A 55,524-nucleotide genomic window follows, 5' to 3' on the forward strand; every position below is an offset into this window, starting at 1 on the left:
TCCAATGCCGCCGAGGTCCAGTTCGCCCCTCGCCGCAGCGGTTTGCAACCTTTCCGCCACGATGCCGTTGATCGTGGCGGGGCCGGCGAGATAGAAACGTCTTCCCAGTTCGGGAAATCTCGGTGCTTCGGCCACGATCATACGGTAGAGCGCCAATCCATCCTGCGACAGCACGATCTCTAGATAGGCTTGGGCCATCGAGTTCAAGATGTCTGATAGGCGCTCCCCTGTCAGCTTGGGCTTGCGAACCGTCTTCAGAAACTGCTCACATTCTGCTTCTACGACGGCCGCGAACAAAGCCTCCTTGTTCGGATAATGGGCATACATGGTCGATTTCGACACGCCGGCCGCCTGCTGGATCATATCGGTGGTCGCGCCAGCGAAGCCATTGGCCAGGAAAATATCCCGGGCCGCGTCGAGAACCGCACGCGCCTTCTTGGACAGAAGAGGTTTCCTGGGTGACGCCTCGATCTTTGAGTCGGTTGATGAAATGGCCATGGTTGTTTTCCCTTCCATCGCTACTGGAATAAGCCCGGATCATATCACATGAGCGGTTCGAAGATACCGGTCAGTGCGGTATAAGCTTCGTCGACAAGATCTATCTTGGTGCCGTGGAACATTGTTTATGGATTCTTGACTGTACCGAACCGACCGGTATATTTTATGTGAATCGTTGATGATCGAAGGCAACAACAATGTGGTGTCAGCTAGCGTCCTGTGGTGCAAGTCATGCCGAGGGGGAACATAGACCCCAGAGGTGGTTGACCGTTGCCGCGATATCTTTGCTCTGTGTCGCGTTGAGCTCTTGCGCGCTAGTGCCGGACGTCGGGCCTGCGCCACAACCAATTCAGGCATCCGAATTGGCATCCAAGCGCAGTCTTGCCGCGCCAGAGGCTAACTGGCCGGCCCAGGACTGGTGGACCCGATTCCATGATCGTCAGTTGAACGAACTGATGACCGAGGCGTTGGCTCATTCACCTTCGATGGCCCAGGCCGAGGCGCGGGTACGGGAAGCGATCTCCCGCACTCAGATGGCCCGCTCCACGTTGTACCCGGCACTCGACGCTAACGCATCGGTCACTAAACAGAAGCTCAGCTACAACTATATCTTTCCCAAAACTGCCGTTCCTCGTGGCTGGAACGACATGGGCGAGGTTACGCTCGATTTCAGTTGGGAGCTGGATTTCTGGGGGAAAAATCGCGACGCCCTGCGTGCCGCCACATCAGACGCAAAGGCCGCGGAAGCGGACGCCGCGGCGGCGCGACTACTGCTGACCACGACCCTTGCGGATGCCTATGTGCAGTTGCAGTACCTCTACCACTATCGGGACATTACGACCGAGACGCTTCGCAACCGGCAAGCGTCTGCCCACCTTATACAGCGGCGTGCATCACAGGGACTGAACGCCCGGGCGGACATCGAGGAATCCGCGGCCAGAGTTGATGCCGCCAAGGCCGCTCTGGCCGAGGCCAACGAGCGGATACAGCTCGCCAAAAATGGCATTGCCGCCCTGTTGGGCAGGGGCCCGGACAGAGGGCTCGATATTGCACGGCCATCGCTGTCGAGCCGCCGGCCGATCGGAGTTCCTGCCGCATTGGACGCCAACCTGTTGGGACGAATTCCCGAGGTGGTCGCCGCACGTTGGCGCGTCGAAGCCGCTGCCAAGCGCGTTGGCGTGGCACGGGCCGCGTTTTATCCGAACGTGAATCTCATGGCGTTCATCGGGTTCCAGTCCCTGGGGCTCGACAACCTGACCCGCTCCGGCTCGGATGTCGGCAGCGTCGGGCCGGCAATCAGTTTGCCGATCTTCGAGGGAGGGAGGCTACGTGCCAACTATCGTGGCGAGCGGGCTGAATATGATTTCGCCGTCTCTTCATATGACCAGGCATTGACCCAAGCTCTGCACGAGACCGCGGATGCGCTTCGCAGTCTGACGGCCCTCGCCGACAGGTCGGCGGCAACCGACTCCGCCTTGGCCCACAGCAAAGAATCATATCGCCTGGCAAAAGCCCGCTATCAGGGAGGTCTCGTCGATTACCTGACGGTGCTCACCGCCGAAGATACGTTGCTTCAGGCGCGGCTGGCTGATGCCGCTATTCATGCCCGCGGATATTCCCTCGATGTGGCATTGGTGAAAGCCCTGGGGGGCGGATTCGAGTCACATTCAACCTTTGAGGCGCGAGTAAAGCCGTGAGTACCGAACACGACGAAACCAAGGGTAATGAACAGCCGGAACCCGCTGACGAGACAGTCATGAAAAATACGGCGATGAAAGGGAAACGCAAGAAAATGCTCCTGGCATTCTGCGTCCTTCTGGTTCTGGTTGGTGTGTGTTATGCGATCTGGCTGATCTTCTTCGCGGGAAAGAGCGTCTCCACGGATAACGCCTACACCGACGTTGAGGTGGCAGAGGTCACGCCATTAGTCAATGGCCCGGTCAAGGAGGTCAAGGTGGTAGATACCCAGACCGTCCACGCCGGTGATGTTCTGGTGGTGCTTGATGATACCGATGCCAGGATTGCCGTCAGGCGGGCCGAGGCGGATCTGGGGAGTGCTCGTCGGAGGGTCCAGCAGATCATGGCCAGTGACAAGACGCTCACCGGGCAGTCTGATCAGCGCGAGGCCCAGATCCACGCTGCTGAGCAAGCGGTCGCCAGGGCTCGCGCTAGATACGATAAAGCCGTGCTTGACGAGAAGCGTCGCCGGAACCTCGTGGAAGGCGGGGCCGTGTCCAGGCAGGAGTTTACTGATTCTCAGGCAGAACTGCGCGAGGCAACAGCGGCTCTGGAGCAGGCGGAGGCCAATCTCACGGCATCGCGTGCCGCTAGTGTATCAGCGCAAGGAGAGCGGCAAGCCAATCAGGCTCTGTTCATGGATAGCACGATAGAGACCAACCCCATCGTTTTGACCGCCAAGGCACGCCTGGAGAAAGCCCGCATCGATCTCGGTCGAACCGTCATACGAGCGCCGGTTGATGGCATTGTGACTCAGAGATCAGTGGATATTGGCCAGCATGTTCAGTCAGGCATGCGTCTGATGAAGGTCGTACCCATTCAAAGTATCTATGTGAACGCCAACTTCAAGGAAACCCAATTAGGTCATGTCAAACCAGGGCAGAAGGTTCACTTGACCTCTGACCTCTATGGCGATGATGTGGTCTACGACGGGAGGGTAGAAGGGTTTGCCGGGGGGAGTGGGGCCGCCTTGTCGGTGATACCGGCTCAAAACGCCACTGGCAACTGGATCAAAGTGGTGCGGCGTCTGCCGGTGCGCATTCGTCTCGAGCCCGAACAGCTCATAAAGCACCCCTTACGTATCGGCTTGTCGATGGAAGCAACCGTCGACCTGACATCCTCGGGGAATCCCCGAGGTCACGTGCAGGAATAGATCCATGTCCTCTTCGGAATTTCCACCGCTATCCGGTTTTAAACTCGCCTTCGCGGCGATCGTGCTTGCGCTGGGAAATTTCATGGTGGTGTTGGATACCACTATCGCTAATGTTGCAATGCCGACGATATCGGGTTACCTCGGCGTATCGACGAATGAAGGAATCTGGATAATTACTTCCTATGCTGTCGCGGAAGCAATTACCGTTCCACTCTCCGGTTGGCTCGCGCTGCAATTTGGCCAGGTTCGTGTTTTCATCGTATCGGTTGCTGGATTCGTCATATTCTCCGTATGCTGCGGCCTCTCATGGTCTCTGCCGAGCCTGGTGGTTTTCCGGATATTACAGGGGCTTACCGGCGGACCTTTGATACCCCTTTCCGCAACACTGCTGCTAGCCGTCTTCCCAAAAGAAAGATCCAATATTGCAATGGCTCTTTGGGGAATGATGACTGTGGTGGCGCCGATTTTTGGCCCGATACTTGGCGGCCTGATTACCGATAACTGGCGCTGGCAGTGGGTATTTTACATCAATATTGGTTTCGGCCTGTTGGTGGGGATAGGAGGCTGGTGGGTATTGAAGGGACGTGAAACGATTATTCGGCGCTCGCGTATCGATGGAATTGGCTTGGCGCTTCTCGTTATTTTCGTGGCAGCATTTCAAGTGATGCTCGATAAAGGGCGAGACTTGGACTGGTTTTCGTCCAATTTCATTGTGGGTTGCGCCATTGTGGCAGCGATATCGCTGGTCGTACTTATCATATGGGAGTTGACTGATAAAGCGCCCGTTATCGATTTGTCTGTCTTCAAATCCCGTAATTGGTTGGTCTCTACGATTGCCCTTTGTCTGATGTTCGGAATTTTCTTCGGCAATATCGTCTTGACGCCACTGTGGTTACAAAAGTTCATGGGGTATACCGCAACTTGGGCGGGCTATGCGACGGCGCCCATGGGCATCCTTGCTGTCGCGACTGCACCTATCATCGGCCGACTGTTGCCAAAAGTCGATCCACGCTGGCTGGTCAGCTATGGCATGGGCGTTCTGGCGGTTTCGTTCGGTATGAGAGCACTGCTGACAACGCAGATAGATTTCATGTCCGTGGCGATCCCGATGTTTGTACTGGGCGCGGGTGTACCTGCCTGCCTCATCACGCTCACATCCCTGGGGGTCTCCGATCTTCCAGAAGAGAAAGTCGCAGGTGGCGCGGGGCTACAGAACTTCCTTCGTGTCTTGTGCATGGCGGTTGGTTCGTCGCTCACCCAGACCTATTGGGAACACATGACCAAGTTCAATCGTGAGGAACTTGTTACGGCGATCGATCCCCAGGCATCCATGCAAGTAAGCTCACAGCTAGAACATTTAGGCGTTCCTTCTCAGAGTGCTGTAGCGATGTTTTCCCAAATTGTGGACAGTCAGGCGGTCATGTTGGCAACCAACGACTTCTACCAATCCGCGACGATTATGATGCTTGCGTCCATTGGCGTTATCTGGTTCATCAAACGGCCGAAAGGGCCCCTTAAGCAAGTCACGGGGCACTAGAGCTGCATAGCTAACGAACGGCGGTGCATACAGTTGCCGATATGACTGTCGTCTGACAGGAAAGTATGTATGGAATTACGCCACTTACGCTGCTTCCTTGCCGTCGCCGAAGAACTTCATTTTGCCCGAGCGGCGGAACGCCTGCACATTGAGCAATCGCCGTTGTCACGCACCATCAAAGAACTGGAAGAGGACTTGGGTGAACAGTTGTTTGTACGCACTAGTCGAAGGACGCGGCTGACCCGTGCAGGCAAACTGTTTTTGGAGCATGTGCCGCGCGTTTTTACCACTCTGGAGCAGGCACGGGACAGCGTGAAAGCTGCGGCCAATGGTTTTCACGGTCAGTTGCGTATCGCGCTATCAGATGGAGTGACGCCTTCACGGCTGCCAGCCCTGCTGGCCCAGTGTCGCCAGGAGGAGCCTGAGGTGGAAATACGCCTGTTCGAGGTGTCGCTGTCCCAGCAACTCAAAGGGTTGCAGGATGACCTGTACGATGTGGGGTTTGCTCAATCCGATGAAGTGGGTGAAGGCATTGTGGTTGAGGCGGTCTGGAGCGACCCGATCATGGTCGCCGTGCCGGCGCGGCATCCCTTATTAACTCACAAGTGCATCCCTCTGGAAGACGTGCTGCGTTACCCCCTGGTGCTGTGTGATCCGCAGGTCTGTGAAGGCCCTGCACGCCAAATCGAGCGGGTGTTGCGACGTGTGGAGCAAGAACCCTTGATCGCCGAGCGCGTGTCTTCCTGCGACCTGATGATGGCGTTGGTATCAGCAGGCTTTGCTCTTGGCTTGGCAGGCGCGCCGCACATCGCTTCCAGTCGTGAATCTGGTGTGGTCGCTCGTCCACTGGCCGGTCGTTCGCCGCTGTTGACGACCTATTTGCTGCACCGGGAAGCGGAGACGTCCGAGGTTCTATCCCGCTTCGTCGAGCGGGTGCATGCCATCGCATCTCCCGACACCATGAGACCCGTTCGTCCACCTGACCCCGATCCCGAAGCAGAGGTTGAGCTATGAAACGAGCTGTCCCTGTATTGCTGATGGCAATGCTGACTGCCTGCAATCCCCCGGAGCCACCTAATCAGGAGGCAGTTGACGTCGCTAATGTACCCAGCGTAGACAAGTTGGCTGACGAGCCTGATCGCCTGAAGGCGCTGCGTCAGCAGTGCAAGGCCGACCGGCCAACGATGAGCGACGTGTTGTGCAACCGGGTAGCCGAGGCCACGCGCAGACGATTCTACGGTGATGGCGATACCCCCTATACGCCGCCGGAAGACTCGCCGACATTCTGATTGTTCGCCATTCAAAAAGAAATTCCTCCATTCTTTTCTGACACGCCGCAGCACGCCCATGCTTGCCGCGTTTTCACGACACATTCTCCTGCATGAAACGATGCTTTTTGCATCACTTATCTTTCGATAATGGTCTTTGATCGGCACCGGTTTGGCACAGATCCTCGCGTTATGCGGCACGTTCTTATGTCGCGATTGAGCGAGGAATTAGTGCGAACATATTGGAGGCCGGTGAATGCAAACTCAGGGCATATTGTTCGGACAGATCACGGTCGTTTTCGGCATCGTGATCGCCGGCGTGTGGGGTGCCACACAATGGACCGCTGCCGCCCTGGGCTATCAGCTACGTCTCGGCTCGCCCTGGTTCGATTTTTTCGGCACCCCGGTCTATCACCCTTGGCGACTTTTTGACTGGTGGTTCTTCTTCGGTGTCTATGCACCGGATATCTTCGATATCGGAGGCGCCATCGCGGGTAGCAGTGGCCTGGTCGCCGTCATCGTCGCTATCGCCATGTCGGTATGGCGTTCTCGACAAGCCAAGCGAGTTACCACCTACGGTTCAGCACGCTGGGCTAACGACACCGACATCCGCAAGGCCAAACTATCCGATCCAACGGGCGTCTTCCTGGGCCTGCACGACGACCAGTATCTGCGCCATGAAGGTCCGGAACACGTGCTGGCCTTTGCGCCCACGCGCTCAGGCAAGGGCGTCGGCTTAGTGGTGCCGACGCTTCTGTCTTGGCCTGACTCTGTGATTATTCACGACATCAAGGGCGAGAACTGGCAGCTTACCGCCGGCTGGCGTTCGCGCTTTTCGCACTGCCTGCTGTTCAACCCCACCGATGCCAACTCGGCTGGCTACAACCCGCTGCTGGAAGTACGGCGTGGCGCGCATGAGGTGCGCGACGTGCAGAACATTGCCGACATCCTGGTCGATCCCGAGGGCGCGCTGGAGCGGCGCAATCACTGGGAAAAGACCAGCCATGCACTGCTGGTCGGCGCGATTCTGCATGTGCTCTACGCAGGCGAGGACAAGACCCTGTGTGGTGTCGCCAACTTCCTCTCCGATCCCGACTGCCCATTCGAACTGACGCTGCACCGGATGATGACGACGAAGCATCTGGGTGACAAACCGCATCCCGTGGTCGCGTCAGCAGCTCGGGAAGTGCTCAACAAAGCCGTCAACGAACGATCAGGTGTGCTCTCCACAGCTATGTCATTCCTGGGGCTGTACCGCGACCCTACGGTGGCGGCAGTGACCTCGCGCTGTGACTGGCGTATCGCCGACCTGATTGCCGCCGAGCATCCCGTCTCGTTGTACCTGGTGGTGCCACCGTCGGACATCAGTCGTACCAAACCGCTGATCCGGTTAATCCTCAATCAGATTGGACGGCGGCTCACGGAGTCGCTCGACGGCTCCGACGGCATCGAGCGACGCCACAAGCTGCTACTGATGCTCGATGAGTTCCCGGCATTGGGACGGCTCGATTTCTTCGAGACTGCCTTGGCCTTCATGGCGGGGTATGGCATCCGCAGCTTTCTCATCGCGCAGTCGCTCAACCAGATCGACAAAGCTTACGGGCAGAACCACTCGATACTCGACAACTGCCATGTGCGGGTGACCTTTGCCACCAACGATGAACGCACGGCCAAGCGGATATCCGAGACGCTGGGCACCGCCACTGAGTTACGCGCACAGCGCAACTACGCCGGCCACCGGCTGGCGCCGTGGCTGGGCCACCTGATGGTGTCGCGTCAGGAAACCGCACGGCCGCTGCTGACGCCCGGAGAAGTGATGCAACTTCCACCCGATGAAGCCGTGGTGATGGTCTCAAGTGTGGCACCGATCAAGGCTAAAAAGCTGCGCTACTACCTGGATGCCAATTTCAAGCAACGCGTGCTGCCGGTGCCTGTACTCGCGGCGGGGCGTTACGCGGATACGCCCCCGGCCCGACCCGACGACTGGCGCGAGTTGGTAGTCCCGACCGTACCCGCGGCATCGACTACGGCTTCTGCTGATGGCCTGGACGACACGGACGACGGTGGCCCGCGCCGCCTGCCCGAGCTATCCGAGACCGTCGCTTTCAGCCCTGAGTCGGAACACCCGGCCAGTGACCTGGCACTGCTCGATGACGACGACGCGCCACTGACTCTTCCGAGCCAGTTGGACCCGGCCATGCAACGCGTGGCGCGGCAGGCGTCCCTCGATCCTGATGATGGAATCCCGCTATGAGCCGATACCGCTTGAACCTCTTTATCCAGCCCGAGCACGCCAAGCGCCTGGATGAGTTGGCCGCAAAGAAAGGCGTCTCGAAATCCAGCATCGTCGCGGCGGCCCTGGCGTCCTGGTTGTCACCGGACGCCGCCGACCGACGCGAGGCTGCCATCGCTAAACGGCTGGATCGCCTGTCGCGCCAGTTCGAGCGCCTGGAGCGTGATCAGAACATCGAGATCGAGACGCTGGCGCTGTTCGTGCGCTACTTCCTGACGGTGAGCACGCCGGTGCCCGAGGCCCATCAGGACGCCGCCCGCGCCCAGGGTAAGGCGCGTTTCGAGCAGTTCGTCGAACAACTTGGGCGCCATTTGCTGCGTGGGCGCAGTCTGGTGCGTGACGTGGTGGAGGAGTTGCATCCCGACCCGGTGCACATGGACGACGCGGCAGCGCAAGGTGAGGGGCGGGAACGTGCTGGGGAACCGATGTCATGAGCGCCATTCCTCAGTCTTCCCCCACCACGTCGCTGGATCGACGTATCCAGATGCTGCGTACAGCAATGGGGCCGGTGATTGCCGCTGCACTGGAAGACCCGGACGTGGTGGAGATCATGCTCAACCCCGACCGCACGCTGTGGGTCGACCGCCTGTCCTCCGGCCGCGCGCCGCTGGACGTGTCACTGCCCGAGGCCGACGGTGAGCGCATTATCCGTTTGGTCGCCGCCCATGTCGGCGCGGAGGTGCATCGCGGTCAACCGCTGTTGACGGCTGAGCTGCCGGAAACGGGCGAGCGCTTCGAGGGCATCCTGCCGCCGGCCGCGCCCGGGCCGGCCTTCGCGCTGCGCAAGCGCGCTGTGGGTGTTATCCCACTGGAGCGCTACGTCGCCGATGGGATGATGACGGTGCAGCAAGCCGAGTTCCTGTGCCGTGCGGTACGCCACCGGCAAAACATCCTGATTGCCGGTGGCACCAGCTCCGGCAAGACCACACTGGCCAATGCCTTGCTCGCGGAGATCGCCACCACCGGCGACCGCGTACTGGTGCTCGAGGACACCATCGAACTGCAATGCGCCGCCCATGACCATGTACCGCTGCGCACGCGTTCGGGTGTTGTGACCATGAGCGAGCTGGTGCGCGCCACCATGCGGCTGCGGCCCGATCGTGTGGTAGTTGGCGAGGTCCGTGGTGGTGAGGCGCTGGATCTTATCAAGGTCTGGGGCACGGGGCATCCCGGCGGCATTGCCACCATCCATGCGGGTTCCACCCTGGGCGCCCTGTTGCGTTTGGAGCAGTTGATTCTCGAAGTCGCAGTGAATCCGCCGCGCCCGCTGATCGCCGAAGCGGTCAATGTCGTCATCTACATCGCGGGGCGTGGCCGCAAGCGCCGTATCGCCGGTATCGCCCATGTGACGGGCTTCGACGCTACCGGCTACCACCTGACGGACGTGTTGGACACGTCGTTGCCCGAATTGCCATCACCACCTGGTTCCACCCCAACTCCCAGTTCCCTTGGAGAACAGCCATGACCCATACCCTTGCTTGGCGTTTTACTGACCAGCCGCTTTCCCGCTCAATGTGGCTGCACCCTCTGCCCGGACTCGCAGGGCAGGGGCTGTTACTGGCCGCACTGATGCTGTTGTTGGCCAGCACGGCGCAGGCCGCCGGTTCCTCAATGCCCTGGGAAGGCCCGCTGGAATCCATTCTCGAGTCCATCCAGGGGCCAGTCGCGCGCATCGTAGCCGTCATCATCATTATTAGTACGGGCCTGGCACTGGCCTTTGGCGATACCAGTGGGGGCTTTCGCAAGCTGATTCAGATCGTGTTCGGGCTCTCCATTGCCTTCGCCGCGTCCTCGTTCTTTCTGTCGTTCTTCAACTTTTCGGGCGGGGCGGTCGTATGAGTACGGCCAATGAGGGAGCTTCGGGCTTCGCACCGGGCTTCGAGATTCCGCTGCATCGCTCGCTGACCGAGCCGATCTTGCTGGGTGGTGCGCCGCGTACGGTCGCCATTGCCAACGGGACTTTGGCTGCCGCCGTCGGGTTGGGCCTGCAACTGTGGATTCCGGGGGTGGTGCTGTGGATCGTCGGCCATTCACTGGCGGTCTGGGGCGCGCGAGTCGATGCGCAGTTCATGCAAGTCTTCGCCCGACACATCAAGCACAAGCCGCTGCTGGACGTGTAGGGAGGTGTCGCGATGCTGAATCTCGCCGAATACCGCAAGCGCCCCGCGTTACTGGCAGATTGGTTGCCCTGGGCCGGGTTGGTCGCGCCAGGTGTGGTGCTCAACAAGGATGGTTCGTTCCAGAGGACGGCGCGTTTCCGGGGACCGGATCTGGACAGTGCCACGCAGGGCGAGATGATCGCCGTCACGGCGCGGCTCAACAATGCGCTGCGCCGACTGGGGACAGGGTGGGCGCTGTTTATCGAGGCGGAACGTCAGTTGGCGGGGGACTATCCGCATTCTGATTTTCCGGAGGCTCTGTCCTGGCTGGTGGATGAGGAACGCCGCGCTGCGTTTGAGGAATCCAATCAGCACTTCGAGAGCCGCTATCACCTGACGCTGGCCTTCCTGCCATCGGAAGAATCCCACGCCCGCGCGGCCAAGGTGCTGTACGAGAACGCCCCCGGCGAAGGTGTGGATTGGCAGGGCCGGCTGGATGCCTTCGTGGCGGAGACCAATCGCATATTCGATCTGCTCGACGGCGTGATGCCGGAAATCGCCTGGTTGGATGACAGCCAGACGCTGACCTACCTGCACACGACCGTCTCGACGCGCCGCTACGAGATCGGCGTTCCCGAGGTGCCGTTTCATCTGGATGCGCTATTGGCCGACCGCCCACTGGTCGGCGGACTGGCGCCGACGCTCGGCGATCACCACCTGCGAGTGGTATCGGTGCGCGGTTTCCCGACCTCGACCTGGCCGGGGATTCTGGATGACCTCAATCGCTTGGGATTTGGCTATCGCTGGAGTACGCGCTTTCTGTGCCTCGACAAAACCGAGGCGGAAAAGGAGCTGGGCCGCCTGCGCCGTCAGTGGTTCGCCAAGCGCAAGAACGTGGTGGCGCTGCTGCGCGAGACGATCTTCCAGCAGGAAAGCCCGCTGGTGGATACCGACGCCAACAACAAGGCGGCGGACGCCGATGTGGCCCTGCAGGAGCTGGGTAGCGATCAGGTCGCCGTTGGTTATCTGACGGCCACGGTCACCGTGATGGACACGGATGCCGATCTGGCCGACGAGAAGCGGCGGATGGTGGAGCGCGCCATCCAGGGACGTGGGTTCGTGACCATTCCCGAGACACTGAATGCGGTCGATGCCTGGCTGTCCTCGATCCCCGGTAATGCCTATGCGAATGTGCGTCAGCCTATCGTATCGACACTGAACCTGGCGCACCTGATGCCGATGTCGGCGGTGTGGGCCGGGCCCGAAAAGAACGATCATCTTGATGGCCCACCGTTGGTTGTCACCCGTACCGATGGTGCCACGCCGTTCCGGTTGGTGACGCACATTGGTGACGTGGGCCACACCCTCGTCGTGGGGCCGACCGGCATGGGTAAGTCGGTGTTGCTGGCCACGCTGGCGATGCAGTTCCGCCGCTATCCTGGTTCGCGCATTTTCGCCTTCGATATGGGCCGCTCGATGCGCGCTACGATCCTCGGCCTGGGCGGCGAACACTACGACCTGGGTGCTGATGGCGGCATTGCCTTCCAGCCGCTCGCGCAAATCGGCCAGGAGGGTTATCGCATCTGGGCGGCCGAGTGGGTGGAAGGTCGCTTGCTGCACGAAGGCGTGGCGGTCGGCCCGGACGAGAAGGCGGCCATCTGGTCGGCGCTGAACAGCCTCTCCGGGGCGCCGCTGGAACAGCGCACCATGACCGGACTGTCCGTCCTGCTGCAATCCAACGCACTGCGACAGGCGCTCGCACCCTATGTGCTCGGGGGCGCTCACGGCAAGCTGCTGGATGCCGATCATGACCGACTCGGTAGCGCCGACGTGCAGGGCTTCGAAATGGAAGAGCTGATGCACAGCAAGGCGGCGGTGCTGGCTGTGCTGGGCTATCTGTTCGCGCGCTTTGATGAACGGTTCGACGGTGCCCCTTCGCTGTTGATCCTTGATGAGTCCTGGCTGTTCCTCGACGACCCGGTATTTGCCGCGCGTATCCGCCAGTGGCTCAAGACGCTGCGCAAGAAGAACGTCAGCGTCATCTTCGCCACGCAGTCGCTGGCTGACATCAAGGATTCCAGCATTGCGCCGGCCATCATCGAAAGCTGCGCCAGCCGCATCTTCCTGCCGAACCCACAGGCTACTGAGCCACAGATCCGCACCATCTACGAGGGCTTTGGCCTCAACAGTCGGCAAATCGAGATCATTGCCACCGCCGAACCCAAGCGCGACTACTACTACCAGTCACGCCTGGGCAATCGCCTGTTTGACCTCGACCTGGGGACCGTCGCGCTGGCGTTTGCGGGTGCCTCAACGCCGCAGGATCAACGTGACATCGACCGTGTGCTTGCTGACGCTGGTGTGCCGGGCTTTGCCGGTGCCTGGCTGCGTCATCGCAGCCTCGATTGGGCGACCGACCTGTTGCCCGAGTTTTCTCCCATCTCGTCATTCAGCGCGTCCACCAACCGGGTTCCTCAGCCATAGGAGGTCTCACCATGAAGATCCGTGTGCGCTCCCTTCCGCTTATTGTCGTGCTGGTCGGCTCGCTGATGACGGCCCAGTCGGCTGTAGCGTTCACGGTTATCGATCCGACCAACCTCGTGCAGAACACACTGACCGCAATCCGCACGCTGGAAATGATCGAAAACCAGATCAATCAGCTCCAGAACGAAGCGCAAATGCTCGTAAATCAGGGGCGCAATCTGGAGAGCCTGCCGTTCAATACGGTCAGTCGATTGCGTACAACGCTTGCCAACACCCAGCAGTTGATCGATCGAGCACAGGGGCTGGCCTACGACATTCAGAGCTTGGATCAGCAGTTTGCGCGTTTATACCCGGAGCAGTACGACGCTGCTATCAGCAGCGACCAGATGGTGCAGGGTGCGCATCGGCGTTGGCAGAACACGCTCCATGGCTTGCAGACCGCGATGCAGATACAGGCCCAGGTGTCGCGCAACCTGGACGAAGACGAAAGTGTACTGATCGATCTGGTCGGTCAAAGCCAGTCGGCCACGGGTGCTTTGCAGGCGCAGCAGGCGACCAACCAACTGCTGGCGTTGCAAGCCAAGCAGTCGATCCAGGCACAACAGCTTCAACTGACGCAGGGCCGTGCGATGGCACTGGAGTTGGCACGTCAGGCCACTGCTGTCGAACGTGGCCGTGAGGTGACACGGCGCTTCCTCGGTACCGGCACGGCGTACACGTCTCAGCCCGTGAACTTCTACAACCACTGACGGGCACGGCGATGAAATGCATACCCGTCCTGTTCGCCTTCGCATTGCTGCTGGCCGCCTGCGGTCGGCAGCAGGCGATGTCGGTCAATGCGCTGGCAACTGATCCGGCGCAGCTTCATGTTCTCCGTGTGCAGTGCCGCCAGGGGAAACATGACCACGTCTTCTGCTCACGTGTCGAACAGGCCAATTGGTACCGTTTTTTCTCCGGCAAGGCCGGGCCGGACGAATACCAGACACTAGCTGACTTGCCGCCAATTCCGGCCAGCTTCGATGGTCCCTCGGTACCGATGGAGGCTTCGCGATGAACGACATCGGCGTGATCGACCATTTCCTCAATGTCTTTTCCACCTACATCGATTCAGGGTTCGGGTTGCTGCAGGGGGAGGTGGCCTTTCTGACCGCCACACTGGTGGTGATCGATATGACGCTCGCCGGCCTCTATTGGGCGCTGGGGCATGCCACTGGCCAGGGTGACGACGTGCTGGCGAAGCTCATCCGCAAGGTGCTCTACGTCGGTGCCTTTGCCTACATCATCGGCAACTTCAATTGGCTGGCGAGCATCGTATTCCGTTCATTCGCGGTCTTGGGGCTAACCGCAACCGGTTCGGCCTTAAGCATGGAGACGTTCCTGCAGCCGGGGCATCTGGCCAAGACCGGTATCGATGCGGCAGCACCGATCCTTGATCAGATTAGTGAGATGGCCGGGTTCCCCGAGGTGTTCGCCAACCTCACCCCGATCATCGTGCTGTTTCTCGCCTGGTTCATAGTCATCATTTGCTTCTTCGTACTGGCGGTGCAGCTATTCATCACGCTGATCGAGTTCAAGCTGACCACGCTCGCCGGCTTCGTGCTGGTGCCGTTCGCCCTGTGGAACAAGACCTCGTTTCTTGCCGAAAAGGTGCTGGGCAACGTGGTGTCTTCCGGCGTCAAGGTGCTGGTGCTGGCCGTGATCGTTGGTATTGGCACGGGCCTGTTCGCGGAGTTCCAGGTGCATCCGGACGAACCGTCCATCGACCATGCACTGGTTATCATGCTGGCATCGCTCGCCTTGCTGGCGCTGGGCATCTTCGGGCCAGGCATTGCGACCGGGCTGATTTCCGGCGGGCCGCAATTGGGTGCCGGGGCGATGGCCGGTGCCACCATCGGCGCTGCCGGCACCGCCGTGGCCGTTGGTGCGGCCGCCACGGGTGTGGGCGGCGCGGTGCTGGCCGGGGCGCGCATGGCCCCAGTCGCCGCCAGACTGGCCGGCACGGGCGCGCGTACTGCCACTTCGACCGCCAGCAGTGCCCGGTCAGCGTTTCAGTCCGGTTCGTCCGCAGCCGGTGGAGGCCTCAAGGGGACGGCGGCGGGCTTCGGCAACGTCGCCAGGTCCGGCGCTCAAGGCGCCGGGCGAAGTACGGTCGCTCGTGCCTCCGCTGCTGGGCAGCGTATGACGGCTCCCTTCCGTGCGGGCTGGAATAGCTCGGCTACCGATGATGGGGCAGGGGGCGACGCTGCCGGAGGAAGCCAGAGCGGAACCTCGTCATCCCAACAGCAACCCGCCTGGGCCAAGCGCTTGAACCGCCGTCAACAGATCTCCCATGCCGCCACAACAACGGCCCATACGTTGCGCGGTGGCGACAGTGGTGGGGCGGGTTCTGGCCCAAGTCTGCGTGATTCGGATATCTGACCCTCAAGGAGGTCCCTCATGCGATTCAAACGACCGAGGGTGCGCTATGCGGAATCGCCGCAACCGGCCACCCCGTACCAATCCGCCGCGCAAGTGTGGGATGAGCGCATCGGCTCGTCCCGTGTGCAGGCCAAGAATTGGCGTTTCATGGCCTTTGGCTGCCTGGTCCTGGCGCTGCTGATGGCGGGTGGCCTGGTATGGCGCTCGGCGCAGTCCATCGTCACGCCCTATGTGGTCGAGGTGGATCAAGCCGGACAAGTACGTGCTGTGGGCGAAGCTGCCACACCGTACCGGCCCAATGACGCGCAGATCGCGCACCACTTGGCGCGTTTCGTGACGTTGGTGCGTGCGCTGTCCATTGATCCGGTCGTGGTACGGCAGAACTGGCTCGCTGCCTACGACTACACCACCGACAAGGGAGCGGCGGTGCTCAATGACTATGCCAGCACTCACGATCCCTTCGCACGTATCGGCAAGGAGTCGGTGACGGTGCAGATCACCAGTGTGGTGCGTGCCAGTGATTCGTCGTTCAACGTGCGCTGGACCGAACGCCGCTACGTCAATGGCGCTGACGAGGGCCTGGAGCGTTGGACCGCCGTGGTGTCCATCGTGCTGCAAACTCCGCGTACCGAAGATCGCCTGCGCAAGAACCCCCTGGGCATATACATCAATGGTCTGTCGTGGAGTCGCGAACTGGATACGTCCGAAGGAGCCCAGCCATGAAACCGTCTTCTCGCTTTTACGCTTTGCTGCTGACCCTGCTGGCTCTGTCGGGCTGCGCCACGCAGGGCACGCCACCGCCGGCCATTTCACTCGACGACGCCGTACAGGCCCAGCCACTTCCCGAACCGCCGAAGCCTGTGGAAGTGGTGCCCGTGCCGGAGGTACTGCCGATGCCGGCGCAGTTGAAACCGTTGCCGGAGACCGGGGAGGCTGAGACGACGCCGGAGCCCGCCGATGAAACCGTGCGTGTATCCACGGCCAATGAAGAAGCGCGCATGGCACCGACTCGCGAGGGTTACGTCAATGCCATCCAGGTGTGGCCCTTTACCGATGGGGCGCTGTATCAGGTCTATGCAGCGGTCGGGCGCGTGACGGTGATTGCGCTTCAGCCGGGGGAAGAGCTGGTCACGGTAGCGGCTGGTGATACCGTGCGCTGGGTCGTGGGCGACACGTCCAGCGGTGCCGGTGACGAATTGCGCGTCAACGTGCTGGTCAAGCCCATTCGTTCGGACCTGAAAACCAACCTGGTCATCACCACCAGCCGGCGCACCTACCTGATCGAACTGACCTCGACGGACAAGGCCTGGATGGCGTCGGTGTCCTGGGATTACCCACGTGACCAGATGCTGGCCTTGCAGCGCCGGAATCAGGCCGCCGAGGCGGCCGCACCCGTGGTTAGCGGCTTGGCACTAGAGAATCTGCGTTTTCGCTACGCGATCAGCGGTAGCCTGCCGCCCTGGAGGCCGCTGCGCGCCTTTGATGATGGACGGAAGGTCTATATCCAGTTCCCGGTGGGTATCGCCCAAGGTGAGCTACCGCCCCTGTTCGTGATTGGTGCCGAGGGGGATGGGCAGCTGGTGAACTACCGGTTCCGTTCTCCGTACTACATCGTCGATCGACTGTTCGGGGCGGCCGAATTACGCCTGGGCGGTGATAAGGGCGATGTGGTGCGCATCGAACGTACCGACGGCGTGGCCCGGAGGGACTGAACATGAATCAGGACGAGACGGCAGACCGGACCACGCCGCAAGCGGAGAAGGTTGCCCCCGATACCATGACGCTGCGTGCCCAACCGCGCCCGGTGACGCGGCTGAATCGTCGCACTTTGGCAATCCTGACCGGTGGCCTGGCGATCACTGTGCTCGGGGCCACGATATGGTCATTGCAGCCGCCGCAGCGTGGGCGCGATGAGCAGACCGAATTGTATAACGTGGAACGTGTGTCGCGCTCCGAAGAGTTGGCGCAGCTACCCACCGACTATTCCGAACTGCCGCCTGAGGTGCCGGAGTTGGGGCCGCCGTTGCCGGGTGACCTGGGGCCAGCCATCGTGAACGCACAGCAGCCAGCCGTGGCCAGCTACTCGGCGCCCGGTCATGATCCTGCCGGTGCGCTACGCGAGGAGGAAGAGGCCGCGGCGGCTTCGCCGCTGTTCTTCCAGACGAGCAACCAGGGCCAAGCCACCACGACAACCGCAGCATCGCCTTCGCCTCCTATGCCAGATATGGGCAATGCCTTGGTGGCCTTTGATCCGCTGGCCGCCGGGCCAGCCTCGACGTCGGCCCAGTCCACGGATCCCACAGCCGTGCAGAACCGGCAGGACCAGAAAGAAGCGTTTCTGCAATCTGGAACCACGGAAACCCGTAATAGCGGAGATCTGCAATTGCCCGATTCGCCGTATCAGGTCATGGCCGGGACGGTCATCGCAGGTGCCTTGGTCACGGGGATCAAGTCGGATCTGCCGGGCGATGTGATCGCTACCGTGACGGAGCCGGTCTATGACACGGCTACCGGCCAACACCTGTTGATCCCACAGGGCTCACGTATCCTGGGGCGCTACAACAGTCAGGTGAGCTACGGGCAGAGTCGGGTTCAGGTCGTCTGGAACCGCATCATACTGCCGGATACCTCCTCGCTGACGCTCGACAACCTGGCTGGCACCGACCCGGCGGGCTATGCCGGTCTGGAGGATGGTGTCGATTGGCACTGGGATCGTATTTTTGCCGGTGCCGTGCTGACAACGCTACTGGGTGTCGGCGCTGAACTGGCCGCACCGGAAAACCGGCAGGACGGCGATCGCGTCATCATCGCCGGTCGCGACAGCGCGCAAGACAGCATCAATCAGGTTGGCCAGGAAATGACCCGGCGCAACCTGAACATTCAACCTACCTTGACGGAGCGGCCTGGCTTGTCGGTACGCATTATCGTCAACCGCGACTTGGTACTTCGTCCTTACCAGCCACTGTTCCTCAACCAGGAAGTGCCACAATGACTACGACCCGAAAGCTACGCCTCGGCCCACTGCCCAGCACTCAGACAACCAAGCTGACCTTCGCTTGCCCGGCCTACCTGAAGGCCGACCTTGACCGTTACGCTGCATTGCATGCCCAGGCCTACGGCGAGCCGGTGGATGCGGTGACGCTGATCCCTCACATGCTGGAGGCGTTTATGGCGAGGGATCGGGGGTTCAAGAAGACGCCTCTGAAAGGTAACAATATACTTGAATAACATTTAGAATGGTTGATGCTGGCTAGGATTCAGGACATTGCCTCTGGTTAGCGCAGTAGCCAAGGTAAGGCGGCATTATAAACAACAGTTGCATTACAATGTGACAACAAAATTGGGGACTCATAAGGGGGCAGTCTTTGCGTATTAACCACGCTATCCTGATCCGCGCACTTCCGCCAGATCGTTTGGAGGACTTCGTTAATGATTGGCTGGCCCAGCGTTGCAAAGACTACCACAGCCATGAACTTTGGCGTGGCACAGGTGATATGGGACGCGATGTCACGGGCTATGTGACAGATAAGCGTATGGAAGGTCCGTGGGATAACTTCCAATGTAAGCAGCTCAGCAAGTCACTTTCCGAAAGCTCGGCCTTCATTGAGCTTGGCAAGATATTTATGCACTCATCTGTCGGTGAGTACTCATTGCCACGCTCCTACATTTTTGTCGCACCGCGAGGTGTGGCTAGGGCTGTGCAGCAGTTTATAGCTCATCCTGAACGCTTTAGAACCGCCTTTCTCGAACGCTGGGATTCTGATATTTCTGGAAAGCTAGTGGAAAAGCAAAGTATACCACTTAGCCCCGAGATTGTTGCCGCGATTAAAGCATTTGATTTCACCAACATCCATTGGCTCGATGCAGCGCGGCTCGTCGAAGATCCCGCGTGCAAGCCCGCTCTGGTTAAATGGTTTGACGAAGATCCTGGCCCCTCGCCACGAGGAGTTGTTCCAGATCAGATCGAGGCCAGTGAGTCTTCATACATCGGCCAGCTGCTTAAACTATACGAAGAAAAAGGTCCGGGAACTTTCCCAGATGCAACAACAGCATTGGCCAGCCCGGAGTTTGGTAAGCATCTGCGTGACCAACGTACTCGCTTCTTTGATTCGGTCGCATTTGATAGGTTTTATAGAGATTCTACCCCTGAAGATTACTTGTTTAATTTTAAGGATGAAGTTTATCACGGTGTAGTTGAAATTCATGATGATGAACATGCAAATGGGCTGACGAGGCTACGCCAAGTGATGCAGCAAGCTGCGATCTTGCAACCATCCGGCATTCTGGGCAAGCATGCAGGTCCTCAAGTGAAACAAGGGACCTGCCATCAGTTCGCAAATGACGGACGTTTGCCGTGGCATCGTTAGAGGACAGAATATTGGACAAACATCCGTTCAATAGCACCCTTGAAACTGGTATTCGGGCCTTGGTAGTGCTTGAGGCTTTTTATCCGCGCCATTGCGATCTGATGGAAATGACGTGGTTTGATCATTTGATCGTACATACAGGCGATATCGATGGGCAGGATGTACCAGAAAGTCTCCATCCCGATCTGCCTAATCGTACCGGTGAACTCCTAGTTCGTCGTCAGCTGGTAGAGAGAAGCCTGCGTATGATGCAGCAAATGCACCTTGTTGACGTTTTTGAGACGGAAGCTGGAATAGAATTTCGCGCCAGTGAGGAGGCTCCAAGTTACGTGGAACTTCTGCAGGCGCCTTATTCTCTCGCGCTTAAGGACCGAGCTAGATGGATGGCGGATCGCTTTGCTCAACAGGAGAACGTTGAAATTCGGGAACTCATTGAAGGCCAGATTGGTCGCTGGACTACGGAATTCACGACCGATGACACATCTTCGGGGCGATCAGTATGAATGGTATCCGGCTGCGTCATCTCGTCTTCACTGGCTCCGGCATTGAGCCTGCCGAACTTGAGTTTGATGAGGGGCTCAATATTATCTATGGTGCCTCGAATACTGGTAAGTCCTTCGCTTCGAAGGCCATTCTGTTCATGCTCGGTGTTTCCAAGAGTCTACCCGCAATTGAAGAAATTGCTGCTTATGAATCGATTTGGCTAGGCCTGACTCTACCTGATAATCGCGATGTCACGCTTTACCGTGCAACACAGGGTGGCCAGTTCAAGCTCTATCAGGGGCTACTCAAGAAGGCCGATGTCAAAGATGGTTTAGTGCTGCGTCAGCAGCACGATTCAAAGCGTACTGATACTGTTTCACACCTATTGCTCGATGCTATGGGGGTCGCCGGAAAAACGGTCGTTCGAGATGGTAACTGCAAGAAGGACACGCTGTCCATTTACTTGTTATCGCCTTACGTTGTAGTGTCCGAGCAGGATATTATTGCCGAGAAAAGTCCTGTCTTTACCTCGGGGTCGCCTTCCCAGCGTACCTTCGAGCAGAACTTGTTCAAGTTTTTGCTTACCGGTGTTGACGACGCTGCGGCCGTTACAGTTCCGAAACCCTCCGAACGCAAAGTGGCCAAGGCTGCGAAAATTGAACTAGTTGATGAGTTGATTGCTCAGATCAATGTAGAGCTCGGCGAGAATCCGCCAGATGAAAGGGACATCGAAGAACAGCTAGAGCGACTGGAGCAAAGTGCAAGTAACCTTGCGTTTAGGCTAAAGGATGCCCAAGCAAAACTTGATGCCCTTGCAGGTGAAAGACGAAAATCCATAGAGCGCCGCCGCGAGTTATTAGAAAGGTCGGGAGAGCTTGATCTAACGATTGAGCGTTTCTCTAAATTACAGGCTGTCTACAGCTCGGACCTTCAGCGCCTGCAGTCAATTGAAGAAGGAGGGTTCGTGCTCGTGGCGATGACCGACATGGATTGTCCGGTCTGTGGTGCTCCGTCTGATGCCCAAAAACATAATCATGCTGCGGAAGAAATTGCGATGGCGCATAAAGCTGCTGCCGCTGAAGCTCGCAAGATCGAGCGTGAACAACGTGAGCTGACTCAAACTATAGCTTCTCTGGAGGCAGAAGCTGTAGGGCTGCGCCGGACCGTTGATTTGGAGAAAACCGAGATTGATAGGCTCGATGGCGAGATTGAGAAGGCGCGCCCACATGAAACTTCTTTGCGAGAAAGTTACGAAGTATATGTTTCGAAGCGATCCGAGATAGAAAATGTACTCGACCTTTATAAGCGCCGCTCCAATCTGTCGATACGGAGAGCTGAAATCGACGCTGAACCAACCAGACGAAGTAAAGGCGATGCACCATCAGTAGGCCCAGATTCGACTACATTGTTCCGGTTTGGCGAGACAGTGAAGTCTGTACTAACTGAATGGCGCTTTCCCGATGCAGACAAAGTGCAGTTTGACACAGAAGCTATGGATATTATCGTTGCCGGAAAACTCCGTGCCGCCAACGGCAAAGGTGTTAGGGCAATTCTTCATGCAGCTTTTAATGTGGCCATTGTTGTTTTTTGTATCGAAAATGAACTTCCATACCCTGGCTTCCTCGTTCTTGACACTCCATTGCTCACTTATCGTGAGCCGATGACATCGCGCTATGGTGAGTTGTCGGAAGATGAAAAGGTCCTCAAGAAGACAGGTCTGGCTGAACATTTCTATAAACATCTCTCTAGCCTCAAGGACAAAGTGCAGTTCATCGTAATCGAAAACTCTGATCCACCGACTGCTATCCGAAATGTTGCTCGTATTGAGACCTTCAGTGGCCTTGAAGGCAATGGTCGATTTGGTCTATTGGCAAGAAGTACGTGATCGCGCCCGAAGTTTGAATATCACTTTCGTCTTGGCTGTGAGGTTACGCGATTACCACTGTGTCGGGCAGGGGGCTTGGGCATATGGATGATGCGCTGTGCTTCTGGTACTATGGCCTTTGGTTGATGATGGTATGGAAAACACTGCCGCTGGAAAAATCGCTGCATCACCCGCGGAAACAAAGAGCCCGTGATTCTGACGGTAAAAGCGACGGTAAAGCCCCAAATCAACCTTTTGTGAAATCTTTACTTTCAATAGGTTAGAGCTCTCGTTGATGATTGAGTGGGAATGATCTGATTTAGGCTGGTAGTAAGGGCTTACTAAAAGGCCGTCGGCGCGGGAGTGCCGGCGGCCTTTTTGCGTTTTGGGGGAAGCGTTGGTCAAGATATCAGTAGGAGGACAACTTGCTGAATTTGTAAGCGTCTGACTTTTCTGGTTTTATTTTGCTTTAGGGGAACCTAAGGAAAGTGATATGACGCCGGCGCGTTCATTGGATGTTCGAGATGGCGTCCTAATTCCTGTTAGTACACACTTCAAAATTTATGCTTTATAAATATCTATCTACGAAATCTAAGTCCTATACAAGTATTCTCAATGATCTTGAGGTTTACTTTGCATCATGTGCTAGGTTTAATGATCCCTTTGAGGGAGTGCCCTACTATTCGTTGCCAAGCAGAGCTGAAATCAAGCAATATCTTTTGAAAAGGGGAGTGAAAAGAGAAAAGTTAAAGGATAACTTGGATCGAGCAAGGAACCATTTTTTTGAATCTCAAGAAATGCTCTCTAAAGACGATGAATGGCGAGAAGGCGCAGGCATTTTGTGTCTTACGCCTTACAACGACAATTTGTTAATGTGGTCGCATTATGGAGATCAGCATAAGGGCGTATGTCTAGGGTTTGATGTTGCTCTTCCCTTTGACGAAATATTTGGTGCGGGATACGACGTGGAATACTCTGAAACGTACCCACAAATTCCTGTGCTCAGAATGGAAGAGCTCCTGGTAGACAGTTTGAATGGTTATAAAAATATAGATGGCTATGATGATGTCGTAACAAAACAATTTTATACAAAGGCCGAGTGCTGGAGTTATGAGCAAGAAATTCGTTTTCTAAGGCCGGCCCTTGCTCATGGTGTAGGTTCTATGCCGTTCCCTGCTATAAAACTAAGAGAAGTAATTCTTGGCTGCAATATTGAAGAAAGTGACAGGATAAAGACTATGAATCTTGTTAAGAAGAACTTCCCGCATGCCAAAATACTACAGTCAAAAATGGAAGAAAAATATTATAAAGTTAAATATGAAGAAATTGCTGAAGTCGAGAAGTGCTAACAAGGCGCTGCAACCGACTGTGTAGTTCCCCCGCTTTAGTGGATCCCTTCTCCTAACGAGAGGGGGTGGACAATGCCCAGACGCAAGCATCCGAGGGGGACCTGGATAATTGAATATCCATAATGGATCGAGATGCCAGCAATGGGGTCAGGTCTTGCCTTTTGCCTATACCGCTGACGCGAGAAGCCCCGGCGGAAATCCGGGGCAATCCCCTCACCGACAACGATCCCGAACAATCGACAGCCGCCCATCTTCCACGGTAACCGACACAGGCGTATCAATGGTAAACCCCGCCCGCACCAGCCAGATGCCTTTTAGAAGAAGAGAGGGTGTGATCGGATTGCCGCTGCAAGGCTTGCTTTTCAGAGTGTAGTTCTGATGGCCTTTGCGGACTTTGAGGTTGCGTTGTTTTCATGGTCCTGCTCCTGTTGTGCAATTTCTAGGTTGCGTAAGTAGGGCGGTCGGGAGGCTAGAAACAGCAACAGGTACTGCTCCGACTATTTCCTGCAAGCAGGTGTTGTATTCGCCGGACCTCCCGACCATTGCGTCCCGGATTTCGGGCACAAAAAATTTCCGGAAGAATTTTTTGACTTCGCCCCATGGAGCGACTGTCCATAGGGTGCCAGCCAGGGATGGCGTAGGCACAAAAAAGCCGCAGTGCTTCCGGTATGCGGCTTTGCCCGCCTGTTGGAGTTTCTAGGCTCCTCAAGCAGGTGTACCTTCGTGTAATGTACTGTCAATATGGCCAGTGCGGATGATTACGATAAGGAGGTTGTGTGAGTGACATTGTTATTTTTGAGGAGGACGCCGGATCGGTGGAGGTTCGCCTGGAGGGCGAGACCCTATGGGCGACTCAAGGCCAGATGGCCGAGCTTTTTGATACCTCCACGGACAATATCGGCCTGCACCTTAAGAACGTCTACGCCGAGGCCGAGTTGGACGAGGCGGCAACCACCGAGGATTTCTCGGTAGTTCGTCAGGAGGGCAAGCGCCAAGTCCGTCGGCGGCTCAAGCACTACAACCTGGATGCGGTGATATCCGTCGGCTACCGGGTCAGTTCCCGGCGGGCCACGCGCTTCCGCCAGTGGGCCACCCGCGTCCTCCGTGAGCACCTCACCCGGGGCTACAGCTTCAACGAGCACCGCCTGGCCCGGCAGGGCCTCGCCGAGCTGGAGCAAGCTGTGGAATTGCTCGGCCAGACCCTGACCCGACAGGAACTGGTCTCCGACATCGGTCAGGAAGTGGTCGGTCTGATCCTCGGCTATGCGCGCACCTGGCGCTTGCTCCAGGACTACGACGAAGGCGTGCTGGGCGTGCCTCCCGGGGCCCGCCCTGCCTGCGGTGTGCTGGGCGTGGATGAAGCCCGCCGCGCCCTGGATGCCCTGGCCGGCGAGCTGCGAGAGCGCGGCGAAGCCAGCGACCTCTTCGCCCGGGATAGGAATGACGGCCTGGCCTCGATTCTGGGCAACCTGGAACAGAGCATGTTCGGCGAGCCCCTCTACGGCACCCGTGAGGAACGCGCCGCGCACCTGTTGTATTTCGTGATCAAGAACCACCCCTTCTCGGATGGCAACAAGCGCTCCGGCGCCTTCTTGTTCCTGATCTACCTGCGCCAGGAAGGCATGCGCCTGACCCTGAACGAGCAGGGTCTGACCGCCCTCACACTGCTGATCGCCGAAAGTGACCCCAAGGCCAAGGATCTGATGGCACGGCTGGTCATGAATCTGGTTGCGGATGACATCAGTGTGGCCAACAAGAATGAGGCGAGTACCGAATAAACGCCGTCCCCTCGCTGCATCTGCCCTGTGAGTTTCTGGAAATCGAATCTCGATGATTGGTAGGGGCATTTACGACAACTCGTCCAAGCCATCGGCGGCGATTGAGCGTGGATGATCTGAACGGGACAGATAGTAAGGGCTTACTTATAGGGTTGCCGGCGGGAGAGCGTCGGCGGCCTTTTGATTTTTGAAAGAAAGAATTGGTCAAGGTATCAGGAAGGGACTGCTCGCTGAGTTTGTAAGTGGCTGACTTTTCTGGTTTTATTTTGCGTTAGGGGGAATTCAGTAAAAATGATATGACGCTGGCGCGTTCATTGGATATTCGAGCCGGCGTCCTAATGCCTGTTAGATTGAAATCCAGGTGAGAGTTGTGCATGTGAATCCGGACTTAGAATGGTACGCCTCAGAAGGAGAGAAGCGGTCTTTGCCGATTCGTTGCCCATTCGCTGCGTCTGCGCGGTGCCCGCGATACTTTCAAAGCTTGGCATTGCTCGGCGAATCTGGAATTACAACGAGAATTCCTGAAATCGAAGATACTCGGCTTGTTGAGTTTTGGTCGAGTTCTGATTTATGGCCGACTACCGCTGAGCAGTCAACATCTGTCTCGGGTGGCGAAGGTTCGCCACGCCAGTTCTCCAACTTCTGCCCGGAGGTTTCCTGCGATACTTTCAATTTCTTTGGATCTTATTTGTCTCAGTTCTCTGATGAAACTGATCGCGACTCTACTCATGAGGCACTGATGCGCTCTGGAGTTGTTGGAGCTGGAGATTGGCGCTGGAGCTGGCAGTATGTTGAGCCGCTTCATTATTCCTCTTGCTCTTTGTATTCCCTTCTTCAGGTAAGCAGTTCTGGGACCGAAACAAAAAGTAAAGATCACGACGTATTCCAGCTTCGGCCAACCTTATGGGGTATTAGCGTCGATCTTAAAAAGCTATTTTCTGTAATTAAAGACTGGTGGAGGCGGTAGCATGCAATCTAACCATGCCAGGCACGGCGACGGCTTCTTCGTTTCGGCTGCGCCTACACTACAAAGCCGCGCGTGCTGGCGGCGTTAAATTCCAATCAGAGAGGAGTCTGCATTGTCTAACAGGATGCTGTTTAGATTGTTTGACTTTCCAATTCTTTTGCTTGTTTTGGCGATTGTCGGGCTTCATTTTCTCGGCGACCTCGTGCCCAACTGGTTTTCTGGCAGCGCAGTTCTTGAGGGATTGGCCAATGGTTCTCGTGCTGCGGCACCCTGGGTCGCCTCAGCTCTTATGCTGGCCTCATTCTTTTTTTTCACCGTGAATTGCCATCGATTGTGGCGTTGGAATCAGGGTAACTCAGATTGCTGTTTTGTCTGTGGTGGTATTGTTGACCACAAGCATGGTCGTTATGGGCCTTACAAGCACTGCTTGGCATGCGGGAAAAATCAAAAAAATTAACAAGGCGCAGTAGTTCGCGGCCGGTGGCCGCCGGACACCCTTTACGCGGCTCCTTCGTCGCCACTCCAAGGTCGCCGCTGTGCTTCGGCGTTAAATCGAAAGGAGTGGCCGCATTACATTCAGGGGAAGCAATGGGTCAGGTCTTGCCTTTTGCCTGAGGAGGGCGCGTTAGGCAAAAGGCAGGTCCTGACCCAGACGTGCTAGCTGAGTAAAGCCATCAAGTTGTTCGGTAGAGGCAACAGACTGACGGAAGGATGATCACCGAGGCTGCGGTAAGATCGATGACAGATGCACTGATGTAGTCGGGCGGGAAGCTGCTCAGCGCATCGATCAGCATTGTCGTACGCCTTAGGCATAGGCCCGATCTTGTGCTTGACTAATTAAGCAGTGTGCTGAATTTGGAGAAGGGTGTGGATGACAAGAAGAGCGATAAAAAGATATCTGACAATCCGAGTACCGAAGACATGAAAGCTCTACTCCCGGGCCTTCAGGTTCTTGAAAAAGGCGCACGTTTTCTCGGAAGGCTGGGTTTCAAGCGAGGGAAAATGTTGCGCTTCGCTGACCAAATAGATGAACTGGCCGAGCATTCAAAAATTATCGACTTACCTGATCGCTTCAATGAGGCTTTCGGGCCGCTTGGCTGGATAGCCGTCGGGTCGGCGCTGTCCGTTGAAGTCATGGATGAGGCGTTGTCGCTCCACGCCGAAGGGAGCATTGACGAGGCCGAGATGGTACTCGTCGAATGGTTCACCAAGGAAAACATCGAGCTTTTCGCAATCCTTCGAGCGCGTCGTTTTCATCAAGCAAGCCTTCGGGATGATCAACTGAAGGAAGCACTCCAGCTCTATCTGGAAGAGCGATACATAGCGGCGGTCCCGCTCATCCTGATCGCTTGCGATGGACTTGCTTCCGATGTAGCGCCGGTCAGCCCATTCGAGAAGGGTGCTGATCTCAGCTGTTTTGACTCGATCACAGGCCACAGCACCGCTTTGCCGGAGTTGATGAAGCTAATTACCAAAGGTGTTAGAAAATCCCGCGACGATGCGCTCGACCTGCCGCTGAGGCATGGCATTCTACACGGTCGCTCTTTGGGGTATGCAAACAAGAAAGTGTGTGCGAAGGCTTGGCTTTTGATGATGGCACTGGTTGATTGGGCGACTGACAAGTCATCGGAAGAAGAACGGCGCGCACAGCATGAAAAGAAGCAGCAAGAAACACTCTCGGACATTCTTGAAAAACATCGTCAGACGCAGGCCGACCGCAAGGCTATGGACGCGTTCGAACCTTACCATGTCGACTTGCCGTTGACCAAGCCGCTTACCCCCGGTTCGCCTGAGAATGCGGTCTCCGAGTTTCTTTCCGGATGGAAAGCTAAGAACTTTGGGAAGATGGCGCAACACGCGGTTAATGTCACGCAGAAGCCGGCAAAAAAAATGGCCGGCGAAATAAGATCAACGGCCGATCATGTAGAGCTTATCAATTATGAAATCCTGTCGATCCATCGCACCACTGTCGTGCGTTGTGACGTCCGGCTTTGGGCGAAGGCAAAAACCCTCATGAATGAGGTAGACGGCGAGTTCAGCTTGGTAGTCTTTCGCTTCACTGCCGACGGCAATGTCGCCATGCCGAGTGAAGACGGTAAGTGGTGCATCCAGCAAAATTTCATGTACAAAATAATGCAAGAGAAGTTTGCCGACACGGCCAACAATCCGAGCACCAAAGGATAGTTGGCAGTGCAGGCGGTTTGATCGCTTTGCATTGACAGCAATCAGATAGAGTCAGGTCTTGCCTTTTGCCTTTCAGGACGCAAGAAGCCCCGGCCATGGGCGGGGTCATCCCTCCACTATCGCTTGCCGTGGCTCGGTCGACACCACGCTTCTGAACTCAGCAACGCCGACCGCTAGCCCTTGCACCATCGGGGTAGGGCATGATGATGGGATCGTGGCGGGCGGTTCACGGCTGATCGTAGTGCCCGCCAAGCGCGAAGATATAAATGGAGGAGGCATCAAACTGATACACAATCCGATCTTTCTGGGACAAGCGCCTGGACCAGAAACCAGACAGATTGTGCTTCAGCGGCTCGGGTTTGCCGATACCCACGCTGGGGTCGTCGCAACGAATCAACTCCTTGATCACCTTGCGCGTGGCATCGTGCAGCTTTCTGTCCTTCTGGCGCATGGCCTCATACGCCTCCCAGGTTTTACCCTCAAAGACCAGTGATCTCATCCATTTGCTCATCGGTTGGCGTATAGCCAGCGCGCTCGCTGTGCGTTTTCGCCGAGTCCGCCAGTTGGCGCATCAGGCTGCTGTTCTGCAGCACATACAGCGTCTCCTGTTCGCGCTCCCAATCCTCGGCACTGAGCACCACGAAGTCTTCCCCGGAGCGCCGGGTCACTCTGAGGGGTTCATGTTTGCTAAGGCTCTCTTCCACAAGCTTTTTCAGGTTGTCCCTGAACTTGTTGACGCTCACGGTATCCATTTCAGGCACCAAATTATGTACTAAATTGCCGTACGATTGTACGTTCGGCGGACTGGGGATGGCAAGGAATAAGGGTATTGGGCCGGCGCAAGCGAGTAGGGTGATATCGTCATACTCTGCCGATCTCGGGAGCACCCGCGATCAGGACCAGCAAGCCCAGGAGCGGCTTGTCAGGCTGAGGCAGGCCCTGGTTGACGGTGAAGCAAGCGGCGAGCCCAAGCCAGTCGATATGACGGCGATCAAGGCGGCTGGCCGCAAGCGGATGAAGGCGCCGGAGTAGGGCCCACGCTGGGCCTTACACCCAAGGCGGAATCCGACCTCATCGACATCTGGGCGTATACCTGCGAAGAGTGGAGCGCGGATCAGGCGGATGGCTACCTTGATCAGTTGGAAGCAGGGATGATGCCTCTGGTTCAACATCAGTACCTGGGGGCACCGGAAAGGCTTGTGGGTGACTAATGGCAGAGGCCTGACGAATCATATAGGCCGGCTTCGCTTTGCGGCGCGGCTTACCGCAGACGTGAAAGGGCCCATCACTGGAGGTTGAGGCATGGAAATTGACGAAGAGAAAATTGACGAGGCCGTACTGGCTTTGTTGTACCTGACTTTGCATGATGGCGATCGGGCGTGGAAGTCCTTCGATTGGGATGCCATGAACAGGCTTCACGAAAAGGGGCAGATTGAAAATCCGGTCGGTAAGGCCAAGTCTATCCTGTTCACTGAGGAGGGCCTCAAAGAGTCAGAGCGTTTGTTCCAGAAATTTTTCGCCAAGGACTCGTGAGCATGGCACGGACCTTTTGGTCAGGCGGTCAACCGGAAGTCAAAAGAAGGGTTTTGGGTTAAGCGGGTACGTGTTTCCCGGTGCCGTTCCGGATTGCCCCAGGCCCCGATCCGTGCGCGCTTTCCGCGAGCCATGCCCGCACAACTTCTGGACGCGGCCCGTGCATCTACGCTCGCGCCAGCGACACCCTGGCCGACGAAGCCGGCGTCTCCAGCGGCACCCTCTACAACGACTTCCGCTCCCGCGAAGCAGTGCTCGAAGCCGTTGGCCTGGAACTCGCCGTCCAACTCTCCGAGCAGATCCTCACCGTCAGCGAAGCCGTCGAAAGCGGCGCCGAACGCCTCAGCATCGCCGTACGCACCTTCATGAACAAAGCCCGCACCGACCCCGACTGGACCCGCGCCCTGATCACCGTGGTCCGCTACGCCGAAGGCATGCGCTCCACCCTCGCCACCTACCTCCGCGTCGACCTGCAAGCCGGAAGCCGCCAAGGCGACTTCCACTACGCCCACGAAGAAATGGCCATGAGCATGGTCATCTCCGCCACCCTGGGCGCCATGAACCTGCTCGTGGAAGACGGTGAAGTGGAACACGCCGACCGGAGCGCTGCGGAAATGGTGCTGCAGGCGCTGGGGGGAGGCCGCCGGAGAAAGCTAAGCGGATTGCTGGGTTGCCGTTGCCGGGGGAGGCCTGCTAGACGGTCTCCTCCCCAGCGTGGGTGGCTGGCCTGCGATTTATCTGACTTGGGGAATTAGTAAGGGCTTACTTAAAAAGTTGCTGGCGCTCGGGCGTTGGCGGCCTTTTTGTTTTTGGGGGGCAGAGAATTGGCCGAGATGCCAGGAAGAGAATAGTGTGAAGCGTTTGTCAGTGGAGGGCTTTTCTGGTTTTATTTTGTTTCATGAGAGATAAATGAAAAGACATCACGCCGGCGCTTTCATTAGGTGCCCATGCTAACGGTCTAATGCTGGTTATACTTAGAAAAATTGGAGTAAAAAAATGGATGAAGTGCCAGGCGGGCTAATGACGATCCCAGCAGGGACGCTTTTGGATAAATTTGGTTCCGGTACTCATGCTCCTGGGTCAGGGAGTGCGGCGGCACTGATGGGTATCTTGTCGGCGAAGCTTATTATTACTGTTGGTAAATTGTCTCTGAAGAAGGATGGGTATAAAGCTGACCACAGCAAAATTAAATATATAAATGACAGAATTGAGAAAGATATAGAGCCAGAGCTAAAAAGGCTTTTTGATGAAGATGCTAGAATTTTTGATGAGGTTATTAGTTTCCGTGTTGCGCGAGATAAAGCTACCGACAAGAACGAAAAGAGGCGTCTGGGGGAACAAGCCAACAATAAGCTGCGTGTCGCCACAGATATCCCGATTCGAATTTGTGAGCTTTCGTTACGGTTAATAGATCATGGGACGGCCATGTTTGACATGGGCTTTAAGGCTGCTCGAGGAGACAGTGGTGCTGCAGTAAGTTCTGCTGTAGCCGGCGCGATGTCCGCAATCTTTGTAGTCAGCCTGAACTTGCGCTCCTTTAAACAGAGTGATTGGGCTCAATCTAAAAGAAAGCGCGTAGCTGAGTTGGAGAGAGAGCTGGAGATAAAACAGTTGGATGCATTCGGTCGAGTCAGCCAGCTTAAAGAAGAGGATGTCGAGGCTATGTCCTTGGACTTGGATTGAGTATAAGCATCGGCTGCAAAGCAGCCTATTTTTCACAGCATTACAGTTCTAAATCGGTACGTGACCCAGAGTTTAACTTGACATGTAAATCAATTGGCCTGGTGAAAATTTAGTCTGTAAAAAAGGGGAATTATGGAATACTCGGTCACCTATGAGGATGGGTTTCTAACCAGAGAGATTGGTGCCATTGCCACAAAGGCGGATGTAGCCATCACAGAACTCATTGCGAATGGCCATGATGCGGGCGCGTCAGAAGTCAGGATTATTTTTCCCGAAGAAAGAGGAAGCCTAATTACGGTCGAGGACAATGGAGTTGGACTTACCGAATCACAATTCGAGAAAAGATGGTTGAAGCTTCGCTATGACCGAAAAAAGCATCAAGGCCCATTGGTGGAGATACCAGAAGATAATAATCTGAGAAAGACAAGGCTTGCCTTCGGGAGAAACGGCGTCGGACGTCATGCAGGTCTCTGTTTTGATGATGAGTACACCGTCGAGACTTGGCGAAACGAAGAGTGCAATATATACGAGCTAAAGCTTTCATCCGGCCGGCAGCCGATTGAGGTTGGAAGGCACCGAAAGGAGCTTAAGTCAGGTCATGGAACAAAGATAAAGGTCGTTGCTAATAAAAACTTGATTCCAGTTGAAGAACTGACCGAAACGATATCTGCAAGATTTCTGTTCAATCCAGAATTTAAAGTATATGTAAACGGGAAACTTATAACGCTATCCGAGCACCCCGGTATTGTCAAAAGAACAGAGATCAATCCCGTCGGCAGCATAAATATAAAATTGACTCTGGTTGATTCATCAACCGCGTCCCGAACCGCTAGGCAGCACGGGGTGGCTTTTTGGTTGGGAGGTCGTTTATTGGGCGATCCTTCTTGGTCCATAAATGGACAGCAAGTATTCGACGGTCGCAGGTCTTTTGCCAAGCGATACACCGTGATTGCGGAGTCTGAGGATCTTTTTGACTTCATTGAGGCTGACTGGTCTGGCTTTAAATCCGATTTTTCTGCTCTAAATCTAATAGCAGAAGAGATTTCTGATTTTGTGAAATCTTGCTACTTAGAACTTTCTAAAAGCGAAATAGAAACAACTAAACGTCAGGTTCTTGATTCGCACAAAAGTGAGCTAAAAGAATTGCCAAGACTGGCTCGAAGAGAGTTGCTAAGTTTTGTTGACGATATGTTATCCGGAAGTCCTGACATAAAGATTGAGCTTCTTGAGCTTGCATTTAAGGCGGCACTCAATCTTGAGAAATCTAGAGCTGGAATATCGCTATTATATAAGCTGACGAATATATCACCAAACGACTCCGAGTCGCTGAACTCGTTCTTGGAAGAATGGAGCGTGTCTGACGCAATGTGCGTTCTCGCCGAGATAGATTCTAGAATCAAAGTAATAGAGGCTATAGATAGACTGAGCGGTGATCACAGTGTGGACGAGCTTCATACCTTACACCCCTTGATCGAAAAGGCTCGATGGGTATTCGGTCCTGAATTCGATACGCCAGAGTATGCAAGCAACAGAGGTCTAATCAAGACAATGGTTGCTGTTTTTGGAGGAAGATATAAGAAACAGGATTTTAAAAATTCTGCAAAAAGACCAGATATTGTGGTTGGTGAGAACTCATCTATTAGCTCATTAGGTTTAGAAGAGTTTTCGGGTGAGATAAGAAAAACAAAAAGAGTTTTGTTGATTGAGCTTAAGAAAGGTGGTTTCGAGATTGGCCGTGGAGAAATGGATCAGGCTAAATACTATGTTGAGGACATTTGGCATGCCGGTGTTGGCTCCTCTCAACCATACATAAAAGCCTTTGTGGTCGGCGAAAGTATTGATCATCTTACAGGAAAATACCAAACAGTAGGAAAGTCAAGGGATGAGCAGTTTGGAGAAGTTCATGCTGTAACATATTCGGAATTGGTTCGAAGCGCCGAGGCTCGATTGTTTTCGCTAAAAGAGAGAATCGAGAGTCGATATGATGGTTTGGAGGATGGTCCGCTCCTGGATGAGCTATTGGGGAATCCCGTGCAAACAGATTTAGATTATGCAGCCGGCCACGATTAAGGTGATTTTTAACAAATGAAAGCACTCGGGCGCAGAAAGCCGCGCTGATGTTTGAGGCGATAGGTTGCAAGGAGATCGAAGATTGTCAGCCAAAGCGCTTTATATAATAGGTAATGGATTTGACCTGCACCATTGCCTGTCGACCAGCTTCTCTAACTTCAAGGATTTTTTGGCTCGTCGTAACCCCGACCTTCAATCTACGATTGAAGAGTATCTTTGCGCTCTCAGCGGAAACTGGGCAAATCTTGAGGAAGCCTTGGCTTACTTCGACATTGATCGAGTCCTAGATTATGCTTCGAATTTCTTAGTATCTTATGGCGCGGATGATTGGAGCGATTCATACCATCATGACTATCAATGTGAAATAAATGAGATCGTGCAAGCTGTATCTAGCCGGCTGAAGGAAGAGTTTTGTTCTTGGGTGGAGACAGTTCAAATTCCCGATGAAGCAGCAAAAAGAATTCTCAAGGTAGAGCCGAACGCATTGTTTCTTAATTTCAACTACACAAATACCATTCAAGAGCTTTATTCGAGGGCGCAGCCTCAAGTGCTCCACATTCACGGCTCAGTCGAAGATGGGGACGAGGGGATTATTCTTGGTCATGGTTGGAGCGCTGCTGAGCGACCGAAATTAAACGAATGGAATGAGTTCGATGATATAGACACACGAGTCATGGAAGGCTACGAGCTTATAGAGAGCTATTCTGAGGATACATTCAAACCAACCGAAGAAATCATAAAGAGAAATCAAGATTTCTTCGCTAGTCTCCTGAGTGTATCTGACGTTTATGTTTGGGGGCATTCGTTATCAAGCGTTGACCTTCCATATCTCGCTGAGGTTGCAGCTATCACTAACGCAAACCGCCCAGTTTGGCATATTAGTCACTATAACTCCTCCTCCAGTGCCGAAGATAACGCAGCCGCGATGCCACCCATTGGGGTAGAGGATTTTCGAGTGCGTCACCACCAGCTCGCGGAGTATGTCCTTATCTAAGCAACCTAACAAGTAGTTGCAGTATGTTACGGTCCTGTGGGCCTCTACCAGACAAGTTTTGCGGCGCGTTGCCTTTCCAAACAGTTACTGAACACCGGGGTTAAGCAAAAATCGCTGCAGAAGATGGAATGCCTAAAGATAACAGGTACCGTCATTTTTGTTGTCGCTGATTGGTCAACCGTTTCTAGGCGCGGTGGACTGTCACGTTAATACCATCACTACACACCGTGCTCCTTGTTGGTGCGGCGGGTTCTGCAACGGTTTCCTTATCCTTGGACTGGCCAAGCACGAACACGACATAGAGCGTTCTGCTCTCCAATTGCGCCCCGGTGGCGGGTCACTGATTGTTCATATCTTGGTCATTCATCTGGCCTCCCAAACCACAGATGGGGTGGTATGGGTAACCGGTGGTGCCTACATGCGGTTAAGAACAACGGAAAAAATCCAAATTGGAAAGCTTCAAATTTCAATATTTCCGAATGTTCTTTAGCAATACTCTCGACCTCGACTGATAACGAGGCCCTCTCTCCGCTCATGCTTAGTGCTGGCACTGGTACCGCGATACCTATGCTTTCTCCTTGGCGCCAAATCACGCTGTCCGTCTCTTCATGGGGTACCCATACCTGCTGAGTCATGTGATCTAACTCTTGGTCGACGGTTTCCTGGAAATTTTTTAAGTCAGCAGTTGCTTTAAGGCGTTCGAGTCCGACAAGGATAAGCGGAACTAGAATGCTCCCCGTTGTCGAGCGTTGGAAGTACGCATCACTTTGGTCTGCGGGATGACACGCCAAACGCCGATAGTCCTGCATGCAGGTGACCCAATTCGATCGACGAGCATACCGGTAGGCCATCCTAAAGGCGATCTCTCTGAAATAGCCTTCAAGGCCGCTCATTCGGCCAGAGACTTCAGCCAAAAGCATGATCATCCCAATCTCGATCTGATGATCGTCCCGGATGGGGGCGACCAGGGTGGGATTGTTGTTAATCATCAAGATGGCTAGGTCGAGAGCTTCGTCCCGCTTCATTAGATGGGCCTGCATTTGTTCATTGTCCGAGCGGCATGCTATAGCATGATGCCAGAGACCGAGTAGAGCCATGCGGCCTAGAGTTTCAAATAGCGAAAGGTTGATATCCAGAGCAGAGCGAGAACGCACAGAGGCAGAAAGGGCGTGTTGACGGGATGCATGACGGCCGATTTTCTCAATGAGTAGACTTTGCCCCATGCTCAGGTATAGAGACAGTACGTGATCGAGTATTTCAATACGCTCGTCGCGCCTTGTCTTCGATTTTTCCGGACACCTGCGATAGGCATCCCAAGCGTGTAATAGTGCCAGTTCACAAGCTCGGTATGGCGCATCTAGGTTTTTGGCATCGACGCCGTTACCTACGAGGATCCATAGGCAGATTAGCATCTGTCGCAGACGTGTTGTACCAGGCTTTCCAGGGGCTAGATCATTCGTAAGAGCATTAAGGAGAGCACGAAAGTTGATGTAGGCTTCGTCAGGCTCGCTGACGAGGGCAATTGCCTTTTGAAAATATGATCGATGGTCCGGGTCAAGCAATTCTTGTTTAAGAATGCCTGAGAGAATCAGGTTTGCGAGCCTGTCTCCATTCCACTCCCGAAAACTTAATGCGTCTTTAGTATTGGTCTGGACAAAGCCGCTCCAGGTCGAGCGAATGCCTTCCTGGATCTCTCCGCCCATGCAGAGGCAGACTGCAACCGGGAGATCTTGATATTGTGCTGGCACTCTATTTGGAAGGTAGTCATCTATGACTTCGATTAGTGAAGGACGAACTCCTTGCAAGGTCCCATCCCAGTCCTGACGGCCAATATCACCGGATTTAATGACGAATAGCATGAGTGATCTCTCCCTGCCGTTGTCTGGATCCGGCCCTACAGCCGCGACATCAACGCCGGCTTGGCGCCCTCCTATTCGGGGATGGTGGATTAATTCATAACCAAGCTCGCTAAGAAGTTGCGGTAGCAAGACGTCAAGTCCTCCGCGTTCCTTCATGTCCTGAAGGTGCTGTCTTACCAATAGCTTCATTAGTTATCTCTTTGCTCGAACCGAAATATTTCTAACATATAGTCAGTGCCGGTAGGGTCAAAAAAAATTCCTTTGGGAAGTTCGCTTTCCACGGACATTGCCCCCATTTTTAAAGTCTGGGGGCGGCGGATTCCTTCGTGATCCATGATGCTGTAGCTGGATCGGTCTCCATAGAGTAGCGTTTGCGTAGTTAAGAGACTGGCAAATAGTGACTTTTCCCTCGCTGATTCGTGTATTTTTTCGGACTCCTCCGCCTCTTGGAAGCGGACAAGTGCGCGTTGTGAAGATGATGGCTCAAGCTCGACTACGTCCCTCGCCTCCTCAAAGCCCTCCCATATAACTTCAGCCCGCTCTAGCGCTTCACGAATAAACTTGTTCCCACGCCCTCTCTTCTGAATTAATGACTCTAGCCATTTCCTCAAAGCTCCTCCGTAGTTTAGTAAAAGCGGGTCGAAGAGTAGATCCGCGGCTGCCGGCGAGGCCGCGCCGCCTTTACGTAGCAACGCAATAATCCATGATGCTGCCGTCATCGGGGCTATAAACAAGTAACCAATGGCCTTTCGGCAAACGAAAATCTGATCTTTGGCACTGTCTGGAAGCACGTCAGGCGGGACATTAAGGTTTGGTTCGGTGCTGTTAACCTCGGAGAAGCAGTGGGCGAGAGCTGTACACATTTGGTGGTCGCCTTCCAGCAGCCACTTAGTTGCCAAGCGTGCGCGCTCGCCAGCCAATTCACTAGTGTCGTCGGAAAAAAATTGGCGCAGAGACTTGCTGCCGACTTGACCCTGTGTTTTCGAAATGAGAGTGGCAACTGTTTGCCCGATCTCGGCTGGATATTCCGGCCACAGTTCGCTTAATGCTGTTTCGGCTTGCTGAACCGTGGCGGCCTTTTCTGGATTAATTGATAGGAGTCCCCTCAAGCAGCTTGCCACCTCCCTGTCGCTCATTTTTTTTCCGTGCCAGTATAGAGCCGTAGCCATCATATGGACTGCGGTGGGATCGGTTGATCCTGAGAGTTGGTCTAGCGCGGCCGCAATCTCTGATCGGTCGATTGTGGGGTGTTTTTCCGCGATGTCGAGTGCGGCCTTGATCAAGCTGGCGGCTTCCTCATGCGGAAATGACTCTATGGCTTCGAGGATCGTGCTAAGTGAGCTTAATGCTTCGCTTTCATCTAAGGTCATGCGGGATAGAGCGAGTACTCCCGCTGCCCGCTCATCTCCTTCGTTTTTGGCCGATCGCTGCGCCTCCTCGGGATCCCCGGTAGCCTGTAGAGCAAAAACGAGGTGACGAAGTGCAAGTGGATCTCCGGCGCGTGCCGACACGATCACTTCGCTTGCGCGGCGGTCATCTTTTGCACACCACTTGAGAAACGCTGCATTCGGCTGGTTCGCAGCGAGATCCTCTCCTCCCTGTTCCACCAGTGTCGAGACCAAAGCCATGATTTCCGGTGGGGCTCTCACTAAATGCGGGCTAACTTGGCAAAGTACAATTTGGATATTGAAGAAATTGGACCCGTGTAGTTTACCTAATGCGTCAATATCTGCGTCTGAAAGCAAATCGTTTCGGGAGGAGGCTCCGCGTGCTATAGCTTCTATTAAATTTTCATTATTGCGATCTGATGGAGCTAGTACTTGTGCCCCCGCTATGAGGCCTTGGTCTCGTACAATTTTCTCAATCTCATCGTCTGTTATCATGCCCGGGTCCCTAACGCTATCGAGCTTAGCTCTTCAGCTAACACTCCTTCCAGCCAATGCCGTCCCTTCGCCTGTTAAGCATTGAGTAACGCTAATTTAATTGCTTCCGCCCCCTTTCGGTAGCACACCACAGCCAAAAGCTCAGAATCAACCCAAACACCCCAGTAACGGCTCCCACGATAGTGACCGATCTCAATGTTCGGCTTGCGCTTTTTCATGATACATCCCTGTTTGTTTGGTTAGCCATTGCCTTCATCGAGAAAGGCACAGGCCCACTGTTCTGCGTGACTCCGGCCCAATAAGGCAAGTCTTTTGGCATCCCTGATTATTCGGTCCTCGGCGCCGAAGGCGCCCAGTTGCTCGGCCATCACGGAGAAAAGCGCCTCCAAATAGTTAAACTGCTCAACAGCCAAACTTGCCATATCGCATACTTCGGTCCGCTCCACATCGTACGGCTTGGTCATCTCCGCCTCCTTCAATTACTCTCCTTAAATCGACCCATCCAGTAGAGCGCAGACCACTAATTACGGTCTACAGACGATAAGTAGCACTTTCCCGCTTTGTTGAGACAACCATGATCATCTCCTCCACCCACGATTACCGCCTCGCCGCCAAACGCCGCCTGCCGCCCTTCCTGTTCCACTACATCGACGGGGGCGCGTACGACGAGCACACCCTGGCGCGCAATGTGGCGGATCTGCGCGATCTGGCGTTGCGGCAGCGGGTGTTGAAGGAGGTGGGGGAGGTGGATCTGTCGGCGCGGTTGTTCGGGGAGGCGGTGAGCCTGCCGGTGGCGTTGGCGCCGGTGGGGCTCACCGGGATGTACGCGCGGCGGGGCGAGGTGCAGGCGTCGCGGGCGGCGGCGTCGCGGGGCGTGCCGTTTACGTTGTCGTCGGTGTCGGTGTGCCCCATCGAGGAGGTGCAGCCGGCGACGACGCGGCCGATGTGGTTTCAGCTGTATGTGCTGCGCGACCGCGGTTTCATGAAGAACGCGCTGGAGCGGGCCTGGGCGGCGGGGGTGCGGACGCTGGTGTTCACGGCGGATATGCCGGTGCCGGGGGCGCGCTATCGCGATCGGCATTCGGGGATGTCCGGGCGCTTCGCGGCCTGGCGGCGAGTGCTGCAGGCGGTGACGCACCCGCGCTGGGCGTGGGACGTGGGCCTGCGCGGGCGGCCGCACGATCTGGGCAATGTGTCGGCCTATCTGGGCCATCGCATCCACCTGGAGGATTATATCGGCTGGCTGGGCGAGAACTTCGATCCGTCCATCGGCTGGCGGGATCTGGAATGGATTCGTGAGTATTGGAAAGGCTCGATGGTGCTCAAGGGCATTCTCGACCCGGAGGACGCCCGCGAGGCGGTGCGGTTCGGCGCGGACGGCATCGTGGTCTCCAACCACGGCGGGCGCCAGCTCGACGGCGTGCTCTCCTCGGCCCGGGCGCTGCCGGCCATCGCCGACGTGGTGCAGGGCGACCTGACCCTGCTGGCCGATTCCGGCGTCCGCTCCGGCCTGGATGTGGTGCGCCTGCTGGCCCTGGGCGCGGACGGCGTGCTGCTGGGCCGCGCCTTCGTCTACGCCCTCGCCGCCGCCGGCGAGCAGGGCGTGGCCCATATGCTGGACCTGATCGCCAGCGAGATGAAGGTGGCGATGACGTTGACCGGGGCGCGGGCGGTTGGGGAGATTTCGCGGGAGAGTCTGGTGCGGGCGGGGGATTGAGCGATCTCGCCTTGTTAAAGGCTGGCTTTAGTACGCGCTACCTGTTCCCCGGGGCTTGGCGCTTTGCACCAACCAGAGCATAATCATTTTTGTGTAAATCCTTGTTAGTGTAATCGTTTTTGTGCACAGCTAACCCGTTTTGTGCAGCGGCCAGCTGGTATCGCCGCTTTCGGTTGTCCATAAGCCGTTTCACTCGGAGGTCCCCATGATGGAATTGCCCACCGATCCGATTGGTGCCGCCTGGCTGGCACGGGCTTATGACGTCATGCCGCTGGGGACCCTGGCGGTGGTGAGCCAGATGAGGGGGCGCCGCACGACGGAAGTGAACGATGGCTTCCGGCTGGAAACCTATCCCGAGGCCATGCGGCCGCCGGCCAACCCGGCCGCGCATTTGCAGTTTCACTTGCGCCATGAGGTGCCGCATCTGGAGTTTCTTGCCCGTTTGTTCGGGCGCACCGGGCCCGGGTTTGTGCAGGCGTGGGTGGCGGCGGAGCCCACCGGCCAGTACGCCCGCCGCGCCGCCTTCCTGTATGAATGGCCGCGCCGCCTTCCTGTATGAATGGTTGACGGACGAGGCGCTGGCGGTGCCCGAACGGCTGGGGGGCAACTACGTGGATGCTCTCGATGACAGCAAGTTGGTGGCGGCCTCCGCTGATCAGGTGGTCAAGAGCAAACGCTGGCGGGTCAACGACAACATGCCGGGTACGCGCTGTTTCTGCCCGATGGTGGTCAAGACCGAGTCGCAGACCCAGGCGGCGGAGTTGGATGTGGGCGCGCTGTTTGGCGAGCTCACTGAAGAGTTCGGTGAGGACCTCCTGGTGCGCGCGGCGGTATGGATGACCCTGCGCGAAAGCAAGGCCAGCTTCGCGATTGAGGGGGAGGCCGATCAGGTAGGGCGGGTGCAGCGTTTCGCCGACGTCATGGCGCGGCGTACCGGGCAGGGGAGGCCGCCGCTTGACGATGTGAGCCTGGCCGATCTGCAAAGGGAAATTCTGGGCGAGAGAACCACCCTCGAGCACTTTGGCATTCGTCAGTCTCCGGTGTTTGTTGGCGAGATGGTGCGCTACCAGGAAGTGGTGCATTACGTGGCGCCGCCGGACGACGCCGCTGCCGCGATGCTGGAAGGCCTGCGGGTGTTTCTTGAGCGGACCCGTGGCCAGTCTTCCACAATGCGCAGCGCGGTGGCGGCCTTCGGGTTTGTGTACATCCACCCGCTGGCCGATGGCAACGGCCGCGTGCATCGCTTCCTGATCAACGATGTCCTGCGCCGTGACGGCGTGATCCCGGATCCGGTGATCCTGCCGGTGTCCGCCGTGATCATGGATGACGCGGGCGAGCGGCGCGGCTACGACCGGGTGCTGGACGAGGTCTCCAAACCCCTGATCCAGGCCGTGCGCCAGCACGTCGAGTTCACACCGACACAAACCACCTACCCGGATGGCGTGGTGTCCAACCTGGTGTTCCATGGTGCGAAGCAGGCGATGCCGCTTTGGCGCTATCCCGACCTGACGCCCCATGTGATTTTCCTGGCGGCGATTCTCCGTCGGACCTTGACCGAGCAGATGCGCGTGGAGTCCCGATACCTGCGCACTCACGCGCGGGCCCGTGCGGCGCTCAAGGAGGTGGTGGAGATGCCGGACCCTCAGGCGGATCGCCTATTGCGTTCCATCGAACAGAATAGCGGGCAACTCAGCAACGTCCTGGCCAAGGAAATGCCGGTGCTTCGGAGAGCCGGGGTGTGGGAAGAACTCGTTGAGGCTGTTGCGCGAGTCTTTCAGGAAGAGGAGGAGACGGACGCCAAGGTGCTGGATCGGTATCGCCCGGAGAAGCCGGTTGGGAAGTAGTATCCAGCCTTGTGGAGGTTGAGTTATCAAAGCGTCCCTGCCGGGCGACGCCGCCGGCGAGATGTAAGGTGGCGATGACGCTCACCGGGGCGAGGGCGGTTGGGGAGATTTCGCAGGAGAGTCTGGTGCGCGCGGGTGAGTGAGTCCTGTCTAAGGATACAATTGGACGCAGCCTCACTATACAAATGGACGCGCCACGGCCTATTTCTCAGCCATGGCCCGCAAACCAGCGATCACCCGCTCAAACAGCCCCGCATCGCGCCGCGCCCGGGCCAGGGTGATGGCGCCCTGTATCCCCGCTACCACCTGCTCGGCAATGGCGTTGGCGCGCTCCGCGTCGTGGCCCAGGCGGCGCAGGGCGTGGGCGAGCGCTTCGGTCCAGTGGGCGAAGTAGGCGTTCACGGCGCTGGCGAATCGGTCCCGCGTGTCCGAGAGCGCGAAGGCACCCACCAGGCACACCCGCTGCCCGGAGCGAAAATAGGCGGAGACCGCCTCCCACATGGCGTCGATGGCCGCTTGCGCGTCCGCTTTTGAACGGAGGGGGGCGAAGATTTCGCGCTCGAACCAGGCGTCGATGTCTTCCAGCACTGCGGCTGCCATTTCCGCCTTCCCGCCGGGGAAGAAGTGATACAGGCTGCCACGGCCCAGCCCGGTCTGTTTAGTGATGACCGACAGGCTGGCGCCCTCGTAGCCGTGCTCGCGGAAGGCTTCCCCCAGTAGGGGAAGCACGTCCGCGCGTTCCATCACCATGCGCGCCATGCTCAGAGCCCCAGATCGCTGAGCCCGGGGTGGTCCTCCGGGCGGCGGCCCAGCGGCCAGTGAAACTTCCGCTCGGATTCCGCGATGGGCACATCGTTGATCGACGCGATCCGCCGCCGCATCAGGCCCTGGTCGTCGAACTCCCAGTTCTCATTGCCGTAGGCCCGGAACCACTGGCCGCTGTCGTCGTGGCATTCATAGGCGAAGCGCACCGCGATGCGGTCGCCACCCCAGGCCCAGACTTCCTTGATCAGGCGGTAGTCGAGCTCGCGGGCCCACTTGCGGCGCAGGAAGGCGACGATCTCTTCGCGGCCGCGCAGAAATTCCGCCCGGTTCCGCCACAGGCTGTCTTCGGTGTAGGCCAGCGACACCTTCTCGGGGTCGCGGCTGTTCCAGGCGTCTTCCGCCATGCGCGCTTTCCGCGCGGCGGTGTCCTGGTCGAACGGGGGGAGGGGTGGTCGGGCCATTGTGAATCTCCTTTTGTGTACCAATCGAAGCATACTTGAACGATTGGTACAGAGCAAGACGCCGGGCTGCCTCGGAAGCCCTCTTTGTGCCGGCGCACGAGGAGATGGCTTACAGCTGTCTTCTTTCTTCGCTGACATCAGCTTCCGCTTTCGCTGATGTTCCGTGGTTGGTTTCAGAGCGACCATGCTCGTCCAGGCGTGGCGGGCGGCTTAAGCGTGAGAAGGGCCAGAAAGGTTTATATGAGCGCTAAAAAGCTCACTAATAGTAAGTTATTTTATGATTTTATAAACCTTGGAGTAATTGGCTTTGGTTTCCTTTGAGTGTATTTTGCTCACTATGAGTGAGCAAAAAGAAAGTTTCATAAACCTTCTCCTGGCCAGCCTGGACGATACCGCCTTGGTTTCCAGCCGTTGGCTGCGGGCCCACGGTTACTCCACCAGTCTGGTCGCGCGCTATGTGGCCAGCGGTTGGCTGGTGTCGCCCGCGCGGGGTGTCTACCTGCGCAAAGGTGGACGGCTGCGCTGGCAGGGGGTAGTGCGCAGTCTGCAGCTCCGGGAAGGGTTGTCGCTGTATGTGGGGGGGCGCTTTGCTTTGGCCTGGCAGGGGCACGAACACTATTTGCGTCTGGGTGAGGCGGCCTCGGTGACGTTGTATGGCACGGATCGCTTGCCGGGGTGGGTGACGAAGCTGCCGATGGCGGAACGCTTCGAGTTTTGCGGCAGGGCGCCCTTCGATTTGGAATCGCCGCGCTTCACTACAGAGACGCCGGAGCGCCAGTTGTTGGATCAAGGGCTGGCGCGCCGCGAGACGGATTCTGGTTTGGAAGGCATCGTCTGTTCCACGCCGGAGCGGGCCATGCTGGAGCTGTGTGACGGCCCGCCGGGCGCGGCACTGGTCTACGAAGCCGATGCGCTGATGCAAGGGATGACGAGCTTGCGGCCGCAGCGGGTGGGCATGCTGCTTCGTCACTGCCGCAGCATCAAGGCCAAGCGGCTGTTTCTTGCATTGGCGGAACGGCACGGCCATGCCTGGTTGGCTCATGTTCCGATGGAGGGGGTCGATCTGGGCACTGGTAAGCGGTCGCTGGTACTCGGGGGGCGGCTTGATCCTACCTACCAGATAACATTGCCAGGAGACTTGGATGAGCACCTGGGATAGCCGCTACAGGGATCGTGTGCAGCTGCTGGTCGACATCCTGCCGATGCTGGCGCATGAGCCGCGCTTCGCTTTGAAGGGCGGCACGGCGATTAACTTGTTTGAGCAGGATTTGCCCCGGTTGTCGGTGGATATCGACCTGACCTGGTTGCCGGTGAACAGCTTTACCGAGGATTGCGCCTTGATCACGGATGCGTTGGAGGCGTTGGCAGAGACATTGCGGGCACGGCCATTGCAGTTGCAGGTGCAAGTGTCGGCCAAGGAGAACGCGCGGGGTGTGACGCGGCTGGTGGTCAGCCGGGGCCGGGCGCGGGTGCAGATCGAAACCACGCCGGTGATGCGCGGCACGGTGCATCCGGTGAGGCAGATGGTGGTCAGGCCGGCGGTGGAAGAGGCGTTTGGGTTTGCTTCCGCCCAGGTGCTCGATTTCGCCGATCTGTACGCCGGTAAGTTGGCGGCCGCGCTATCGCGGCAACATCCTCGTGATTTGTTCGACGTCGGTTTGCTGCTGAACGATGCGCGGGCGGACATAACGCTTTGGCGCACTTTCCTGGTCTACCTGACCTGCAGTCCCAAGCCCGCCTGGGAGATATTGCAGCCCAGTGAACCCAAGGATTTCCACACCGTATTCGAAACCCGTTTCCAGGGCATGCCCGCCGAGCCGGTCAGCGCGGATCAATTGCTGGACAGCCGGGCACGGCTGCTCACACGGGTCGCCGGTTGGCTGGATGAGTCTTCGCGGGCCTTCCTATGGTCGGTGGAGAACGAGCAGCCTGATTTCGGGTTGATTGGTCTGCCCCAGGCTCAGGCGCTGCCAGGTGTGCGCCATAAGCTGCACAATCTGGCTCGGCGCTCGGAGGAAAAGCGGGCGGCCGACAAAGAGCAGTTGGAACAATCCCTGGCCCGGATCGCCAGGCCGATTGACGAATAACAACTGAGTTTGCCGATATCGTAGTGTGACTACGATAAGCATGAAAAAGCTAAACATTCCTTTCGAATAGAAATGGGGGGAAAGAGGATGGAAGAGTTCACCAGGGTTCTGGCGGAAGGCCTGCAAAAGGGCAATGTACTGCTTGTCATCGCCTTGCTTGTGGTGATTGTCGTGCTGAATGCTCATAAGCTGCATCCAATCCTTGTCGAACGAAAAAGGCATCGTTTAAAAGCGGTGGAAGCCGCTCTGAACTCGGAATGGGTACAAGCCCAAGAAAGGACCTGCCTCCAGCAACAGGCCGCCACGGAGCATTTCCACGCCGCCACCGGGATCATGTTGGAAAAGGCCCCGCGAGACGCGTTGCTGAAAATCTACGAGCGCAGTGAGGGGCGGTTGCCGTTCGTACATTTCAAGCGCGCCGTCTCTTATGTTCGCTATGAGAAGGGCGAGTTTGAGATAAGGCTGGGCCGATTCGAGCGATGGATGATGCTGGCCGGCATGTGGACCGGGTTGCTATTAGTTCCGGTATCGTTGGCTCTCTTTGTTTTGACCCTTTATGCGTTACTGGTATGGGGCAACGAACCGCTCGGTTCTTGGAAGGTCTGGCTGTTCTTCAATGTGGCCGGCTGGGCATCGGTGGTGTCGTCCCGCCCAGCCTATTCGGCGAACCGCATCCGCAAGGAGATGGAGCGCCAAGCCGGCGCGCAAGCCGAGCCGGATAACGCGCCAGCGATTCAATAAAACGCGCACCCGGCCCTCTCACACCGGATCCATCTTCTCTTCTTTACTCTTAGCCAGCAGAAGCAGCACCACGGCAACCACCGCGCCGATGGCATCGCTCCACAGCCCCGGATAAATCAGCGCCAGCGCGCCGATCAGGGCCAGCAGGCGCCAGCCCGGGCCGAGGTGCCGGCGCAGGTAGCCTTCCACGGCCACCGCCAGCAGCAGTACGCCGATGATGCCGGTGACGACGACCCAGAGAATATTGCCGGGGGTGGCGTCGATCATCAGCATGCTGTGGGCGAACACGAACATGTAGGGCACCACGAAGCCGGCGATGGCCAGTTTCATGGCCTGGAAGCCGGTGGCGTTGGGCGAGCCGCCGCTGATGCCGGCGGCGGCGTAGGCGGCGAGCGCCACCGGGGGCGTGAGGTTGGCGAAGATGCCGAAGTAGAACACGAACATGTGGGCGACGAAGATGGCGGTGTCGTTGCTGCCGGCCAGTTCTCGGAACAGGGGCAGGTTGAGCAGAATCGGCGCGGCCATGGTGCTGGTGATGATGTAGGTGGGGATGCTGGGCAGGCCCATGCCGAGCACGATGGAGGCGAGCATGGTGAGCATCAGGGTGACCAGCAGTTGCAGGGTCGGGTAGGGGATGGCGTGGCCCAGTTGCACCACGGCGTCGGCGGCGTCCAGGGCGATGCCGGTGAGGGTGGCGATGCCGACGATGATGCCCACGGCGCCGCAGGCCAGGGCCACGGGGATGGCGTTGCGCACGCCGTCGGTCATGGCGTCGCGGCAGTCGGCGAGGTCGACTTTCTCGGCCACCAGGCCCAGGCGCGCGCGGATCGCGTTGATCACCACGGGCAGGGCGATCACGGCGAACAGGCTCCAGCGGCTCGGTGACATGTTGGGCACGGAGTGCGACAGCGCCAGGGCGCGCAGTTGCGGCTCAAAAATCAGCAGCGCCAGCAGCACGCTCAGGCCGATGGTGACCCGGCGGGTGCCGCAGATCAGCACGGTGGCGGCGATCGACCAGAAGGCGGCGAAAAAGGGCGCGCGCCCTTCGAACAGCAGCCACAGCAGCACGGCCATGGGGATCAGCAGGTGGCCGCGTTTGAGCAGCACTTCGCGGATCGGCGTGAGCTGGGAGCGGGGGATGCCTTCCAGGCCGTTGCGCATGGCGCGCAGGTGCACCTGGAACAGCACGCCCAGGTAAAACAACAGCGCCGGAATGATGCCCGCCAGAATCACCTGGGTATACGGCACGGACAAGACTTCGGCCATGATGAAGGCGGCGGCGCCCATGATCGGCGGCAGGATCTGCCCGCCGACGCTGGCGGAGGCTTCCACGGCGCCGGCGAAGTTGGGTTTGTAGCCGGTGCGCTTCATCAAGGGAATGGTGAAGGCGCCGGTGGTGACCACGTTGGCGATGGCCGAGCCGTTGATGGAGCCGAGCAGGCCGCTGGCCAGCACCGCCACCTTGGCGGGGCCGCCCCGGGTGTGGCCGGCCACGGCCAGGGCCAGGTCGTTGAACAACTGGCCGAGGCCGGATTTGACCAGAAAGGCGCCGAACAGAATAAACAGAATGATGTAGCTGGCGGACACGGCGATGGCGGTGCCCAGCAGCCCTTCGGTGATGAACACCAGGTGCGACATGATCTGCCGGCCGGTGGCCAGCACGATGTTCTCGTTGAGCTCGGGGTAGAACGACAGCTTGGCGTAGAAGCCGTAGATCAGAAAAATCGTGGCCAGCAGGGTCAGGCCCCAGCCGGTGACGCGGCGGGTGGCGTCCAGCACCATCAGAATGGCCATGGCGCCGACGATCATATCGGTGGTGTTGACGCGCCCGCCGGAGGCGATCACCCGGTCCGCCACCACCAGCATATAAATGCCGATGCCGAAGGCGGCGGCGGCCAGCAGCAGGTCGAGCCAGGGCACCCGGTCACGGACGCCTTTTTTGGTCATCGGATAAAGAATAAAAGTGAGAGCCAGCAGCGTGTAAAGGTGGATGCTGCGCTGCGCCACGTCCACCAGTGGGCCGGAGAATGAAGTGTACAGGTGGAAGGCCGCCAGCAGGACGCAAACGGTGGTCACGAAGAGCACCGCCCAACGGGGCAGGGCGTCGCGCACCACGCTTTCGCGGTCGTATTTTTCCAGGGCTTCCTTGATCGCTGGGTCGGTGTCCGGCGATGCCGGGGGCGGCGGCGTTAACTGGCTCATGGGCCTCTCCACACTGCAAAGAAACATCGCGCCACGGGGCGCAATGCCTTCAACGAATTGACAAAATGCCCGCGCCGCGCAGCAGGCCGGGCAAAACCGTTAACAAGGGGGCATCACGGGTGGTGAACGTCAGAATCGGCGGCGCGCCCGGGCCGGTTAGCGCCAGTGTCCACCCCCGGTAACGCAGGCGGTAGTGCTCCGCGGCGGCGGCCTGAACATTGAGCGGGTCGACGGGCCGTTGAATGCCGCTCATCACCACCCAGCCGTTTTCCAGGCGTGTTTCCGTTCCCACCTGGGCGGGCACGCCAGCGCCGAAGGTCTTGAAGCGGGTTTCCACCAGCATCAGGCCGCCGTCCGGTTGAACCTGGAAGCGCTCTTGCCAGTCTTCCTTCTCCACCGAATGGGTCCACCGCAACACGAAGGTGGTGCCGGCGGCGCCGGGCAAGGCATAGCGAAGATGATCGCCTTGCAGCACCACCAGCCACGGCAGCGGCAATAGCGTGCCGGTGGCCGCCACGGTCACGATCAGCACCGGCCACCACCACCCGCCGCGAAGCTTACGCATTGGTGCGTGAGTCGCTCAGACCTCAGTCGTTGCTGGCGTCATCCGTGCCTGCGCGGCCATCGTAGTACGCCTTCGCGCCGGGATGCAGGGGCACCACCAGGTGTTGGTCCATGCTGGCGGGATCGATGTCCTTGAGCGCGCCCACCGAGACCTTGTCGGACTGCAAGTAGTCGTCGAAGCGTTGCGTCAGTTCTTCCGCCACGCCGTCATCCATGGAGGCCGGCACGATCAGGATATTGCGGATCGCCACGGTGGTCACCGCGTTGTCCAGGCCGTAGCGCTCGGGTTTGTCCGCGGGGATCGTGTAGCTTTCGTAATACGGGTAGGCCTCGAGCAGTTTGTCGGCCACATCCCCATCGACGGGCACGAAGGTGACGTCGTTGGTCTGCATCAGGCCGGTGATGCTGGAGTTGGGCACGCCGGAGGTGAAGAAGGCCGCGTCCAGGTTGCCGTTGCTCATTTCGGTGACACTGTCGGCGTAGCCGGTGTGGCTGACCCGCGCCATATCCTCGTAGCTGAGCCCGGCGGACTCCAGCACTTTGCTGGCGCTCTGTTCCACGCCGGAACCCACCTTGCCCACGCCGATACGCTTGCCCGCCAGCTCCGCGACGCCTTTGATGCCGCTTTCCTGGGTGGCGACGATCTGCACTACCTTCGGGTACAGGCCCGCCAGGGTGGCGATGTCCGCCTTGTTGCCTTCGAACTGGTTCTTGCCGTTGATGGCGTCATAGGCCACATCGCTCATGACGATGGCAATGTGGTTCAGGCCATCCTGAATATTCTGGATGTTCTGCACTGACGCGCCGGTGGAGACCACCTGAACCCGGCCCACCTTGTCGCTGGCTTCGAAGATCGGTTTCAGGGCGCCGCCAATCGGGTAATAGGAGCCCGAGGTGCCGCCGGTGCCGAAGATCAGATCCACCTCCGATTGGCTGGCGTCGGCCTGGGACGATTCGGTGGCGGCGTTGTCGATCGCGCTGCCGGTGCCGGCCTCGTTCTTGGCGGCGTCGTTGCCATTGTCACTGCAGCCGGAGAACAATACTCCGGACAACCCCAGCGCGGCGGCCAGTATCAGAGTGCGAGATATCATGGGTCTCTCCTGGTGAGGTATCGCTGTTGTTTGTTGCTGTTATTGAGATCCTGACGACAGCTTACGAGTGGTGATACCTCGATACTACGCCAGGAACGGGCTTTAAGACTAAAGTAGAACAGCGATAACGGTTTCACCGAGAACGGGTCTGATTTTTTAGACACGCTTAAAGAAAGCACGGCGGGTGCTTGGCGGACAGGGATGCGCCTAGGCGCCGCCCTTTTTTTGCGGAGCCCGTTCTGCTCGGGCATGCAAAACGAGACGCAGCAACCAACCCGCCGGGGATTCGACCAGCGTGGTGGGCCGGCGTGCCGTTTGCGGTGAAGTCAGTTTGATCAACAGTGCCTGCTGGTTTAACCAGGCTTCCACGCCTTCGAGGGCTTCATCATCGTTTAGCATCGTTTCCAGAGCGGACGGCGAACTGCCGCGCTTATTTTTCCAGGTGTTTTCGTGGTGGGGGCTCATCGCGTTTTCCTGAAGTGCGCATTGATTAAGTGGTTCGCGGTTTCATCATTCACCGGACGATTAGGGGCTGGGTTGGTCAGGCAGTGTTTCTTCTGCTGCGAGCGCATCCACCAGAACTGCAAGACGGAGCCCAGCACAAAGAGGCCCAGCCAGGCCGCGAGTGCGGCGCGCACGAGGGGGGATTCCGGCCCGTCCGCAAGCGGGTGGGCAACGGGCAGCCGTGTCAGCGTTTCATTGATCCCGGGCACCAACAGCAGGAAGAAACTGAAGGCGAACGCGAACTGGGCCAGATAGGGCCGTGCGCGCCCGAGCAGGGATAGTCGTGAAACAAGCACCGCGCCGGCTATCGCAAGCAATGCCACGATGCCCAGGGCATGGCCGACATTGAAGCCGCCGGTGCTGGATAATCCGAACGAGGTGAACACGGAAACGACCATTCCGGTCAGATAAAACTTACCGGACGGAATGGCGCTGTCGATTTTGTGATGGCGGGCGTAGCTATACAGCCCCGCGGCGAACGTTATCACGCTGATCAGGGTATGGCCGGCGCCGAGGGCGGAAATGGGATGGGGCATAACGATGACTCCTGGTGTCAGTCGGGCTTGGCGGTTGAGGTACCGAGGGTTAAAATACAAACCAACTAGTTGGTCGGTTAAATGATCAAAAATAAGAGCCCTATAGTGCGGCGGCTCGTCGTAAAGACGATCAGGTAGGGACAGACAGTTGGCGAATGGCCGTGCGTGAAATCGCCTGGAACGACTCCGCGTCGTTCAGGGCCCGGGCGGTGAGCATGGCGCCGTGCACCATGGACATAAAGGTCTGCGCCTCGACCGAGGCCGTACCACTGAACCGGAACTGCCCGGTGGCCTGACCACGTTCCAGAACGGTGACGAGCCAGGCCGTCAGATCCTGGAAATAGGCACGAACCTGATCCGCGATGTCGGCTGGAACCATCGGCGATTCGGCGGCCAGCATGGCGCAAATGCACATGGGCGATGTGCCCTCGCGGATGCATTCCGCCCAATAGTCGGTGTAGGCGGTCAGACGCGCCAGCGGGTCCTCGAAGTGTTGATCAAGAGCGGCCAGGCCATCCCGGGTCTGCTCGCGGTGCCGTGCAACCACGGCCAGAACCAGATCCGCCTTGCTGGGAAAATGATGATGGATGCTGGGCTTGCCGATATGGACTCGTTTGGACACATCAGCGTAGCTGAAACCGTGGTAGCCACCGGCGGCAAGCAGTTGCTTGGTATGGTCCGCGATTTCGGTTGCCCGAGGGGAAAGCTCCGTGCTCATAAGTCCGTGCTCATAAAAGAGTGACGCGATGTGTGCTCAGTTCACGCAAAGCAACGTCACGAGCGCCGCTGCTTGCTGTATCCAAGGTGTCAATCTACTAGTTGGTCGGCTGGGTGTCAAAGGGAGAGATCAAAGGGGCATCCTCATATTTCTCACGCCCCCGATTCCGAGCGGTTGGCGCCTAATCGAAAATGGAAGGGGACAGCAGGGTCGCTTTGGCCAAGTATTCGATATCGCCGGCGGCCATGCCCGCCGTCGAGAACCTCTCTTTCCAGTGGGTTTCCACGGTCCGGCGGATGGCATCGACGCATTCGCTGGCCCCGTTGGCGGCCAGGCCAAACCGCTGGGCCTGGCTGAGCGCGTTGTTGAGGCTGGCCGCGCGGCCCTGATCGCCGACGATCATGGCCAGGTCCGCGGAATAGCCCAGCCGTGGCAGGGGGCAGAGGTCGTAGGCTGGCGTTAGCTCAAGGGCGCGGCCGTCCCAGAAGCAGGCGTGGTTGCGGGCGTGGTCATCGGTGTTGCCAATCAGGATATTGAAGACCATGCGCCGGAACAGCTCACGGCCATCCCGTTCGAAATCCCGGGCGTACTTGCGCAGCAGGTCGGCCAGTTCCAGATAGCTGGCGTCGCCGGCGCGCACCGCGTACTCGTCCAGGTCCAGCAGCGTCATGGCGCTGAGCATATGGCGGCGGGTCAGGTTGCCCGCTGCGTCGGTTTCCCGGTCAAAGCGGCGCACCAGCAGAACATCCTTGCCCGAGACGTCGAGCACCCGGGTCTGCGCGACGTGCAGGCCGGCCTTGGCGGCGAGCCGCATGGCGCCGCATTCGGCGGCGATCATGTTGATGGTGTCCCTGCTGGAGCTGAACTTGGCGACCCAGTATTGCTTTCCCTGCCGGAACAGCACCTTGGGGCGGGCGCCGCCAATGCTGGTGCCGTGATTCAGCGCCGCATCCAGCTCTTCGCTCAGTTCCTCACCGCGTTCCATCTGTTCCGCCGCTTCCAGGGCGTCGGCAAGCGGGCTGACGCGCCTGGCGCGAGGGTCATAGGCGTCCGGGGTCTCGGTGGTGTCCAGCGCGCCAATACGATCAGAGCCGGCGCCGAGAAGATAATCGATTTCGCCGAGCTCGCCTTCGAGGCGGCTATCGGCCTGGCCGGTCGAATCGATTGTCTTGGCAATTTCTCTTTGGATGAGGCGCCGCCCCCAGGCGTCCGGCGCCGCGTCCCGTAAGGCCCCGCTCAGTTCGTTGTCGAGCACGAAAGGCTCGCCGGTCAGTTCGCCCAGAGGGCGGCCAGGGATGGAGAGGGGGATGGCGTCCCGGCGGGCGAGATAGCTTCTGCCGTAACGAAATACGTATTCGGTGCCATCCCAGGCCACCACGCCACACACCACGGGCTTGGTCTGCCCGGGTGGAAAGATCCAGATATAGGCCCTGTCAGAAATCATTGTCGATCTCGGTGGGCCGGATTCGTTTCCGGGTGTGGGCCGGTCGCGCTCGGGCAAGACGCGGGTCGGCGAGGAAGAGGCCGCCGGTTGGCGAACGGTTCGGCCCGGGCAGGGTGGCCAGCAGAGGCAGGTCAAGCAGCCAGAGAGCGGCCACCACAAGGCCGACGCCCACATTCGGGTCGCCTTTTTCCAAGGCGCTGACGTGGCGCCGGTCGACATCACCCAGCCTCTGCCCGAGGTCGGACTGGGACCAGCCCCTTTGCTTGCGCGCCTCGGTGATCAGCCGGCCGGTGTCGCGCAGGGCGTCACGGATCTGGGCTTTGCGCTGGATGGAGAAATCGACTTTCTTTGGCATTGGGCATTAAACCGTACAAAAATTCGGTTTATGTACGCTAATGGGTACATTTCGTTGCGTCAAGAATTGATTTCTTCAAAATGTACACATAAATGTACATTTTGGTTCATTATGTGCGGTTTAGAGTACAAATAAGAAGTGGCCACATCGAATCGCGCGCTGGCCTTTAACCCGATACAGTCTCATGTCGACCGGGTCGATTCCGGGTGACGGCCCGACAACAAAAAGCCCGGCACCATGCCGGAGGCTAAGGAGAGAGAAAACGTGTTCAACCACATCATGATCGGTTCCAACGACATCGAGCGCTCCAAGCGCTTCTACGACGCGGTGCTGAGCGTGCTCGGCGCCGGCGAGCCGGTGCGTCACCAGACGGCGGCCGGCCATACCCGGCTGTTCTACCGGCACGAAGGCAACACCCTGGCGGTCACCCAGCCGATCAATGGCGAGGCGGCCTGCGGCGCCAACGGCGGCACCATTGGTTTCAAGTGCGGCTCGCCGGAGCAGGTGAAGGAGTTTCATGACGTGGCGGTGGCCCACGGTGGCAAGTCGGTTGAGGACCCGCCGGGCCTGCGCGAGAGCGACATGGGCGCCATGCACCTGAGCTACGTGCTGGACCCGGACGGCAACAAGCTGTGCGGGCTGTACCGCGTCAAATAGACGGCAACTGATTCCCGATGCCGTGGGGCGAGGCGCCCGCCTCGCCCACCCCGGGCACCTTGTCCGGCCTGCAAAGCGCTGCTCAAAACCGATCCGCCCGATAGGGCGCCATATCCACTTCCGCCGGCTCCCCGTCCATCATCTGCCCGAGCAATTTGCCGGTGATCGGCCCCATGGTGAAGCCCTGGTGCCCGTGCCCGAAGGCCAGCCACAGGCCGGGCAGGCCGGGGGCTGGGCCGATCACCGGTTTCATGTCAGGGGTGCAGGGGCGGGCGCCCATCCAGGGTTGCGGGTCGAGGCGCTCGCCAAGGGGAAACAGCGTTCGCGCCACGGCTTCGGCGGCGGCCAGTTGCTGGTAGCGGGGCGAAGCGTCGTGGCGCGCCAGTTCGGCGCCGGTGGTGAGGCGGATGCCGGCGCGCATCGGGGCGAGCAAATAGCCGGTTTCGGAGTCCATCAGCCAGTGGCGCAGGCGGGCGTTGTCGTGGGCGCCGTAATGCATGTGGTAGCCGCGTTTCACGAACAGCGGCACATGCAAGCCTTGCTGGTCGAGCCATTGTGCGGACCAGGGGCCCAGCGCCAGCACCACTTGCTGGGCACGGATCGTCTCGCCGCCGGCCATTACCTGCCAGCCGCTGCCGTCGCGGGAAAGCGTTTCCAGGGGCGCCTGGATAAAGCGCCCGCCTCGTTGCTGGAAGTCCTCGGCGTAGGCGGCCACCAGGGCGCCGGGGTCGGTGGCGGTCCAGGGCTGGGTCCAGTGGAGGGCGCCGGCGAGGCCGGAGGCCAGGTCCGGTTCTTCTTCAGCGAGCGCAGCGTGGTCCAGCACGCGATGGGTGACGTCGTATTCGTCGGCGTCCTGCCGGGCCTGGCGGCATTCCGCGTCGAAGGCGGCAGCGGTGCGGAACACTTCCAGGTAGCCGTCCTGGCGGATCAGGTCCCCGGCGCCGGCGGCGTCGATCATCTCCGCGTGGGCGTCCCGCGCCCGGGTGATCAGAGCCGCGTACTCGGGAACGATGCGCGCATAGCGCTCCGGCGCCGAATTGCGCCAGTACTGGAACAGGGGCAGGGCGGCCCGGGCCATGCCGGAAGGCTGGTAGCGGATGTCGACGGCCCGGTTGGGCAGCACCCGGGTCAGCGTGGCCAGATCCCGGGGGAAGCGGTAAGGCCGCACCGCTTCACGCTGGATGATGCCGGCGTTGCCGAAGGAGGTCTCGCGGCCCGGTGCATTGCGATCCACCAGGGTGACGCGGTGGCCGCGCCGCAGCAGGTGCCAGGCGGCGCACACGCCGACCATGCCGGCGCCGAGTACCACTGTGTGTTTTGCCATGGAGCTCCTCTGC

Annotated in this window: 59 protein-coding genes (1 of these 59 cut by a window edge); 40 read left to right on the top strand and 19 right to left on the bottom strand. The window is 58.0% G+C overall.

The window, feature by feature from the left end; translation table 11 throughout:
• Nucleotides 1-498, bottom strand: the 5' portion of a protein-coding gene (locus tag CGS25_RS01875) for a TetR/AcrR family transcriptional regulator (protein ID WP_101674384.1). 174 nt of this gene lie to the left of the window's left edge; 498 of the gene's 672 nt are visible here — the first part of the coding sequence; its start codon is at nt 496-498; its stop codon lies beyond the left edge, outside the window.
• 197 nt (nt 499-695) lie between these two features.
• On the opposite strand from CGS25_RS01875, the gene CGS25_RS01880 reads away from it, so the two are divergent.
• The 23 genes from CGS25_RS01880 (at nt 696) to CGS25_RS01985 (ending at nt 23,550) form a co-directional block, all read left to right on the top strand.
• The gene (locus tag CGS25_RS01880) at nt 696-2,195 is read left to right on the top strand and encodes an efflux transporter outer membrane subunit (protein ID WP_101674385.1); all 1,500 of its coding nucleotides are present in this window, start codon (nt 696-698) and stop codon (nt 2,193-2,195) included.
• Nucleotides 2,192-3,388, top strand: coding sequence for an HlyD family secretion protein (locus CGS25_RS01885; protein WP_198588662.1), 1,197 nt, complete (start codon nt 2,192-2,194; stop codon nt 3,386-3,388). Before CGS25_RS01880 ends, CGS25_RS01885 begins: the two co-directional genes overlap by 4 nt.
• Before the next feature lie 4 nt (nt 3,389-3,392).
• Nucleotides 3,393-4,925, top strand: a complete 1,533-nt coding sequence (locus CGS25_RS01890; protein WP_101674386.1) for a DHA2 family efflux MFS transporter permease subunit — start codon at nt 3,393-3,395, stop codon at nt 4,923-4,925.
• Between the two features lie 69 nt (nt 4,926-4,994).
• On the top strand, nt 4,995-5,939 hold the full coding sequence (locus CGS25_RS01895) for a LysR family transcriptional regulator (RefSeq protein ID WP_101674387.1): 945 nt from the start codon (nt 4,995-4,997) through the stop codon (nt 5,937-5,939).
• Entirely contained in the window at nt 5,936-6,214 is a 279-nt protein-coding gene (locus CGS25_RS01900) for an entry exclusion lipoprotein TrbK (protein WP_101674388.1), read from the top strand. The genes CGS25_RS01895 and CGS25_RS01900 overlap by 4 nt, the downstream gene beginning before the upstream one ends.
• A gap of 235 nt (nt 6,215-6,449) precedes the next feature.
• Nucleotides 6,450-8,447: a conjugal transfer protein TraG gene (locus CGS25_RS01905; RefSeq protein ID WP_101674389.1), complete on the top strand. Its 1,998-nt coding sequence runs from the start codon at nt 6,450-6,452 to the stop codon at nt 8,445-8,447.
• On the top strand, nt 8,444-8,920 hold the full coding sequence (locus CGS25_RS01910; RefSeq protein WP_101674390.1) for a ribbon-helix-helix protein, CopG family: 477 nt from the start codon (nt 8,444-8,446) through the stop codon (nt 8,918-8,920). The genes CGS25_RS01905 and CGS25_RS01910 overlap by 4 nt, the downstream gene beginning before the upstream one ends.
• Nucleotides 8,917-9,951: a P-type conjugative transfer ATPase TrbB gene (gene trbB, locus CGS25_RS01915; RefSeq protein ID WP_101674391.1), complete on the top strand. Its 1,035-nt coding sequence runs from the start codon at nt 8,917-8,919 to the stop codon at nt 9,949-9,951. Before CGS25_RS01910 ends, trbB begins: the two co-directional genes overlap by 4 nt.
• Nucleotides 9,948-10,325 (top strand): TrbC/VirB2 family protein, encoded by a 378-nt coding sequence (locus CGS25_RS01920; protein ID WP_101674392.1) that lies wholly within the window; start codon nt 9,948-9,950, stop codon nt 10,323-10,325. The genes trbB and CGS25_RS01920 overlap by 4 nt, the downstream gene beginning before the upstream one ends.
• A complete protein-coding gene (locus CGS25_RS01925) occupies nt 10,322-10,606 on the top strand; it encodes a VirB3 family type IV secretion system protein (protein WP_101674393.1) in 285 nt (94 codons plus the stop codon). Before CGS25_RS01920 ends, CGS25_RS01925 begins: the two co-directional genes overlap by 4 nt.
• Nucleotides 10,607-10,618: 12 nt before the next feature.
• Complete coding sequence (gene trbE / locus CGS25_RS01930) at nt 10,619-13,069, top strand: conjugal transfer protein TrbE (protein ID WP_101674394.1); 2,451 nt, start codon at nt 10,619-10,621, stop codon at nt 13,067-13,069.
• Between the two features lie 11 nt (nt 13,070-13,080).
• Entirely contained in the window at nt 13,081-13,818 is a 738-nt protein-coding gene (trbJ, locus tag CGS25_RS01935) for a P-type conjugative transfer protein TrbJ (RefSeq protein ID WP_101674395.1), read from the top strand.
• Nucleotides 13,819-13,829: 11 nt separating this feature from the next.
• Nucleotides 13,830-14,123, top strand: coding sequence for a hypothetical protein (locus CGS25_RS01940; RefSeq protein ID WP_101674396.1), 294 nt, complete (start codon nt 13,830-13,832; stop codon nt 14,121-14,123).
• A complete protein-coding gene (gene trbL, locus CGS25_RS01945; protein WP_101674397.1) occupies nt 14,120-15,487 on the top strand; it encodes a P-type conjugative transfer protein TrbL in 1,368 nt (455 codons plus the stop codon). The genes CGS25_RS01940 and trbL overlap by 4 nt, the downstream gene beginning before the upstream one ends.
• 18 nt (nt 15,488-15,505) lie before the next feature.
• Nucleotides 15,506-16,210, top strand: a complete 705-nt coding sequence (gene trbF / locus CGS25_RS01950; RefSeq protein ID WP_101674398.1) for a conjugal transfer protein TrbF — start codon at nt 15,506-15,508, stop codon at nt 16,208-16,210.
• Nucleotides 16,207-17,199 carry a P-type conjugative transfer protein TrbG gene (gene trbG, locus CGS25_RS01955; protein ID WP_101674399.1) on the top strand — a complete coding sequence of 331 codons (993 nt, stop codon included), beginning with the start codon at nt 16,207-16,209 and terminating at the stop codon, nt 17,197-17,199. The genes trbF and trbG overlap by 4 nt, the downstream gene beginning before the upstream one ends.
• 2 nt (nt 17,200-17,201) lie before the next feature.
• Nucleotides 17,202-18,479 (top strand): TrbI/VirB10 family protein, encoded by a 1,278-nt coding sequence (locus tag CGS25_RS01960; RefSeq protein ID WP_101674400.1) that lies wholly within the window; start codon nt 17,202-17,204, stop codon nt 18,477-18,479.
• Nucleotides 18,476-18,715 carry a DUF2274 domain-containing protein gene (locus tag CGS25_RS01965; RefSeq protein ID WP_101674401.1) on the top strand — a complete coding sequence of 80 codons (240 nt, stop codon included), beginning with the start codon at nt 18,476-18,478 and terminating at the stop codon, nt 18,713-18,715. The genes CGS25_RS01960 and CGS25_RS01965 overlap by 4 nt, the downstream gene beginning before the upstream one ends.
• A gap of 137 nt (nt 18,716-18,852) precedes the next feature.
• Nucleotides 18,853-19,854 carry an ABC-three component system protein gene (locus tag CGS25_RS01970; RefSeq protein ID WP_198588663.1) on the top strand — a complete coding sequence of 334 codons (1,002 nt, stop codon included), beginning with the start codon at nt 18,853-18,855 and terminating at the stop codon, nt 19,852-19,854.
• 11 nt (nt 19,855-19,865) lie between these two features.
• A complete protein-coding gene (locus CGS25_RS01975) occupies nt 19,866-20,357 on the top strand; it encodes an ABC-three component system middle component 2 (RefSeq protein WP_198588664.1) in 492 nt (163 codons plus the stop codon).
• A complete protein-coding gene (locus tag CGS25_RS01980) occupies nt 20,354-22,222 on the top strand; it encodes an SMC family protein (RefSeq protein ID WP_101674402.1) in 1,869 nt (622 codons plus the stop codon). The genes CGS25_RS01975 and CGS25_RS01980 overlap by 4 nt, the downstream gene beginning before the upstream one ends.
• Before the next feature lie 83 nt (nt 22,223-22,305).
• Nucleotides 22,306-22,485 carry a hypothetical protein gene (locus CGS25_RS18935; RefSeq protein WP_157933763.1) on the top strand — a complete coding sequence of 60 codons (180 nt, stop codon included), beginning with the start codon at nt 22,306-22,308 and terminating at the stop codon, nt 22,483-22,485.
• 387 nt (nt 22,486-22,872) lie between these two features.
• On the top strand, nt 22,873-23,550 hold the full coding sequence (locus CGS25_RS01985; RefSeq protein WP_157933764.1) for a DUF2971 domain-containing protein: 678 nt from the start codon (nt 22,873-22,875) through the stop codon (nt 23,548-23,550).
• A 213-nt stretch (nt 23,551-23,763) separates the two neighbouring features.
• Here the strand turns inward: CGS25_RS01985 and CGS25_RS19380 are convergent, their stop codons facing one another.
• Nucleotides 23,764-23,916: a SymE family type I addiction module toxin gene (locus CGS25_RS19380; RefSeq protein WP_101674404.1), complete on the bottom strand. Its 153-nt coding sequence runs from the start codon at nt 23,914-23,916 to the stop codon at nt 23,764-23,766.
• 410 nt (nt 23,917-24,326) lie between these two features.
• Here CGS25_RS19380 and rhuM point away from each other — a divergent pair, with 410 nt between their 5' ends.
• From rhuM to CGS25_RS02000, 4 genes are all read left to right on the top strand, one after another.
• Complete coding sequence (gene rhuM, locus CGS25_RS01995) at nt 24,327-25,328, top strand: RhuM family protein (RefSeq protein ID WP_101674405.1); 1,002 nt, start codon at nt 24,327-24,329, stop codon at nt 25,326-25,328.
• 370 nt (nt 25,329-25,698) lie between these two features.
• Nucleotides 25,699-26,295 carry a hypothetical protein gene (locus tag CGS25_RS18940; protein WP_157933765.1) on the top strand — a complete coding sequence of 199 codons (597 nt, stop codon included), beginning with the start codon at nt 25,699-25,701 and terminating at the stop codon, nt 26,293-26,295.
• Between the two features lie 112 nt (nt 26,296-26,407).
• On the top strand, nt 26,408-26,752 hold the full coding sequence (locus CGS25_RS18945) for a hypothetical protein (protein WP_157933766.1): 345 nt from the start codon (nt 26,408-26,410) through the stop codon (nt 26,750-26,752).
• A gap of 410 nt (nt 26,753-27,162) precedes the next feature.
• Complete coding sequence (locus tag CGS25_RS02000) at nt 27,163-28,479, top strand: hypothetical protein (protein ID WP_101674406.1); 1,317 nt, start codon at nt 27,163-27,165, stop codon at nt 28,477-28,479.
• A gap of 226 nt (nt 28,480-28,705) precedes the next feature.
• Here the strand turns inward: CGS25_RS02000 and CGS25_RS02005 are convergent, their stop codons facing one another.
• Entirely contained in the window at nt 28,706-28,930 is a 225-nt protein-coding gene (locus tag CGS25_RS02005; protein WP_232802203.1) for a Txe/YoeB family addiction module toxin, read from the bottom strand.
• A gap of 28 nt (nt 28,931-28,958) precedes the next feature.
• Nucleotides 28,959-29,231, bottom strand: coding sequence for a type II toxin-antitoxin system Phd/YefM family antitoxin (locus tag CGS25_RS02010; RefSeq protein WP_101674408.1), 273 nt, complete (start codon nt 29,229-29,231; stop codon nt 28,959-28,961).
• Between the two features lie 288 nt (nt 29,232-29,519).
• Between CGS25_RS02010 and CGS25_RS02020 the strand changes: the two genes are divergently transcribed.
• From CGS25_RS02020 to CGS25_RS02045, 6 genes are all read left to right on the top strand, one after another.
• The gene (locus tag CGS25_RS02020) at nt 29,520-29,690 is read left to right on the top strand and encodes a type II toxin-antitoxin system RelE/ParE family toxin (protein ID WP_089034440.1); all 171 of its coding nucleotides are present in this window, start codon (nt 29,520-29,522) and stop codon (nt 29,688-29,690) included.
• A 91-nt stretch (nt 29,691-29,781) separates the two neighbouring features.
• The gene (locus tag CGS25_RS02025; RefSeq protein WP_089031350.1) at nt 29,782-30,012 is read left to right on the top strand and encodes a DUF6429 family protein; all 231 of its coding nucleotides are present in this window, start codon (nt 29,782-29,784) and stop codon (nt 30,010-30,012) included.
• 80 nt (nt 30,013-30,092) lie between these two features.
• Complete coding sequence (locus CGS25_RS02030) at nt 30,093-30,767, top strand: TetR/AcrR family transcriptional regulator (RefSeq protein ID WP_232802205.1); 675 nt, start codon at nt 30,093-30,095, stop codon at nt 30,765-30,767.
• Nucleotides 30,768-31,008: 241 nt separating this feature from the next.
• Nucleotides 31,009-31,695: a cyclodeaminase/cyclohydrolase family protein gene (locus tag CGS25_RS02035; RefSeq protein WP_101674409.1), complete on the top strand. Its 687-nt coding sequence runs from the start codon at nt 31,009-31,011 to the stop codon at nt 31,693-31,695.
• 132 nt (nt 31,696-31,827) lie between these two features.
• Complete coding sequence (locus tag CGS25_RS02040; RefSeq protein WP_101674410.1) at nt 31,828-33,765, top strand: ATP-binding protein; 1,938 nt, start codon at nt 31,828-31,830, stop codon at nt 33,763-33,765.
• Between the two features lie 82 nt (nt 33,766-33,847).
• Nucleotides 33,848-34,759 (top strand): bacteriophage abortive infection AbiH family protein, encoded by a 912-nt coding sequence (locus CGS25_RS02045; protein WP_157933767.1) that lies wholly within the window; start codon nt 33,848-33,850, stop codon nt 34,757-34,759.
• Nucleotides 34,760-35,118: 359 nt separating this feature from the next.
• Here the strand turns inward: CGS25_RS02045 and CGS25_RS02050 are convergent, their stop codons facing one another.
• From CGS25_RS02050 to CGS25_RS02060, 4 genes are all read right to left on the bottom strand, one after another.
• Entirely contained in the window at nt 35,119-36,618 is a 1,500-nt protein-coding gene (locus CGS25_RS02050) for a hypothetical protein (protein ID WP_157933768.1), read from the bottom strand.
• Between the two features lie 188 nt (nt 36,619-36,806).
• On the bottom strand, nt 36,807-38,501 hold the full coding sequence (locus CGS25_RS02055) for a hypothetical protein (protein WP_157933769.1): 1,695 nt from the start codon (nt 38,499-38,501) through the stop codon (nt 36,807-36,809).
• Nucleotides 38,502-38,575: 74 nt separating this feature from the next.
• Nucleotides 38,576-38,719, bottom strand: coding sequence for a hypothetical protein (locus CGS25_RS19165; RefSeq protein ID WP_157933770.1), 144 nt, complete (start codon nt 38,717-38,719; stop codon nt 38,576-38,578).
• Between the two features lie 21 nt (nt 38,720-38,740).
• On the bottom strand, nt 38,741-38,965 hold the full coding sequence (locus tag CGS25_RS02060; RefSeq protein ID WP_157933771.1) for a hypothetical protein: 225 nt from the start codon (nt 38,963-38,965) through the stop codon (nt 38,741-38,743).
• Between the two features lie 110 nt (nt 38,966-39,075).
• On the opposite strand from CGS25_RS02060, the gene lldD reads away from it, so the two are divergent.
• The 3 genes from lldD (at nt 39,076) to CGS25_RS19175 (ending at nt 42,062) form a co-directional block, all read left to right on the top strand.
• Nucleotides 39,076-40,218 (top strand): FMN-dependent L-lactate dehydrogenase LldD, encoded by a 1,143-nt coding sequence (lldD, locus tag CGS25_RS02065; RefSeq protein WP_101674415.1) that lies wholly within the window; start codon nt 39,076-39,078, stop codon nt 40,216-40,218.
• 205 nt (nt 40,219-40,423) lie between these two features.
• Nucleotides 40,424-40,777 carry a hypothetical protein gene (locus tag CGS25_RS19170; protein ID WP_232802206.1) on the top strand — a complete coding sequence of 118 codons (354 nt, stop codon included), beginning with the start codon at nt 40,424-40,426 and terminating at the stop codon, nt 40,775-40,777.
• A gap of 361 nt (nt 40,778-41,138) precedes the next feature.
• Nucleotides 41,139-42,062 (top strand): Fic family protein, encoded by a 924-nt coding sequence (locus tag CGS25_RS19175; RefSeq protein ID WP_232802218.1) that lies wholly within the window; start codon nt 41,139-41,141, stop codon nt 42,060-42,062.
• A gap of 201 nt (nt 42,063-42,263) precedes the next feature.
• Here the strand turns inward: CGS25_RS19175 and CGS25_RS02075 are convergent, their stop codons facing one another.
• On the bottom strand, nt 42,264-42,821 hold the full coding sequence (locus CGS25_RS02075) for a TetR/AcrR family transcriptional regulator (RefSeq protein WP_101674416.1): 558 nt from the start codon (nt 42,819-42,821) through the stop codon (nt 42,264-42,266).
• A gap of 2 nt (nt 42,822-42,823) precedes the next feature.
• Entirely contained in the window at nt 42,824-43,288 is a 465-nt protein-coding gene (locus CGS25_RS02080; protein WP_101674417.1) for a nuclear transport factor 2 family protein, read from the bottom strand.
• A 337-nt stretch (nt 43,289-43,625) separates the two neighbouring features.
• On the opposite strand from CGS25_RS02080, the gene CGS25_RS02085 reads away from it, so the two are divergent.
• The 3 genes from CGS25_RS02085 to CGS25_RS02095 all read left to right on the top strand — a co-directional run bounded on the left by CGS25_RS02085 (nt 43,626) and on the right by CGS25_RS02095 (nt 46,116).
• The gene (locus tag CGS25_RS02085; RefSeq protein ID WP_101674522.1) at nt 43,626-44,447 is read left to right on the top strand and encodes a type IV toxin-antitoxin system AbiEi family antitoxin domain-containing protein; all 822 of its coding nucleotides are present in this window, start codon (nt 43,626-43,628) and stop codon (nt 44,445-44,447) included.
• Nucleotides 44,431-45,375 carry a nucleotidyl transferase AbiEii/AbiGii toxin family protein gene (locus tag CGS25_RS02090; RefSeq protein WP_101674418.1) on the top strand — a complete coding sequence of 315 codons (945 nt, stop codon included), beginning with the start codon at nt 44,431-44,433 and terminating at the stop codon, nt 45,373-45,375. The genes CGS25_RS02085 and CGS25_RS02090 overlap by 17 nt, the downstream gene beginning before the upstream one ends.
• 87 nt (nt 45,376-45,462) lie before the next feature.
• Nucleotides 45,463-46,116, top strand: a complete 654-nt coding sequence (locus tag CGS25_RS02095) for a hypothetical protein (RefSeq protein WP_157933772.1) — start codon at nt 45,463-45,465, stop codon at nt 46,114-46,116.
• 18 nt (nt 46,117-46,134) lie between these two features.
• On the opposite strand, the gene CGS25_RS02100 is transcribed toward CGS25_RS02095, so the two are convergent.
• The 8 genes from CGS25_RS02100 to CGS25_RS02135 all read right to left on the bottom strand — a co-directional run bounded on the left by CGS25_RS02100 (nt 46,135) and on the right by CGS25_RS02135 (nt 53,530).
• Complete coding sequence (locus CGS25_RS02100) at nt 46,135-48,318, bottom strand: TRAP transporter permease (protein ID WP_101674420.1); 2,184 nt, start codon at nt 48,316-48,318, stop codon at nt 46,135-46,137.
• A 49-nt stretch (nt 48,319-48,367) separates the two neighbouring features.
• On the bottom strand, nt 48,368-48,883 hold the full coding sequence (locus tag CGS25_RS02105) for a DUF1850 domain-containing protein (protein ID WP_101674421.1): 516 nt from the start codon (nt 48,881-48,883) through the stop codon (nt 48,368-48,370).
• Between the two features lie 22 nt (nt 48,884-48,905).
• On the bottom strand, nt 48,906-49,973 hold the full coding sequence (locus tag CGS25_RS02110; RefSeq protein WP_101674422.1) for a TAXI family TRAP transporter solute-binding subunit: 1,068 nt from the start codon (nt 49,971-49,973) through the stop codon (nt 48,906-48,908).
• A gap of 207 nt (nt 49,974-50,180) precedes the next feature.
• Nucleotides 50,181-50,438: a hypothetical protein gene (locus CGS25_RS02115; protein WP_101674423.1), complete on the bottom strand. Its 258-nt coding sequence runs from the start codon at nt 50,436-50,438 to the stop codon at nt 50,181-50,183.
• Nucleotides 50,435-51,013, bottom strand: coding sequence for a hypothetical protein (locus tag CGS25_RS02120; protein ID WP_198588667.1), 579 nt, complete (start codon nt 51,011-51,013; stop codon nt 50,435-50,437). The genes CGS25_RS02115 and CGS25_RS02120 overlap by 4 nt, the downstream gene beginning before the upstream one ends.
• 130 nt (nt 51,014-51,143) lie before the next feature.
• Complete coding sequence (locus CGS25_RS02125) at nt 51,144-51,731, bottom strand: TetR/AcrR family transcriptional regulator (RefSeq protein WP_101674424.1); 588 nt, start codon at nt 51,729-51,731, stop codon at nt 51,144-51,146.
• A gap of 181 nt (nt 51,732-51,912) precedes the next feature.
• Nucleotides 51,913-53,175 carry a type II toxin-antitoxin system HipA family toxin gene (locus CGS25_RS02130; protein WP_101674425.1) on the bottom strand — a complete coding sequence of 421 codons (1,263 nt, stop codon included), beginning with the start codon at nt 53,173-53,175 and terminating at the stop codon, nt 51,913-51,915.
• A complete protein-coding gene (locus CGS25_RS02135) occupies nt 53,165-53,530 on the bottom strand; it encodes a helix-turn-helix domain-containing protein (RefSeq protein ID WP_101674426.1) in 366 nt (121 codons plus the stop codon). The genes CGS25_RS02130 and CGS25_RS02135 overlap by 11 nt, the downstream gene beginning before the upstream one ends.
• A 264-nt stretch (nt 53,531-53,794) precedes the next feature.
• Here CGS25_RS02135 and CGS25_RS02140 point away from each other — a divergent pair, with 264 nt between their 5' ends.
• Nucleotides 53,795-54,187: a VOC family protein gene (locus tag CGS25_RS02140; protein ID WP_089031378.1), complete on the top strand. Its 393-nt coding sequence runs from the start codon at nt 53,795-53,797 to the stop codon at nt 54,185-54,187.
• Between the two features lie 82 nt (nt 54,188-54,269).
• Here CGS25_RS02140 and CGS25_RS02145 read toward each other — a convergent pair whose 3' ends face one another.
• Complete coding sequence (locus CGS25_RS02145) at nt 54,270-55,511, bottom strand: NAD(P)/FAD-dependent oxidoreductase (protein WP_101674427.1); 1,242 nt, start codon at nt 55,509-55,511, stop codon at nt 54,270-54,272.
• Nucleotides 55,512-55,524 lie beyond the last annotated feature (13 nt).

This window comes from Alloalcanivorax mobilis (genome assembly GCF_002864685.1).
Lineage (GTDB): Bacteria > Pseudomonadota > Gammaproteobacteria > Pseudomonadales > Alcanivoracaceae > Alloalcanivorax > Alloalcanivorax mobilis.

What these genes read in the sequence shown, in the direction of transcription:
- CGS25_RS02080 (WP_101674417.1), bottom strand. Translation starts at nt 43,288, where the DNA reads ATGGCCCGACCACCCCTCCCCCCGTTCGACCAGGACACCGCCGCGCGG.
- CGS25_RS01920 (WP_101674392.1), top strand. Translation starts at nt 9,948, where the DNA reads ATGACCCATACCCTTGCTTGGCGTTTTACTGACCAGCCGCTTTCCCGC.
- CGS25_RS01905 (WP_101674389.1), top strand. Translation starts at nt 6,450, where the DNA reads ATGCAAACTCAGGGCATATTGTTCGGACAGATCACGGTCGTTTTCGGC.
- CGS25_RS02115 (WP_101674423.1), bottom strand. Translation starts at nt 50,438, where the DNA reads ATGAGCCCCCACCACGAAAACACCTGGAAAAATAAGCGCGGCAGTTCG.
- CGS25_RS02145 (WP_101674427.1), bottom strand. Translation starts at nt 55,511, where the DNA reads ATGGCAAAACACACAGTGGTACTCGGCGCCGGCATGGTCGGCGTGTGC.
- CGS25_RS02125 (WP_101674424.1), bottom strand. Translation starts at nt 51,731, where the DNA reads ATGAGCACGGAGCTTTCCCCTCGGGCAACCGAAATCGCGGACCATACC.
- CGS25_RS02040 (WP_101674410.1), top strand. Translation starts at nt 31,828, where the DNA reads ATGGAATACTCGGTCACCTATGAGGATGGGTTTCTAACCAGAGAGATT.
- CGS25_RS02005 (WP_232802203.1), bottom strand. Translation starts at nt 28,930, where the DNA reads ATGCGCCAGAAGGACAGAAAGCTGCACGATGCCACGCGCAAGGTGATC.
- CGS25_RS01925 (WP_101674393.1), top strand. Translation starts at nt 10,322, where the DNA reads ATGAGTACGGCCAATGAGGGAGCTTCGGGCTTCGCACCGGGCTTCGAG.
- CGS25_RS01965 (WP_101674401.1), top strand. Translation starts at nt 18,476, where the DNA reads ATGACTACGACCCGAAAGCTACGCCTCGGCCCACTGCCCAGCACTCAG.
- CGS25_RS19175 (WP_232802218.1), top strand. Translation starts at nt 41,139, where the DNA reads ATGGCGCGGCGTACCGGGCAGGGGAGGCCGCCGCTTGACGATGTGAGC.
- CGS25_RS02110 (WP_101674422.1), bottom strand. Translation starts at nt 49,973, where the DNA reads ATGATATCTCGCACTCTGATACTGGCCGCCGCGCTGGGGTTGTCCGGA.
- CGS25_RS01900 (WP_101674388.1), top strand. Translation starts at nt 5,936, where the DNA reads ATGAAACGAGCTGTCCCTGTATTGCTGATGGCAATGCTGACTGCCTGC.
- trbB (WP_101674391.1), top strand. Translation starts at nt 8,917, where the DNA reads ATGAGCGCCATTCCTCAGTCTTCCCCCACCACGTCGCTGGATCGACGT.
- CGS25_RS02105 (WP_101674421.1), bottom strand. Translation starts at nt 48,883, where the DNA reads ATGCGTAAGCTTCGCGGCGGGTGGTGGTGGCCGGTGCTGATCGTGACC.
- CGS25_RS02130 (WP_101674425.1), bottom strand. Translation starts at nt 53,175, where the DNA reads ATGATTTCTGACAGGGCCTATATCTGGATCTTTCCACCCGGGCAGACC.
- CGS25_RS02135 (WP_101674426.1), bottom strand. Translation starts at nt 53,530, where the DNA reads ATGCCAAAGAAAGTCGATTTCTCCATCCAGCGCAAAGCCCAGATCCGT.
- CGS25_RS02100 (WP_101674420.1), bottom strand. Translation starts at nt 48,318, where the DNA reads ATGAGCCAGTTAACGCCGCCGCCCCCGGCATCGCCGGACACCGACCCA.
- CGS25_RS01895 (WP_101674387.1), top strand. Translation starts at nt 4,995, where the DNA reads ATGGAATTACGCCACTTACGCTGCTTCCTTGCCGTCGCCGAAGAACTT.
- CGS25_RS02025 (WP_089031350.1), top strand. Translation starts at nt 29,782, where the DNA reads ATGGAAATTGACGAAGAGAAAATTGACGAGGCCGTACTGGCTTTGTTG.
- CGS25_RS01890 (WP_101674386.1), top strand. Translation starts at nt 3,393, where the DNA reads ATGTCCTCTTCGGAATTTCCACCGCTATCCGGTTTTAAACTCGCCTTC.
- lldD (WP_101674415.1), top strand. Translation starts at nt 39,076, where the DNA reads ATGATCATCTCCTCCACCCACGATTACCGCCTCGCCGCCAAACGCCGC.
- CGS25_RS02050 (WP_157933768.1), bottom strand. Translation starts at nt 36,618, where the DNA reads ATGCTATTCGTCATTAAATCCGGTGATATTGGCCGTCAGGACTGGGAT.
- CGS25_RS02095 (WP_157933772.1), top strand. Translation starts at nt 45,463, where the DNA reads ATGGAAGAGTTCACCAGGGTTCTGGCGGAAGGCCTGCAAAAGGGCAAT.
- CGS25_RS02060 (WP_157933771.1), bottom strand. Translation starts at nt 38,965, where the DNA reads ATGACCAAGCCGTACGATGTGGAGCGGACCGAAGTATGCGATATGGCA.
- CGS25_RS02075 (WP_101674416.1), bottom strand. Translation starts at nt 42,821, where the DNA reads ATGGCGCGCATGGTGATGGAACGCGCGGACGTGCTTCCCCTACTGGGG.
- trbJ (WP_101674395.1), top strand. Translation starts at nt 13,081, where the DNA reads ATGAAGATCCGTGTGCGCTCCCTTCCGCTTATTGTCGTGCTGGTCGGC.
- CGS25_RS02090 (WP_101674418.1), top strand. Translation starts at nt 44,431, where the DNA reads ATGAGCACCTGGGATAGCCGCTACAGGGATCGTGTGCAGCTGCTGGTC.
- CGS25_RS02055 (WP_157933769.1), bottom strand. Translation starts at nt 38,501, where the DNA reads ATGATAACAGACGATGAGATTGAGAAAATTGTACGAGACCAAGGCCTC.
- CGS25_RS02120 (WP_198588667.1), bottom strand. Translation starts at nt 51,013, where the DNA reads ATGCCCCATCCCATTTCCGCCCTCGGCGCCGGCCATACCCTGATCAGC.
- trbE (WP_101674394.1), top strand. Translation starts at nt 10,619, where the DNA reads ATGCTGAATCTCGCCGAATACCGCAAGCGCCCCGCGTTACTGGCAGAT.
- CGS25_RS01960 (WP_101674400.1), top strand. Translation starts at nt 17,202, where the DNA reads ATGAATCAGGACGAGACGGCAGACCGGACCACGCCGCAAGCGGAGAAG.
- trbL (WP_101674397.1), top strand. Translation starts at nt 14,120, where the DNA reads ATGAACGACATCGGCGTGATCGACCATTTCCTCAATGTCTTTTCCACC.
- CGS25_RS01880 (WP_101674385.1), top strand. Translation starts at nt 696, where the DNA reads ATGTGGTGTCAGCTAGCGTCCTGTGGTGCAAGTCATGCCGAGGGGGAA.
- CGS25_RS18935 (WP_157933763.1), top strand. Translation starts at nt 22,306, where the DNA reads ATGGATGATGCGCTGTGCTTCTGGTACTATGGCCTTTGGTTGATGATG.
- trbF (WP_101674398.1), top strand. Translation starts at nt 15,506, where the DNA reads ATGCGATTCAAACGACCGAGGGTGCGCTATGCGGAATCGCCGCAACCG.
- CGS25_RS19170 (WP_232802206.1), top strand. Translation starts at nt 40,424, where the DNA reads ATGATGGAATTGCCCACCGATCCGATTGGTGCCGCCTGGCTGGCACGG.
- CGS25_RS19165 (WP_157933770.1), bottom strand. Translation starts at nt 38,719, where the DNA reads ATGAAAAAGCGCAAGCCGAACATTGAGATCGGTCACTATCGTGGGAGC.
- CGS25_RS01910 (WP_101674390.1), top strand. Translation starts at nt 8,444, where the DNA reads ATGAGCCGATACCGCTTGAACCTCTTTATCCAGCCCGAGCACGCCAAG.
- CGS25_RS02085 (WP_101674522.1), top strand. Translation starts at nt 43,626, where the DNA reads ATGAGTGAGCAAAAAGAAAGTTTCATAAACCTTCTCCTGGCCAGCCTG.
- CGS25_RS02010 (WP_101674408.1), bottom strand. Translation starts at nt 29,231, where the DNA reads ATGGATACCGTGAGCGTCAACAAGTTCAGGGACAACCTGAAAAAGCTT.
- CGS25_RS01940 (WP_101674396.1), top strand. Translation starts at nt 13,830, where the DNA reads ATGAAATGCATACCCGTCCTGTTCGCCTTCGCATTGCTGCTGGCCGCC.
- CGS25_RS01980 (WP_101674402.1), top strand. Translation starts at nt 20,354, where the DNA reads ATGAATGGTATCCGGCTGCGTCATCTCGTCTTCACTGGCTCCGGCATT.
- trbG (WP_101674399.1), top strand. Translation starts at nt 16,207, where the DNA reads ATGAAACCGTCTTCTCGCTTTTACGCTTTGCTGCTGACCCTGCTGGCT.
- CGS25_RS02035 (WP_101674409.1), top strand. Translation starts at nt 31,009, where the DNA reads ATGGATGAAGTGCCAGGCGGGCTAATGACGATCCCAGCAGGGACGCTT.